Consider the following 57,671-nt stretch of genomic DNA (forward strand, 5'->3'; position numbering starts at 1 on the left):
AGGCGTCACATTCACCCATGGCGTGCCGACCATTTTGCAGATGCTACTCAATGCCGCCGCTGCGGCCAAGGTCGATCTGAACGGCCTGAAGATGGTGATCGGTGGCTCCGCGCTGCCGAAGGCGCTGGCCAAGCAGGCGATGGAGGCCGGCATCGATATCTTCGCTGGCTACGGGATGTCGGAGACCGGCCCGCTTGCCGCGGTGTCGCATGTCCGATCCAAGGATCTCAGCGGCGATCCTGACGGCGAGGTCGAATTCCGTGCTAGGGCCGGCATCGCCGGGCCGCTGGTCGACCTGCGCATCGTCGACCCCGACATGAACGACGTCCCGCATGACGGCAAGTCGGCCGGAGAGATCGTGCTGCGCGCGCCCTGGCTCACCCAGGGCTACTTCAACAATCCCGAAGGCTCGGAGGAGCTCTGGGCCGGCGGCTATCTGCACACCAGCGATATCGCCGTGGTCAGCCCGGGCGGCTACGTGCACATCACCGACCGTATCAAGGACGTGATCAAGACCGGCGGCGAATGGGTCTCGTCGCTGCAGATCGAGGATTTGATCACGCAATGCGCCGGTGTCGCGGAGGCCGCCGTGATCGGTGTCAAGGACGACAAATGGGGCGAGCGGCCGCTGGCGCTCGTGGTCAAGAAGGCAGCCGATGCCGATGGCGTCAGTGGCGCGTCCATCAAGGACCACCTCAAGGCGTTCGCCGACAAGGGCGTCATATCGAAATACGGAATTCCCGGGCAGATCCTGTTCATCGACAGCATTCCCAAGACGAGCGTCGGCAAGATCAACAAGAAGGAACTGCGCGAGCGATACGGCGACATGTAACGGTTCGGACGCGACTACGAAAAGACCAGGGAGGAAGATATGGGCAACCTCACCCTTGCCGGATTGAACGAGAAAATCGGACACGAGCTCGGCATGTCCGACTGGGTCACGATAGACCAGCAGCGCATCGACACCTTTGCGGCCTGCACCGGCGATCATCAATGGATTCATGTCGACGTGGAAAGGGCGAAACGGGAGAGTCCGTTCCGTGGTCCGATCGCGCACGGCTATCTGACGCTCGCGATGGTGGCGTCGCTGGCGATGGAAGTCGGGATCATCCCGACCGACGCCGCGGCCGGGCTGAACTATGGCATCGACAAGGTCCGCTTCCTGGCGCCGGTGCCGGCCGGTGCGCGCGTGAGGCTGCGCGTCGTACTCGCCGGGATCGAGCCGAGGGAAGGCGGACAGGTGATCATGAAGACCCAGAACACGCTGGACGTTGAGGGGTCCGAGAAACCCGCGTTGATAGCTGAAACGTTGGCGCTTCTGATTCCCGCCAAGATTCCTGCCAAGGGAGCGTGACAGCAATGAGCACGAAGGATCGCAGCCCGGCCTCGTTGGCATCGGAAATGTCCGAGGCGGCATCCAAAAACACGCTGGCGCTCAATCCACTGGTTGGCATCCGGGGCCAGGACCTGGTCGACAGCGCCGGCATCCTGTTTAAGGCGGTCATGAATGAACCGAAGGTCGCAACCGAACAGTGGCTTTCGTTCGTTGGTGAACTCGGCTCCATCGCCGCCGGTAAATCCGAACGAGCGCCGAAGGCCGGCGACCGGCGGTTTTCGGACCCGACATGGAAGGAGAGCTCGTTGCACTCTGGCCTGCTCAAGGCCTATCTGGCGTGGGGCGAAGCTGTTAACGGCCTGGTCGACAAGACCAGCCTCAGCGACATCGACAAGGCGCGTGCGCACCTGATCACGGAAATCCTGATCGATGCCGTCGCACCGACCAACACGATGCTCACCAATCCGGCCGCGGTCCGCAAGTTCATCGACACTGGCGGACAAAGCATGTGGCACGGGTTGAAGAATTACTTCGACGATCTCGCGCACAATCGCGGCATGCCGTCGATGGTGGACACGAGCGCCTTCAAGGTCGGGGAGAATCTTGCGGTGACACCTGGCGCGGTCGTGCTGCGCAACGAGTTGCTGGAGTTGATCCAGTACACGCCGATGACGCCGACCGTCCGGAAGCGGCCGCTGCTGGTGACGCCGCCACAGATCAACAAGTACTACGCGCTCGATCTTTCGCCGGACAAGAGCATGGTCCGCTTCCTGCTCGAGAACGGAATCCAGACCTTTGCCGTCAGCTGGCGTAACCCGACGGCAGCCCATCGCGACTGGGGACTGGACACCTACGTCGCTGCGCTCGACGAGGCCGTCGACGCGGTGCGCGAAATCTCCGGCTGCGACGACATTTCCATGATGGGATCCTGCTCCGGCGGCATCACATCGACCGCCTATTTCGCGACCCTCGGCAGCGCCGCCGAGAAGAAAATCAAGAACCTGGTGCTCGCGGTTTGCCTGCTGGATCCCAACTCGGCCGAGGAGAGCACTTTCGGCTGCCTGATGACGCCTGAAACCATGCGCGCGGCGAAAGAGGTTTCACGGCTGCGCGGCATCGTCGACGGCCACGAACTGGCGCGGATGTTCGCCTGGATGCGGCCGAACGACCTGATCTGGAACTACTGGGTGAACAACTACCTGCTCGGCAACCAGCCGCCGGCGTTCGACATCCTTTACTGGAACGCCGACACGACCCGGCTTCCGGCTGCGCTGCATGGCGACTATCTCGATCTCTATTTCACCAATCCGTTCGTGAACGCCGGCAAGCTCACGCTGAACGACAAGACCGTCGATATGAGCAAGGTCAAGGCCGACAGCTATGTCGTCGCCGGGGTCACCGACCACATCACGCCATGGAAGGGCGTCTACAAGACGGCCCAGATCATGGGCGAGGGCACCACTTTCGTGCTCTCGAACAGCGGACACCTGCAGAGCCTGCTTAATCCGCCGACCAATCCGAAGGCGTCGTTCATGATCGGACCGATCAGCGCGGATACGCCTGACGCGTTCCTGGCTTCGGCGGAGAAGCGGAAGGGAAGCTGGTGGCTCGACTGGCGCGACTGGCTGCATGCGCGCTCGGGTGACGAGGTGGCGGCGCCTGCCTCGCTCGGTAGCACGCGTTATCCGACACTCGTTGCGGCCCCGGGGACCTACGTTTTTGAGTGACAAGCTCGCCAGCAGGCATACGGCCGAACCGGGCGCGATCGAAACCCGGCAGATGACGGTCGACGACCAGGTGCTTCAGGTCGCGGTCAGGCATGGCGGCGGCAGCGGACCGCCGCTGCTGCTGTTCAACGGGATCGGCGCCAACTGGGAGTTGGCGAAACCATTCCTTCAAGCGCTCACACACACGACCGCCATCATCTTCGACGTGCCGGGCGTCGGCGGCTCGCCGCGCCCGCTGCTGCCGTATCGCCCGTCGACGTTGGCGCGGCTTGCGGCTGATCTCGTTGCGGAGCTGGGCTACACGGAAGTCGATACGGCCGGCGTGTCCTGGGGCGGGGGAATTGCACAGCAATTCGCCCATCAATATCCAAAGCTGTGCCGGCGGCTGGTGCTTGCAGCGACGGCGCCTGGTTTCACCATGGTGCCGGCGAGCCCCTCGGTGTTGTGGAAGATGGCGACGCCGCGCCGCTACACCGACAAGGACTACATGAACCGGGTTGCGGCGGATATCTATGGAGGCGCATTTCGCTACGATCCGTCATTGATCGGTCGGCATGCATCCGCGATGCATGGTGCGCGCAACCTGGGTTACCTGTACCAGCTTCTCGCGATGACCGGCTGGACCAGCCTGCCCTGGTTATGGTCGCTGCCGCAGCCGACGTTGGTCCTGATGGGCAGCGACGACCCGCTGGTCCCGCCGATCAACGGTCACATCCTGACAAGTCTGATTCCGAACGCCGAACTCCGCATGATCGATGACGGGCACTTGTTCATGGTGACGCGGCCCGCTGAAACCGCAGCCCTGATCGAGGAGTTTCTGGCTAACGAGATCCCGCAGGTCGAGCCGCAATCCCCGCTTTCGCGACCGTTTGCTCGCGTCAGAGATCTCGTTCCGACGTCCGAAGGCGGACGCCACCAATCCTAAGCACAGCACAAGGAGGATAACATGACGGACACAAGCTCATACTTCGAGATGCTGAGGAAGTTCGGAAGCGATCTCGGTTTGCCGAAGCTGAACGTGGACGAGTTGCTTCAGGTCCAGAAGAAGAACATCGACGCGCTCAGTCAGAGTGCGAAGGTCGCCGCGCAGGGCGCGCAGTCGGTGGCGCAGAAGCAGCGCGAGGTGCTGGAAGCGGGATTGCGGGAGGCGACGACGCTCGCGCGCGAATACAAGCCGCTCAAGATCCAGGAGAACATCGCGCTGCAGACCGAGTTCGCGAGGAAGATGTTTGAGATCGCGGTCCAGGGCGCCCAGGAAAGCGCATCGACCGCGCGGCAGTCGACCGCGGAGGCGGCGAAGATCATCCAGGATCGCGTGAAGGAGAGCTTTGAGGAGTTCCGCGCCAGCGTTCGTCCGAACAAATCAGTCTGACGTCAAGAAGCGTCTCGGCACGTACAAGGGAGGGACCTATGGCGAACCCGCAGGCGACACGGGCTGCAAAGCCGGACTACGCTCCGCCGCCGATCGACGGCGACTTCTACAGGATCGCCAACGTGCTGAGCGACAGCGAACGCGCGCTGCTCCGTCGCGTTCGCGACTTCACGGAAGGCGTGGTTGCTCCCGTCATCGAAGAGTACTGGGGGCGCGATGAATTCCCGTTCGCGATCATTCCGAAGATGGCCGAAATCGGGATCGGCGGCGTCGGCTACCATGGCTATGGCGCGGCCGGTGGCAGTTGGCTGTTGAATGGCTTTGTCGCCATGGAACTGGCACGCGTCGATTCTTCGGTGGCGACGTTCTGGGGCGTTCACACCGGGCTGTCGGCGGGCTCGATCTATCTATGTGGCGACGAGGCGCAGAAGCGGCGCTGGCTGCCCGCCATGATGCGATTCGCAAAGATTGGGTCATTTGGCCTGACCGAGCCTCTGGTCGGCTCCGCCACGTCTGGTGGGATGACGACGACCTGCCGCCGGGAGGGCGACGTCTGGATCCTCAACGGCCAAAAGAAATGGATCGGCAACGCCACCTTCGCCGACATCAACGTGATCTGGGCGCGCGAAGAGAGTTCGAATCAGGTCAAGGGCTTCGTGGTGGGAAAGGACAATCCGGGCTTCTCGGTCGAGAAGATCAAGACCAAGATGGCGCTCCGCGTCGTGCAGAACGGGCTGATCACGTTGAAGGACTGCCGCGTGCCCGAGGCGGATCGTCTGCAGAATGCCAATACCTTCAAGGACACCGCCAAGGTCCTGAGGATGACCCGCACCGGGGTGGCTTGGTTTGCCGTCGGCTGCCAGATGGGCGCCTACGAGCACGCCTTGCGTTATGCGACCGAGCGAAAGCAGTTCGGCAAGCCGATCGGCGGATTCCAGCTCGTGCAGGATCTGCTGGTGAGGATGCTCGGCAACGTCACGTCAACGCAGGCAATGATGCTGCGGCTCGCGCAGTTGCAGGACGAAGGCGTGATGCTGGACGAGCATGCCTCGCTGGCGAAGGCGTTCTGCACCGTCAAGTGTCGCGAGACCGTCGGGTATGCGCGCGAATTACTCGGCGGCAACGGCATCCTGCTGGAAAATCACATCGGGCGGTTCGTGGCCGACGCGGAGGCGATCTACTCCTATGAGGGGACCAGGGAGATGAACACGTTGATCGTCGGCAAGTCGATCACGGGCTTGAGCGCGTTCGTCTGACTTGCGGATATCTCGGTCGCGCGCCGGTGATCGGGGTATGGCAAGTGGCTGGTAAGAAGCCGCCGGTCAAGTAGCGCAGACATCGCTACTTATTCAGGCCGCGAATGGACGGTTGGATTGTGAGGCGGTACGCAACGAGTTTGCTGCCGTCCAACAGCTCCAGCCCGACATCGCAGACCGGGCAGCGATACTCGCCCTTGGTGCCGGGGACGGATGACAATTCAATTCGCCGGAAACCGGCCCCGCAGTGTGGGCATGTGACATCTGCCTTTATCATAAGGTCACCCTGTGAAATCCCGGCGGTGGGCAGTGATAACATGTTGGGTCGACTTAGGCCGAACCCCATAAACCTGCAGGCGGACGAGTTGCCAAAGTCCGCTATGCACCAATAGCGACCGAATTGCTGCGTTGCCGCGAAATGACGCGAAGGCCACAAGCGGCGCTGACTTAGTCTGCAAGTACTCTCCCCCGACCTTCGCCAAAACAAGCAAGAACTGTAAAAGACGCACGTGCAGGCGGTCCTTGCTTCGCTGCGCGAGACAAGTATTCTATCGCACTGAACAATGCGCATCGTGACGAACTTTCTGAGGGCTTAGTCTGCGGTATGCCACAGAGCAGCGCCTATGGAGAAGAGTTCGGCAAGCGCCTGCGGGCGCGCTCGGCTGTGTTTTTCCGTTCGCTACAGAATACGAATATTGCGGTCACGGAGGTCCGCTCCGACGATCCGGAGCACGGCACATCGGGGTCGCAAATTCGCGAAGACGCCTTTGTGGTAGCGCTTCAACTTGTCGATTATCCGGTCCACGAATGGTTTGAGGATGAGCGAGTGGCTCCCGTGACCTCGTTGAGGGCCGGCGAGACGACGATCTACGATATGAAGCGCAACCCGCAATTCACCATCAACAATCCATTCCATTCCGTTCATTTCTATTTCCCGCGCGCCGCGTTGAACTTAATTGCCGACGGCGCCGAAGCGCGTCAAATTTCGGAGTTGCGCTATCGACCCGGCGTCGGTGTCGACGATTCGACGATCCGGGCATTGGTCACCTCTCTCATGCCCGCGTTCGACAATCCCGAACAGGCGAGCCGCGTTTTCGTGGAGCATGTGACGATGGCGGTCGGCATACATGCCGCCAAGACCTATGGCGGCATGCAACTGGTCGTTCGCCCACTACGTGGAGGACTCGCACCTTGGCAGATGAGGCGCGCTGAAGAGACCCTTGCTGCCAATCTGGAAGGTGACGTCTCGCTGGCCGATCTGGCAAATGATTGCGGGGTATCGTTGGCCCACTTTTCGCGGGCTTTCCGGCGATCGACCGGGCTGTCGCCGCATCAGTGGCTGTTGAAGCGTCGTGTTGATGAAGCCAAGAGCTTGTTGCGCGACCAGACGCTCTCGCTTTCGGATGTAGCGCTGTCCTGTGGCTTTGCCGACCAGCCTCATTTCACCCGCGTCTTCGCAAAGCTGACCGGCCTTACCCCCGGCGCGTGGCGACGAAATCTCCAATGACCGTGTCGGCGAGTGGTTCGGGGCCCGGATTGGTCGGAAATAGGACACCGATAGGCGGGCGGCCACTATTGAGTGTGGCAATGATTCCGGGAAGACCAATGTTGCAAACGGTCATCGCGACTGGGTCGAAGCGGCAGCAAATCCGGCCGTGCCCGCCATTTCGTCGAAAGCGGACGCAACGCAAAGCGCGGGCGAAACGCGATCGGAGTGTTACGGCTTCTGAACTATCACCGACATCGCCCTCCGGCACCCTGGCGAAGCGCATACTATCAGGGAGGTGCTCGCGAAAGGCGAGCTACGACGGTGACCGCTCTGTGCCGTGCGACGAATGCCCATTTTCGGTCGGATAAGCCCAGTGGTGCGACCAGTAAGTCATTGATTGTTCTTGACCCGTCGCTATCTCTTAATCAGCGGGTCCCAGGTTCGAGCCCTGGTGCGCCCACCAAGCTTTTCAATAGCTTAGGTAAGCCCTCGTAGCGGTCATTCCGACAAGCAGCCGTGTCTATTCCGACAAACCGGCTGCTTTTGTTCGCTCCTCGCGCCGTTTCCTGGTCTCCGATATCAGCTGCTTGCGTGTGCGTTTCGCATAGGTCGGCAATTGCCGAGCTGACCGATGGCGGCCGGCAGCACATAGTAGCGCTGATTCATCCGGCGTTGCGGACTCCTGCTTCTGGCCCGTTGCTGACCTGCACTGAGTAGGCCGACACGGCTGCTTCCGAGAGAAGAGCAGACCTCGGCTTAGGCTGCCAACAATCTTGGACGCCGCAGAACCCGACCTCATCTGGCCGATTTGACAGGCAACACTCGCGCTTGGGAAACAGGCTTCGCCAACCACCGATTGACCACCGAAACCCCGTGAATGAACAGCGATAACGGTGGTCAATCAGGATCGAGCTTCATTGTTTTTGTTTATTTTTTCGGTCGCTGATTACGTTCGGGACGTAGGGTAGCGGGGCGCCAACGGGGGCTGAAAAGCTTCTTTGAGGTTGATAAGTTGATCCTCATCGCCGGGATAGGCGACTGAAATCGCAGCAAATGCGAGCGCCCTGCGAGCGCACCATAAACCCACGTTTGGCTTTGAAGTCGTCGGCCGTCACATGCATGGAAATGGGCGCGAGCTGCTTCCTCCCAAGCGACGGCCAAAAGGCCGTCTGTTAGTCAAGCAGATTCAGGCTCGAATGATAAAGAGCTTTTCCTCCTCCCTCCCTACCCCGTGTGCCATAGTCTGGCCCGGCCGTACAACGGGACAACGGAAAATCCGGAATCATGATCATGGACCGTGGAATTGCCGACGCCGGCGCGATGGGCGAGGGGGCTCTGCCCGGGCTTCGGTCGCCGCTTCTCAACCGCCGGGCGTTTCTATTCGGCTCCGCTGCCGGTCTCGCCGCACTGGGCCTGGCCGGTTGCGCATCCGACTACATGAGCCTGGCCGAGGCGGAAAAAGTCTACGGGCCCGTGCCGAACGAGAAATTCCCGATCCCTGCGGTCGATGTTGGTAAGGTCGATCCGAAATATTTTCGCAAGACAGTGCGCTATGACAGCAATGAGGCGCCTGGTACGATTATCGTCAATCCCAGCAAATACTATGTTTACCGCATCGAAGGCGAGGGAAACGCGACCCGCTATGGTGCCAATGTCGGCCGCGATGGATTCCGGTGGAGTGGCGAAGCTTATGTCGGGCGTAAGGCCGAATGGCCTATCTGGACGCCACCCAAGGAGATGATCGCGCGCCAGCCGGAGGCGGGTAAATATGCTCGCGGCATGCCGGGAGGTCTCGACAATCCACTTGGTGCCCGCGTGCTCTACCTCTATCAAAAAGGGGTGTACACGCTTTACACGATCTATAGCACCAGCGATCCCGAAACGATTGGGAACGGCATTACCAGCGGCTGTACCGGCCTCCTCAGCCAGGACATGATCGACCTCTATGCGCGAACGCCCGTCAATACGAAGGTGATCGTGCTGCCGGCATAGGCAACGGCGCCAGCCGCCGGTCCAGGCGCTGCCGGTATGGGCAGCGCGAAGATCGGGGCCCATTCTGTCAGAGTCGAGCGGACAAGTGCATTCTTTCCGAGCGCACGCGCACGACGGACTTGCAGGACCGCGCGAACGCTTTCGATCCAGAATGCCCGCCATGCTTTCCGCATCGTGCGCGATTGCGATTAAACCGTGACGGCCGCCTGCTCCGGTGCGAGCGCATCCTCGGTTCGCCAAGCGCTTGCCTGCGGCGAGGCGGACGGCGTAGCGGTTGCGGGTTTGAGTGTTGCCCTGGGGGCAACCTTGGGCGCCGAGCGGGATCGAATCTTCAGAGCCGAAGCACATCGATCTTTTGCTGCTCTCATTGGTGGGCCGGCAGGACTCGAACCTGCAACCAGACCGTTATGAGCGGCGGGATAACGATCGGCTTGGTTGATTTAGCAGCGCTTTCGTTCGAATTTGATCGCTTTCGTTGCGTTTCGGTGAGCTCCTTTCTGGTGCGAAACTGGTGCGGTCATCGGCTGTCGAAATTGAAGGAGTTGGACATTTGCCGCGATCGGCGTTGTGTCGATTTTGACTTTCGGACTTTCTAACCGCTCATCCGGGAAGATCGGGCTAGAAGGTCACGGTGACGACGATGGTGTCGGCGTAGGCTCCCGGAGGGGGCGAGGTTTGCGGTGGAACGCGCCCATAGACTGAAATGTTCTGATTCAACGCCGTTCCTGTGCCAAGCACGCAGGTATTGGCACCGGACGTGCAGGTTGTAGCGGATGTGGTACTTGTCCAAACGCCGCTCCGGGCCGCGTCCGCATAGAGATTGTAATTGATGAAGCTGGAGCCTGCCTGCATGCGCCGTTGGCTGCCGCTTGCATGTAGTCCGTTGTCGAGGCCGATCGAGTACGGGGTCGTATTGGTGCACTTCACTGAAATCGTTCCAACGCCGTCAATATTCGACGTCAACAGCGAAGCGTTACCGAAGTTGAGTGGCGCGGTCGAAACAATGCAATTTCCGGCGATTGTCGCCGTCCAGGGCGAGGAGCCCGCATTTGTCGTCGTTCCCGGGTTCGACGAACAATTTGGGCTTGTAAGAAGATAGGCCGCGTAGGCGACGACCGGAGATGTCGTACTCCAGACGTAGGTCCCGGGTATCGTTGCCTGCTGATTGGCGAGAAAGCGCCCATAGACGGTCAGAGTTTGTTGCGCGGGCCCGCCCAAAAGAGGAAGACTGAGATTGATGCTGACGCCACCGGAGCCGTACGCGGTGGTACCATATCCCCAGGATCCCCAGACCTGCGTGCGCGAGGAATCCGAGTAGAGCTCGTGTATTGCTGTATTCGCTCCACTTCCCAGCGATCGAACCGAGCTGCTGCTGTTGGGCGCCCCCTGGTTGAATTGCACACACGCATTGACCGTGCAGCCGAGCGTGCAGCCGCTGCATGTTACGGTAAATGTCGAGGTCGTATCGACGGCGCCACCCGCCAGGATGTCGACAGATCCGTAGTTGCCGGACGCCGAGGTAACGGAGCAGCTTTGGGCGTGGGCCGAAAACGATGCTGCAAATTGCAGGAGCAAGGCGAAGACCAAAGTTCGCTTTGAGCCGATGACCACGATTTCGATCTCACAATGCGCGTTGGTCGGAACAGATGGTTGGGGAGATTGATGTAGGAAGACACTATTTACGTATGAATGACTGCATCATCGGCACGCGACCCCAGGGATCCAGACCTGTTCGCCGGGCCTCGGAGTGAACGCAAACGTGGCGCGGCAGCGTGCGTCGGCAAATTCGATTTCGGCTTCGTTCATTGACGAGAGCCCCCTGATATAGGCCTGTCCGTCGTAGCCTACGACAAACTCTACTCCACCAGTCATATGGCCGACAGCCCCGGCCGGCAGAACGCGATTGTCAGGCCCGACAAAGGTAACCAGCGCAGCCGTCGTCTCTTTGCGGACGTCAAATCTGACGAGCATCCCGGCGCGATCGGCCGGAGCGACGATGTCATGCGTCGTTGCTGCTTCGTCGTCGACCGGAAGGTTCGTCGGGTCGATCGCAATCTTGTTCTTCTGGTAGGACCGGAGCGTCGGGATCAACAGCATGCCGCTGGAATTGGTGACACCGGCCAGGCGATTCTCGCTGAGGACCTCGACATCCGGCACGCCAGTCGTGACCACCGCGAAACTGTCGTCGATCCAGTTCGAAAGGAAAACACCGCCTCCCATGGTGGTGATCGAACCGCGCAATTCCAGTGATCCCACGCTGCCGGATCCCGCCTGGCTTGCGCCTGCCTGGATGGTGCCGTAGCTCGACCTGTAGGAAGCTGTTGCCTCCCGGTACCTCGATGAGCCTTCGGAATCGTGGACGCGCCAGCCGTAGCTGCCGGGCTCCGGCCCAAGCGACTTGACGGCATCAACGCTACCGGTTGTGCCGCCCCGTCCGCTCGAGACCCCGGTCGTGATCGAAGCAGAGTCGCCAAAAGGGATGCTCAAACCGGCAAACATGCCGGTATTCCTCTTGGCACGGAAATCGTGGAAGACGGTGGCGAATATCGACGCATTGTAGGGCAACGAACGCGAGTAAGAGGCCGTTACGATATTGGAACGATGGCCTGAGTCATCGCGCAGACCGACAAAGCTTGCACTTAGACTGGCCCGGGGGTCGAACGGCATCGGAGCGCTGAAAGTGATGCGATCGAGCGCGACCGGCGCACGGGCGCTGCCATAGATGCCGGTCACATAGGCAAACGAGTTCGACAATGAAGCGATACTGCCGGGTAGATAATTGAACAGACCGTTCAGATTTTGCAGGCCGCCGTTCAACGCCGCGATGTTTTGCAATCTTGCGGTCGCCGAGGCAAGGTCGTCATAGGTGCCGAAGGTGTGTTGCGAACTCGCCGAAATGCTCACGCCGAAGAGCCTCGTCTCATAGGAAGCGTAGCTCTGCAGACCGCGGTTCGTGCCGCTTCCGCTGCCAGCCAAGGCCACGGCGGCGACACCGATCGTCCCGGTCCTGAAGACACCACCGATGCCACCGTTGATGACGCCGGCTCCGCCTTCGACGTGCGCCTCTGCCGTCAAGCCGTCGTAGATACCTCGTCGCAGGGTTGCAGACCCGACCGGCGAGCCGACATAGACGTCACTGCTCGAGCCGTAGGACAGCCGCGGCAATCCGCCCTCCACCGACCAGCTGCTCAGCCCCGGCGCAAGCAGGCTCGAGGTCGCATAAAACGGCGCCGACGTCTGGATTTCGTGACCTGCGGAATCCCGCACCACGAGCTGCGTCGTGCCGGCGCCGGAAATCAGCGGTACGTTGTTCACGCTGAAAGGGCCGGACGCGACGTCCTGAGAAAATGTCTTGATGTTGTTGACATAGACATCGACGGTTGACGGCACTGCCGCGCTACCGCCGATGGTCCCGAGCGGCGCCGTAATTAGATCGGGCCGCAGGGCAAAATCGCGCTGAGCCTGAAGGCCACCGATCCTGATCGGCCGCGACCAAGCCAGTCCACCGTTGATCGTATCCCCAGCAACGTAGCCGATCATCCGGTCCTGGTCGGAGTACTGGAAAGACGAATTCAGCCGTGTCGCCTGCGCAGGCTGCTGCGGACCAGTGCGGACGATCGCCGACTGTTCGGCGGTGCCGTAAGGCGAAAACGCCCGGGCATCCAGCAAAAGCGATGTGTAACCGAGCCCGATCAATCTCGGGGTAGCTGCGTTGCTGGTTGAACTCAACAGGTCATAATTCAGCACCGCGCCGGGATCGGCCCGCGCCTTTGGCCGGTTCCCGCTGGCGCCGCCTGCGTCAAAGAGCTGCGGCTTGCGTCCGGCTTCGTCGACGGCAATGAATATCCGCTGTGTTCTCTCCTCATATCGATACTTTAGGGTCGGGATATCATCGAGTGCGATGATCTCGCCCGGTCGATGCGGCGGGCCCGGTTGCAGGCCGAGGCTTTCCAGTTCCTCCACCGTTCCGCCGATACGACCGTCATCGAACCGCACGAATGATCCGATTGTTCGGGCGGACATGGAGTTGATCACGACATCGAGTTGCAGATTTGTCTGGGCTTCCCCCGCGCGCGAACGCCCGGCACAGAGGACCATGCCAAGGAGTGCTAAGATGGACACAAGCGTGGAGCCTCTTCTACCGTCGAGTCGGCGACTCAATAACCGCATGAGTCTGGCCCTTGTCGGTTTCCGCCGTGACAGAGATGGATCCGCCGGATCCAAAGCCGCGAGGATATTTCAGTGTGGCCCAACTCATGGAGGAATGTCCGAGGACATAGCCGAGGAGACCATTGCCAAAGGACAAGGTAGCTCCAGAGGAATCCTTAAGCCGCAGGTTTGCGATACGTAGCCGCTCGTCGCCGGCATTGTGGGTCACGACCGTCAGTTGGCCAGCTTCAGTGCGGAGCGACCAGGAAACCTGCGACCGGCTGATCTCGCGTCCGCGAAAGAACGCGGGGATCGACTGTCGTACCAAAAGATTGACGCTGCGACTCTGGCTGCCGCCTGCTCGCGGCAATTGGTCGACGATGACACGATAGCTCTCTTCGCCGTTGACCGGCTGTTTCGACACTCGCACAACTCGCACGACGTAGTCCGAATGAGGCGCCATCCTGACGGCCGGAGGTGATGCCACCACCTCGGTTGTCGGTTCAAGACTCTCCTTGCCGTCGGACTGCGACCAGCGAAGCACGCGGGTCTGGACCTCGACGTCGGCATCTTCGTCATTGCGCAGCGTCAGGGAAGCCGCCGCCGCCGGCGCATTCAGTTCCAGGAGAACGGGTTCAACGCGAAGCGCGGTGGCATGGGCGACCTCCATGCATGCCAGGCTTGCGGCAAATGCGGCCAGCAGTGTCGAATTTTGATGCATCGCGATGCCCAATCGATTTCGAAATCGTGCGCCAGGAAGGAATATCGTCGATACGCAGATGCAACGGAACAGCGGGCCGCTGCTGCGGCCTCAATAGGTGATAGTCATGACCACCGTGTCCGTGTAGGTGCCGGTGTTCGGTGCGGTGCCGGTAGCGGGAACGGTGCCGTAAATGTTGATCGTCTGCGCCGATCCGTTACCGGTGCCGAGAAAGCAGCCGTTCGTGGTCGTGCAGGTGGTGCTGCTGGTAGCCGTGGTCCAGGGGTTGGTATGGGCTGAATCAGTATAGAGATCGTAATTGATAAAATTCCCGGCATTCGTCATCCGCCGCTGGCTGCCGGACACATTTGCTCCGTTGTCCATGGCGATGGAGTACGGGCTGCCATTGGTGCAGGTGACCGAGACGGTTGTGCTGCCAGACTGCAAGGTGGTTGCCAGCGTTGTTCCTGCCACGCTCCCGAAATTGAGCGTCGCAGCGTTGATTGTGCAAGACGCCGTGATGGTGATCTGAACGGTTAAATTTGCGGTCGATGTGCCGGCCTGGGCGGACGTGTGATAACCGGATGCCACGGCAACGAAGAGCGCGAGCGCTCCCATTCGCGCAGCCTGCCGCATTCGTCGCTTCAGCAAAGGTCCACGGTCGTCGCGGATGCGAATCCTTCGATAAGGATCGAAAAACCTGCGAGCCGCTTTCCTGGTCGGCCGGCAAACTTCTTCGGTATCTTCCAATGAATTCGTTTTCATCGCCAATTGTGCCCGGACACGCAGGCCATCGTCGTTAACAAGAGAATCAAAATTGGGTAAATTTTGAATGAGCAAAAGCTTCGCGAGGCCTGATCGAACTATCGACAGCTATGGCCCCATCAAAAACCATAATAGCTAGCAAGGTCGGCAGGCGAATTCAGGGCTACACCGGCTCTGGCTGCGCTTGGGCTTAGTTTGCCTCCCTCTGAACTCATTGGTGGGCCCGGCAGGACTCGAACCTGCAGCCAGACCGTCATGAGCGGTAGAGATCCTGACGGCTTCGTTATCGAGAATTACGAAGCGTCGCACGTCCCTTCTTGCGGGGGGACGGCGAATTCGTCGTCAAAGCTCGCTGATCGTCCTGAAACTTGAGGGTCGCTTTGACATGTTCGGCGAGCTTCACTGCACGGTCCGCGTTCGACGCAAGACGCGACAGCAAATGAGACAGCGTCCTGAACTCCTCGCGCGTCAGCATCCCAAACAACGCGTCGTTGACGGGGCGCTGCAGGGCGGCAAGACGGATCAATAGGCCAACGCCGTGCTGGGTGAGTGCAAGCTGCACGCGCCGTCGGTCTTCCGGATGTGGGCTCTTCTCGAGGAGGCCGTCGGAAACGAGCTTGTTGACTTCGTTGGTGACGAAAGTGCCGCTCAGATACAGCCGTTCGGCGACCTGATTGACACCCATCGGCTCTTCCGCAGTCGAATTCTTGATTGCGATCAGGATCAGATACTGAGTGGTCGACAGATCGACGAAGCTCGCGAATATTTCACGGCAGGCATCAAGGCTGCGCCCGAACGCGAAATAGTCGTAGAGAACGCCGCGAAGCGTTCGATCTCCCTCCTTGTCGAGCAGTTCGGGCTTCGACGCCGTCAAAAGCGCTTCAGTCACGGCCGTTCTCCCCGCGAAATCATAGTCTTGCGTAGTTGCCTAAGAAGCACGCATGCGCGCGCCCAGCAAGAGGGTTTGACATTGTCGGATAGCTTTGTCAGAAAGCTATCTGACAATTATAAATCAGGGTCGAAGCAGCGAGGCAGGCGTCCCATGGAGGACCGTGCATTCAGGCGAGTGTTGGGAGAGTTCGCGACCGGCGTTGCTGTGGTAACGGCACGCGGCCAGGGCGAAGAGCTCATTGGCATGACCATGAGCTCGTTTAATTCCGTCTCCCTCGATCCACCGCTGGTCCTGTTCAGTGTCGACCGCAAGGCAAAAAGCCTGCCTGCAATGCTCGAAGCCAAAGGCTTCGCCGTCAATATCCTCGCCCGCGATCAAGAACAGATCTCCAACCAGTTCGCGCGCGCGCTCTCCAACAAGTGGGACCAGGTCAAGACCTCAGTTGGTCATGCCGAGGCGCCGCTGATATCGGGGGCTCTGGCTCATTTCGAATGCGCGCCGTTCGGAAACTACGACGGCGGCGATCATGTGATCTTTGTCGTCCGCGTGGTCCGCCACACCGCGCGCAATGAGCCGGCCGCGCCATTGATCTTCTTTCGGGGCCGCTATCGCGACCTCGTCGACGAAAGCGAGCGCGAGCCGACCTGGCCGCTTCCCATCCATTACTAGTTTCGAACCGGAGAACCGCGATGCGTAGTGCAAAGGAATATCTGTCTGGACTGAGGGACGGGCGGACCATCTACATCAACGGGGCTGCGGTCGGCGACGTGACTGCTCATCGGGCCTATCGGAATCTCGCCAATTCGATGGCCGGGCTGTTCGATTTTGCGAGCGCCAGGGAGAACGTCGATCTCATGACGTTCGAGACCGACGCCGGACGTGCCAACCGGATTTGGCAGCTTCCGACATCCTATGCCGACCTCGTCCAGCGGCGGAAGGCACTGGAAGCTTGGGCTTCGCTACATGCCGGCTTCATGGGCCGTGCCCCGGACCATGTCGCGTCGTGCATCTCCGGTCTGTACATGGGGCTCGACGTCTTCAAGGCGTACGATCCGGCTCGGGCGGGCGCACTCGACAGCTACTACCGCTATGCGCGCGACAATGACCTCTACCTGACTTACGTCATCATCAATCCGCAGGCCGATCGTTCAAAGGGGGCGGCCGAGCAGGCGGATCCATTCCTTACGGCCGGGGTCGTCGATCGCGACGCAGAGGGGATCACGGTTCGCGGCGCCAAGATGCTCGCCACGGGAGGTGTGGTCGCCGACGAGGTTTTCGTGACGACCATCCAGCCGATGCGTCCAGGCGAAGAGCGTTACGCGATGTCCTTTGCGATCCCGATGAACTCGAAGGGCCTCAAGATGCTGTCGCGCAAGTCCTACGAGGACGCGGCCGGCGCGGTGTTCGACAATCCGTTGTCGAGCCGCTTCGACGAGAACGACTCGGTTCTCTATTTCGACGACGTGAAGGTTCCCTGGGATCGCGTTTTCATCGAGGGCAACGTCGAGATGTGCCAGAAGCAGTTTCACGCCACGCCCTGCCACGTCTATCAGAACTATCAGGCGATGGTGCGCCTCAGCGTGAAGCTCAAGTTCCTGGCCGGCCTCGCGCATCGCACCGCCGAAATGAATGGCGTCACTCAGTTCCCGCAGGTGCGCGAGATGCTCGGTCAGCTCGCGGCCGAGACCGGCATGGTCGATGCGCTGGTGGCGGCGATGGAAGCCAAGGGCTCGCTGGTCGGCCCTTATTTCATCCCGGACCGGCACACGCTCTATTCCGCGCAGGTGCTGACGCAACAGCTCTACGCGCACATCATCAATACGCTGCGCGAACTCGCCGGTGGCGGCATGATCATGCTGCCCTCATCGGTCGCCGACTTTGACAATCCGGAGATCGCGGCCTTGATCGGCAAGACGCAGCAGTCGCCGAAGGCCAATTCGTACGAGCGTGTGAAGTTCTACAAGCTCGCCTGGGATGCGGTCGGATCCGAATTCGGCTCCCGCCACCAGCAGTACGAGATGTTCTACGCCGGTGCGACCTTCGTCACCAAGGGACATTCCTATCGGACCTACGATTGGGCCGGCGCCGACCGCCTGGTCCAGACGATGCTCGATTCCTACGACCTGAATGGCGTGTCGACCGCCAGCAAAGCCGCCTGATCCAACGGAGACAACATATGCCCGTCAACAAGAAGCACGACGAATTCTACACGCTCGACATGAGCACCGGTTGGGAAACGCCCGCAGGCTACCCGGCCGGCATCCAGCAGAAGATCGTTGCGGGAGGGCTCGACGAGGAGAAGCGGCGCGGGACGCGAACCCGGCTGCTGCGCTTTGCCCCGGGCGTCTACACGACCGCGCCGTTTTCGCACGAGTATTGGGAAGAGGTCTATCTCGTCTCGGGCGACTTGATTGTTGGCAATGACGAGAAGGGCGAGGGCGGCAAGAGCTTTCCGCCGAACACCTATGCCTGTCGGCCGCCGCACGCGCCCCACGGTCCGTTCAAGTCCGTCAACGGCTGCCTGCTTCTCGAAATGCACTATTTCGATCCGGTCTGAGGCCGGTTCGACAGCACCGACAACATCCTTCGACCGCTCAAGGGGGAAAATATGGCGTTCAATGGTATCTCGATCGTATTCGCGCGTTGCCTGTCCTTGCTGCAATTGCTCTTCAGGCTCGATCGGGGGCTGCCCCCGGCCAATCGTCGATTGGTGGTCGATGGTCTCGCCGGTGCTCTCGCGATCGGCCTCGTGGCGACAACTCCGGTCGCCGCGCAGGACAAGCCGAGTTCGGTGGGACTTGGCGTCTTTACATTCACGTCCGGCCCCGCCGCGGCCTATGGCATGCCCGGCAAGAACGCCGCCGATCTCATGATCGACGAGATCAATGCCAAGGGCGGGATCGGAGGCGTATCGGTCACCGCGACCTATGTCGACGAGGCCCAGGGCGCGCAAGGCGTGATCGCGGAATATCGCCGGCTGGCGGGCGATGCAAAGAATCAGGTGATGGTCGCTGCTCTGTCGAGCGCGACCTGCCTCGCGCTGGCTCCGATCGCCGAGCAGCTTGAGGTCCCGACCGTGGGCTGGAACTGCGATACTCATCAGTTGCTCATGGACGGCAAGAGCAAGTACGTGTTCCGTCCCAACGGCAACACGGTGCCTGAGTTCATCGCCTACGCAATCTATCTTCTGGATCGCAAGCCGGACGTGAAGACGGTGGCGATCATCAATCCGGACTATGCGTTCGGCCATGACGCGGCCAAGATCTTCACCGCAGCGCTGAAGGCGTTGAAGCCGGATATCCAGATCGTCGCCGAACTCTATCCGAAGCTCGGCTCGCCGAACTACCAGACCGAGATTTCCCGCCTCACGACTGCGCGTCCGGACGTCGTCTTCTCCAACCTCTGGGGCGCCGACCTCGAGAATTTCGTCCGGCAGGCTACGCCGCGGGGGCTTTTCACCTCCAGTCAGGTGATCCTCGCGCTCGGCGAGACCGTCCTGCAGCGCGTGCCGTTGCCTGACGGGGTGATCGTCGGTGTTCTCGGCGACGGCTGGTGGATGTCGCCGGACGCCAAGGCCAATCCCGAGACGGTGAAGTTCGCCGAGGCATACAAGTCGCGCTTCGGCGAGTACCCGGTGTTCCCGTCCATCAAGATGGCCAATACGCTGATCTATGTGAAAGCCGCCTACGAGGCTGCGATGCAGAAGAACGGCGCAAAGTGGCCGACGCGCGCCGAACTCGCGGACGCCATGAAGGGCAGCAAGGTCACGACCCTGACCGGGACCGTGCAGACGCGAGCCGACAACGACGGTCTCGTCGACCAGATCGTCGGCGTCACCGTGAAGACATCGGCCCAGCCATTCCCCGCGATCGGCGACATGGTGCGCTACAAGGGCGACAGCCTGCTGCCGCAGGCCGGTCAGGATCCGCTGGCGTGGATTTCGACGCTCAAGCCCGAGTTTGCGAAGGGCCTTCCGAAGCCCGGGAGCTACAAGATAGGCGAACGATAGCGTCCAATCGAAACCGACCACGCAGGCGCAGGTCAATGTCGAATGCAATCATCCCCTTGCTGCTGGACAGCCTGGCCAGCGCCGCGTTGATCTTCTTCGCGGCGGTTGGCCTGACGCTCGTCTTCAGCGTGTTGCGCGTCCTCAACGTCGCTCACGGCAGCCTTTACTCGATCGGCGGCTATGTCGCGGCTTCAGTCTGCCTGTTCATCGCGAGCCGGCAGCTCAATCCCTATTTGTCGTTCGTTGCGTTGCTGTTCAGCGCAGTTTTCGTGGCCGCGATACTTGGTCCACTGATCGAGCGCAGCCTGGTCCGCTGGACCTACGGCAAGTCCGAAGCGGTCCAGATCCTGATCACGTTCGGGCTGTTCCTGATCCTCGAGGACCTCCAGCGCCTGGTCTTCGGCGTGCAATCCCTGTACGAGGACTCGCCGATGCGGTTGCTCGGCACGTCGAGCATCGGTGGCGTCGTCTATCTAAACTACCAGATCCTGCTTGTCGCGATGGCGGTTCTCGTCGTTGTCGGCCTGCGGCTTTTGATCAACCACACGCGGCTTGGGCGCCTGATCACGGCCGTCGTGACTGACCGCGAAATGGCGCAGTCGATCGGCATCGATACCAACCGGATATTCATCCTGGCGTTCTCGCTCGGCGTGTTCCTTGCGGCGCTGGGAGGGGCTCTGGCGACGCCGACGTCGGGCATCGCGCCGGGGCTCGGAGCCGATACCATGGTCCTCGCCTTCGCGGTGGCGGCGATCGGCGGGCTCGGACAGATCGAGGGAGCTGCGGTGGCCTCGTTGATCGTTGGTTTCGCGCGCGTGCTCGCGATCTATCTCGTGCCCTCGCTGGATGCGGTTGCGCCCTATGCGGCGATGCTTGCCGTGCTTCTGATCCGCCCCTACGGCCTGTTCGGATCGGTCACGGCGCGGAGGATATGATGCGGATCATTCTGGCCGCTGCTGCGGTAGTCATGCTCGCTGCGCTGGCTTTCGCCGCGCCCTGGCTTCAATTCGTTCTGACGCTTGCGATCGCCAAGGGTTTTGCGGCGCTCGGTGTCGCAGTGTTGCTACGCGCCGGGTTGATCTCGATCGGCCATGCGATGTTCTTCGCAGCCAGCGCCTATGGCGCGGCCTTCCTTGCGCGCGCCGGCATCAACGATCTCGGGTTGCTCCTGATCCTCTCGGTGCTGGTCTCTGCACTGATCGGCGCGATCGCCGGATCGTTCCTTGTCCGCTATCGCGCGATCTTCTTCGCCATGTTGAACCTCGCCGTCTCCATGGTGTTCTACGCGCTGTGCGCCAAACTCTACGGCGTCACCGGCGGAACGGACGGACTGCCGGTCCCGATTCCCGCGGTTTTCGGTATTGTGTTCGCTGAGCCGGTGTTCAAGAGCATCCTGTTCTATCTCAGTCTGACGCTGATGGTGCTCGTCGGTCTCGCCGTCCATCGGTATCTCGATAGTCCACTGGGGCATGCGCTGTCTGCTGTCCACAGCAACGAAATCCGGCTTGAATATCTGGGCATCCCGGTCTGGGCGGTTCTGCTGATCGCCTACACCATCTCCGCGGCGCTCGCGGGTCTTGGCGGTTCAATCGCCGGTTTTGCGATCGGCCGCGTGGTTCCTGACTTCGCATTCTGGACCGCATCGGGGCATCTCGTGCTGATTGCCGTGCTCGGTGGCATTGGCGGCGTGCCAGGTGCGTTCATCGGAGCGCTATTCCTCGAATTGCTGCACAGCGCGGCCGTAACCGTGACGGATGCCTGGAATATGTTCGTGGGCATCACGCTGATCGTCGTGATCATGTTCATGCCGCAGGGCATCTACGGATTGTTTGAGCGCAAGGAGGCTCAGAGCTCATGAGCCGTCCCATCCTGGAGGCCAAGAACCTTCGCGTCGCATTCAACGGGGTCAAAGCGGCCGACGGGGCAAGCATCGCTATCCACGACGGCGAGTTCCTCGCCATCATCGGTCCGAACGGATCGGGAAAGACGACGCTGCTCAACATCTGCACAGGCTATATTCGCCCGATTTCAGGCAGCGTTCTGCTCGACGGCAACGACATCACCCGGATGTCGCCGCGCGCTATTGCCCGACGCGGGGTCGCACGCGCCTTCCAGATCCCGCAACTCTTCTCCGCGCAGCGCGTGATCGACAACATGATGCTGGCGCTTGCCGCGAAAGACGGGCTGTGGACCGTGATCCGGCCACTTGAAACGGCGGAACGGCGCGACGAGGCAAAGGCCTTGCTCGAACTGGTCGGGCTCGACGGCGACACCGATCGGATCAGCAGTACGCTGCCCGAAGGTCATCGCAAGCTGCTCGACATCGCGGTTGCACTGGCGCTCAAGCCGCGGCTCCTTTTGCTGGATGAGCCGACCAGCGGCGTGAGTGCGCTGGAGCGCTTCCCACTGATGGAGGCGTTGATGAGCGCGCTGCGCCAGCGCCGTATCACTGCGCTTTTCGTCGAGCACGACATGGACGTGGTTGCACGCTATGCAAGCCGTGTCCTGGTGTGGAACGCCGGAAATATCATGGCCGAAGGGCGGCCCGACGAGGTGTTTGGCAACGCGCAAGTCCGCGAACGCGTCGTGGGAGTGGCCTGATGCTGAGTGTCGACAAGGTCAGCGTCTCGATCGAAGGCGTGCGTGTGCTACGCAAGGTCAGCTGCGACATCGTCGCGCGAAAGACGACGGTGTTGATTGGCCGCAATGGTGCCGGCAAGACAACGACGCTTCGCGCGATCATGGGGCTCATCCCGCGCGACGAGGGCTCGATCCGCCTCGATTCCGACGATCTCGGCAGGATGCCGGCCCATACCCGCGCCCGGGCCGGCATAGGATATGCCCCGGAAGATCGCCGACTGATACCGGAGCTGAGCGTCGAGGAGAACATCCGTCTTCCGGCCCTGGCGCTCAACCTCGACAAGGCGGAAATTGCTCGCAGGCTGGACGAAATCTATATGCTGCTGCCGGAATTGCATGTGATGCGGTCCCGACCTGCGGGCGGTGTTTCCGGCGGGCAGGGCAAGATGGTTGCGTTGGGCCGTGCGCTGACGGTGGCACGCAAGGTCCTGTTGCTCGATGAACCGTTCCAGGGCCTGGCGCCGGCCCTCGCGCTCGAATATGCGCGGACGCTCGGCGAACTGCGCAAGCACCGGCCCGAACTCGCCTTGCTGATCACGGAATCCTCGCCGGTTCTGCTCGACCGCGTTGCCGATCGCACGTTGCAGATCGAGCGTGGCGAGATTCTCGTTCCGTCCACCAAGGATGACAAAGCCCATGTTCATGAAGTTTGACCGCATCGCGAAGGATCGGACCGATCACGTCGGCGTCGAAATCGAATCGCTTGTGATCGCCGGTTGGGCGGGCAGGGACAGCGCGGCGATCGAGCACCATATCGAGGAGCTCGCCGCGCTCGGAATTCCGCGCCCGTCGACGACGCCGCTCTACTACCGTGTCGCAGCCCAGACACTGACGCAGGCGGATCGCCTGACGGTGTTAGGTCCGGACAGTTCCGGGGAGGTCGAGCCCGTGGTGGTCGCGATGGCCGATGGACTCTGGATCGGAATCGGATCTGACCATACCGATCGCAAGGCGGAAGCTACAGGAATCGCACTTTCCAAGCAGCTTTGCGGCAAACCGATCGGCGGGCAGCTCTGGTGCTACGCTGATGTCGAACCGCACTGGGATGAATTGGTCCTTCGTTCCTGGGCGACGATCGACGGCAAGCGGGTTCTCTATCAGGACAGCCCTGTCTCGTCGCTCAGAACGCCGCGCGATCTCATTCGTCGCTACGCAAGCACCGATCTACTCCTTGCCGGGACCTTGATGTTCTGCGGGACGCCGGGTGCGATCGGCGGAATTCGCCCGGGGACACGCTTTGAAATGGAGCTGAGCGATCCGGTTCTCAAACGCTCCCTGACCCACAGTTACGATATAGACGTTTTGCCGGTTGTCTCGTGACCGCCACCTCCGGCGAGGAGCTTCGACGAATGAGGTCAGAATCCGATCAATCCCAACCCACCGCCGCGGTACGATTGGAGGCCGCGCTCGCGAGCTCATCGGGTGCCGAGTGTACCTTCACCGCCTTGTTCGCTGAGAGTGCCCGCTGCGAGGCTGAAGCTGCCGATCGGCGCGCTGTCGCCGGGACCACACGCGGCCCGCTCGACGGTCGCATTGTCTCGGTCAAGGCACTCTTCGACGTCGCAGGCTCCGTAACGAGCTCGGGGTCCGCTGTACTACGCGCCTTGCCCCCTGCCGCCGAAGACGCCCTGGTCGTGAAGCGCTTGCGCGCCGCGGGAGCCGTGATCATCGGCAAGACCCAGATGACCGAGTTTGCCTTTTCCGCGTTGGGCACGAACCCGAACGATGGGGTGCCGGCTAACCCCCGGGACCGCCGCCGCGTTCCGGGAGGGTCATCGTCGGGGGCTGTCGTCTCGGTCATCGACGGCATGGCGGAAATCGGCATTGGGAGCGACACGGGAGGGTCGATCCGAATTCCGGCGGCGCTGTCGGGCGCAACCGGCTTCAAGCCGACCAGCGGGTTCGTGCCGACCGCCGGCGCGTTCTCGTTGTCGTCCAGCCTCGATACCATCGGGCCGATTGCCTTGAGCGTCGCGGACTGCTTCGTCGCCGATCAGGTGCTGTCGGGTGGAGACGTGGTGCCGCGGCCGCAGGCTGCCTCTCCCTACACCTTTCGTCTCACGGTCGCTCGCGGACGCCTGTTTGACGGCTGCGAGCCGGAAGTGCTTGGCGCATTCGAGAATGCCATAGAGCGGCTTCGATCAGGTGGCTTGCAGATCGAAGATGGATCGATCGAACCTGCTCTCGATCGCATTGCCGAGATCGACAGGATCGGCACTTTTCCGTCGATCGAGGTCGGCGCTACGCTGCGCAGTCTCGGGGTATCGAGCTTGGATGGGGTCGATCCGAAAACCCGGGCTCGTATCGAGGCGGGCGCCGGCATCCTCGCCGTCGATTATGTGCGCATGGTGCGGCTCCGGCACGCCGCAATCCAGGCTTTTGAACAGTCCTTCGGCAATGATGAGATTTTCATTCTGCCAACGACGCCAATCCGTGCGCCGCTTCTGTCGGCGGTCAGGGAGGATAGCGCCTTCCACAAATTCAACGGACTGGTGCTTCGCAATCCCCGCATCGCCAACATGCTCGATTGCCCGTCGATCTCGATGCCGTTGCCGGTCGGCGGCCTGCCCGTCGGCCTGATGCTGATCGGCCGCAGGAATGCCGACCGGCGCTTGCTGGAGATCGCTTCCTGCATCGAGGCACTGTTGTGACTGGGATTGCTATCCAGGTGCGAGCACAGACTCGCACCTAATTGACGATGAGCCAGCCAACCATCATAGCCCGGAATTCGGCAACAGCCGCAATTTAGAAGGGATGACGTGGCATGTGCCGCCCCGCGAGGCGAGCGGTCTTCGCTGATTCAGAGCCATGCGCGGGAGATTCGCGACGGCCAGACCGTCATGATGCGCGAGATCGACGTTCCGATCCGGGGCAAGGGCTGCCATTGGGGCGGCTTTCGAACCGTCTATGCGCTGTAGCGCGGCGTGTTCGCGCATCTTGGGTGGGGTGGAAGACGGGCGCCCTTGCAAGGTCGGCGCCGCATGACCAGAATACATCCGGCCGCCGCTTAGTATCTGAACAGAGCCGGGTGTGGGTATGACTGCAGGCGATTTGCAAATCGCTGACCGCCTCTTCGGAACGCAGCATCGTCTCGTTTCGAGCAGCGATAAGGACGAAGTCGTCGACGCCTGCGCGCGGGCGCTCCGCCCGCACCGTCTGACCATTGCGGAAAAGCACGCGAAGCTTTCGACGCATTTGGATCATCTTCCGTTGGGCCCTTTTTCGGTCAGTCGATTGCGCTATGGCTGCGACGTCACGGTCGCGCCCGCGGTCCCGGAGGAGGACAATTTCCTCATCACTCTCCCCGTCGCCGGCAAGGCGCGCTTCAGTTACGGTTCTGATGCCGCGGAGGTCCGGCCCAAGTGCGGCGCGGTCGCAAGTGCTCATCGCGCTTTCCGCTTCGAGATCAACGGAGCATTCGACCAGATCATCGTGAGGCTCGATAGTCGTCGCGTAGAGGCCGTCTGCGCCAGTCTCGTCGGTTCCGTGAGGCCCCAGGCCGTGCATTTCAAGCTGTCGCTCGGAGAAACGCCCGCGTTTTGGACCAGCCTGCTCGAGACCGCGGCGAACCTCGCGTTGCTTGGCGCGACGAAGAACCATCCTCGGCTGTTTGATCAGTTCGAAGAGTTGGTGATCGAGTCCCTTCTGCTCAGCCAGGCGAACAATTTCAGCGCCGCGATCCATGCCGAGCCCCGGCAGCCGCCTCCGGCGCGGATACGACGTGCGATGGACTACATGCGGGACCATCTCTCCGAGCCGGTTTGCCTCAGCGAGGTGGCTCGACGGAGCGGCATGAGTCTCCGCGGCCTCCAAGCGGGATTCCAACGCTATGTGGGATCGCCGCCGGGGCGATGGCTGCGGTCGGAGCGACTGGACATGGTTCACGCGGTCCTGTCGAGCGCCGAGCCGGGGACGCTGAACGTCACGGACGTCGCCATGCAGTGTGGATTTGTTCATCTCGGCGAATTCGCGACACAGTACAGGGCGCGCTTCGGCAAGCGTCCCTCCGACGTGCTCGCGAAGCGCTGATCCGCGCCCACGCTTCCGTCGACCCCGGGGGCGTCAAGCCCGGACCTCGACGCTCTATATGCATTTTTCCGATGGTCGGCTTCGCCCGGCCGATAGCGCCGGACCTTCTCTTTCATAAGATTGGCTGCGGTCTGGGTTGGACACCGTTCCAATGCCATCATGCCGACGGAAGGAGAGAAAAATGCGTTTCGTTTTGGTGCACGGAGCTTGGCACTACGGAGAACTGTGGAATTCCGTCCGGAGCCATCTCGAGGAGGCCGGACATGAGGTGCACACGCCGACCGCGGGTGGACTCGGAGCGAACGACGACAAGCATGTCGATCTCCGCGGTGCTTCCGCCCCGATCATCGAGTACATCAAGAGCCGCGACCTCCGTGACTATGTGCTCGTCGGACACAGCTGGGGCGGCTACCTGATTTCGCGCATCGCGATCGAACTGCCCGAGCGCGTTCGCCGGCTCGTCTATTTCGCCGCCTTTGTCCCTGCTCAAGGCCGCGCACTCGTGGACGAGATCCCGCCGCATCTGCACGACGCCCTCAGGGCCAGCGCCGCGGAACGGAAGGACGGATCCGTAGTTCTGCCGTTTCCGGTATGGCGCGACGCCTTCTTCAACGACGGGACAACGGAACATGCACGGCAGATCTACGACGTCCTGAGGCCGCAGCCGTTCGGCGCGTTCACGGACAAAGCGGACATGACCGGCTGGGACAAGGTGCCCCCCGCGTTCAGCTACTTGGCGCCGAACGAGGACAACGACATTACGCAAGGAGAGTGGGGCCGACATCCACGTCTTTCCAACCGGCTAGGCGTCTTCCGGCTCATTGGCATGGAGGGCAGCCACGAGGTCCTCCTGACGAACCCCGAACTTACGGCAAGGAAGTTCATCGAAGCCGGACGCGATTGACGTTGATGGTTTGCGGAGGACGACGGCCCGGCTTTCTCCGTCGATAGCCAGGGCCTCCGGTCCTGTTATTTCTCGGGTTGAACGATGCGAGGACGCAAGGGAGCGACCTCACCAGGACTATTGTCCACCACGAAGAGACGGCGCGAAATTTGCCGAGCTTCGGTCCCGGTCATGAGAGAAACCAGGGCGCGGTGCCTCTGGCTGTTGGTCCGAAGTGTCTCCGAGCCAACCACCGATTAACCACCGAAACCTCGTGAACAAACAGCGACAAAGGTAGTCAATCCGGATCGAGCTTTATTGTTTTGTTGATTTTTTAGTCGCTTTGACCTCTCAGAAGGCCGATGTGGCCAAGCGACGTCGCGGCATGGAGCCGGCGATGCGACGGTCGATCGACATCATGATCAAGTTGCGGCCCTAGGACGGTCGCGCGGCGATTGGAGTGGGGAGGGGCTGGGCCTCTCCCCACCGTCGTGGCCATGGTCTAGCCGATCCTTACGATCGTCTTGCCAAAGTTTCGTCCCTGCAGCATGCCGATGAATGCGCTGGGCGCATTTTCGATGCCGTCAGTGATGTCCTCGCGGATCTTGATTTCACCGCTGGCGAGCCGTGCCGACATCTGTGCGATCGCTTCTGGAAATCGCGCGGCATAGTCCGAGATGATGAAGCCACGGATCGTCAGGCGCGACTTGAGCAGGTGCGTCAGCTCGGGTCCGGGATATTTTGTCTTGAGATTGTATTGGGCCATCAGGCCGCAGATTATGACACGCGCGTGTGAGTTGAGCAGTGGCCACACCGCATCGAGGATGGCGCCGCCGACGTTCTCGAAATCGATGTCGACGCCCGTAGGGCACGCTGCGGCGAGCGCCGCGGGAAAGTCTGATGACTTGTAGTCGACGCAGACGTCATAGCCTAGTTCGTCCACCGCATATCTGCACTTCGCTTCGCCGCCCGCGATGCCCACGGTACGCAGGCCGTATCGCTTTGCGAGTTGCCCGACCAGCGCGCCAACCGCGCCGGTCGCCGACGAAACCACGATGGTCTCTCCCGGCTTCGGCGCGCGAGATCGAACAGGCCTACATAAGCGGTCCAGCCGGGCAGTCCCATCGGGCCAAGCCAGGCCGACGGGCTGTGCGAGCCAGTGATCTTCCGCAGAGGCGGAGACTTCAGGACCGCATATTCCTGCCAGTGCCCGGGCCCCCAAACCAGATCACCGGGAGCAAACGCGGCGTTTTTCGATTCGACGACTTCGCCCACGGTATGGCCGTTCATGACGTCGCCGATGTCGATCGCCTGGATGTAGGATTTGCCCCCGTCCATCTGTCCGCGCATGTAGGGATCCAGCGAAAGAAAGCGGTTTCTGACCAGGACTTCATCAGCCCCGAGCGCCGGCACGGGAGCTTCAACGATCGCGAAGTCATCGGGGGTCGGCATGCCCTGCGGACGCTGTTTCAGAAGAATGCGGCGATTGCTGTTCATCGGATCGGCCTCCTGTTGGAGATATGACCAGTCGTCTTGTAACTAGATGCGATTGACAAATGCAAGACGACCGGTCATATTTTAACGAATGGACACGACGGCGGACGCGGAAGACGAAAGCGCGCGTCGCCGACAACAGCGAAGTCAATTCATGCCAAACTCGCTCCACGATCCGTTTGCTATCGGTGACCTGCGCTTGTCGCACCGCGTCGTCATGGCCCCGCTCACGCGAATGCGGGCGGGCCCCGGCGGCGTGCCGACCGCGCTCAACCAGACTTACTACGCCCAACGTTCAAGCGTGGGTGGCTTCCTGATTTCCGAGGCGACGCAGATCTCTGCCGTGGGCAAAGGCTTTCCCGGCACACCGGGAATCCACGATCGCGCGCAGGTGCGTGCCTGGCGGGACGTCACCGATGCCGTGCATGCCGGCGGCGGCTTCATCTTCCTGCAGCTTTGGCACGTCGGGCGGATATCGCATTCGCTGCATCAGCCGTTTGGCCAAGCGCCGGTCGCGCCGTCGGCGATCAGGCCGGCGGGCAACGCACTTGGGCCGGACTTCAGGCCGCTTCCGTTCGAGACGCCGCGGGCGCTCCAACTGCATGAGATCTGGGATGTGGTCGATGACTACCGACGTGCTGCCCGCAACGCGGTGGCCGCGGGGTTCGACGGTGTCGAGGTCCACGGCGCCAATGGCTATCTGCTCGATCAGTTCCTGCAGGATCGTACCAATCATCGCGATGACGGATATGGCGGCAGCATCGAAAATCGGGCGCGCCTGCTGCTCGAGGTGACGGACGCAGTGATCGGCGTATGGGGGCGCGAGCGCGTCGGCGTCAGGCTGTCGCCGTTTGGCGCCTATGGCGACATCGCCGACAGCGACCCTGAAGCGACCTTCGGCCATGTCGTCCAGCAACTCAGCCGGCGCGGTGTCGCATATCTCCACCTCATCGAGCCGCGCGCGAGCCTGGTGACGCGGAGCGATGCGCTCGCAGCGGATGCGCCATCGGCATCGGCGCTGTTCAGGCGGCAGTTCGTCGGACCCTGCATCGTGGCCGGCGGATTCTCCGAGACCGCGGCCAATCGGGTCATCGCCGCCGGCGAAGCCGACGCGGTCGCGTTTGGCCGCTTCTTCGTTGCCAATCCGGACCTGCCGCAGCGACTGAAGCTGGGGGCCGCGCTCCAGCCCTATGATCGCAGCACGTTCTACGGCGGCGGTGCCAAGGGATATACGGATTATGCGCCGTTGAGCGGCGAACTCGTCCATGTCTGAGCTTGCCGGCCGGGTTGCTCTGATCACCGGCGGAGCGCAAGGGCTGGGGGCCGAGTTTGCCCGCGCCATGGCTACCGCCGGTGCGAAAATTGTGGTCGTCGACAAGCGTGAACCGGACGAACTGGTAGCCGAACTCGCGGGCCGCGGCGCCGATGCGATCGGCGCGCGGGCCGACGCCACGCGCGAAGCCGACATGAGCGCGGTGGTCGATCTTGCGATCGCGCGGTTCGGCAAGATCGAAATCCTGGTCAACAATGCCGGTATCGTCGCCGATCTCGCGATGAAGCCGCTCGACCAGATCAGTGCCGACGAGTGGTCGATGGTGATGACCACGAATGCGGGCAGCGCGTTCGTGTCGACGAGGGCGGTGCTGCCGGTGATGAAGGCGGGCGGGTACGGCAAGATCGTCAACATGGCATCGAGCACGTTTTTCAACGGTGCTGTGAACATGTCGCACTACATCGCGTCGAAAGGTGCGGTCATCGGGCTGACCAGGGCGTCGGCGCGCGAGCTCGGTGATTTCGGCATCCGCGTCAATTGCCTCGCTCCCGGCCTCGTCATGAATGCCGCCGTGCGCAATCACCCCGTGCTCGGGAGTGAGCGGGCCGCGCGACAGATCGATCAGCGCTGCATCAAGCGAGAGGCAGTAGCATCCGACCTGATCGGCGCGCTCCTGTTCCTCGTCGGTCCGGGTAGCGATTTCGTGACCGGCCAGACCGTCGTCGTCGATGGCGGCCTGGTCTTCCACTAGCGTTGCGTCGGAGATGACCATGAACGGAAACATGATGCATCTGCCGCTCACGATTCCGTCGCTTCTTGCGTTCGCGGCGTCTCGGCACCGCGACACGGAAGTCGTGTCGTGCCATAGCGGGGGCCGGCACCGGCGCAGCTATGGCGAGGTGTGGGGCCGCGTCAATCGGCTGGCGAAGGCGCTGCTCGAACTGGGGGTTCGCCGTGGCGATCGTGTCGGGACGATTGCCTACAACGACAGCCGGCACTTCGAGCTCTACTATGCTGTGCCCTCCATCGGCGCGGTCTGCCACACCATCAATCCACGGCTCGATCCGGAAAACCTCCGCTATGTCGTCGCGCATGCCGATGACCGGCTGTTGTTCGTCGATGCCCGGCTTCTCGACGCGGTGCTTGGCGCGCTTCCCGACTATCCACTGCAGCGGCTGATCGCGCTGGAGGATGCCGCGCAGCCGGCACGCCCCGCGACGCTGCGCTATGAGGATCTGCTCACGGCTCAATCCGATGCGGCATTGAACATTGCGATCGGCGAGGAGGAAGCCTCGGGCCTCTGTTACACGTCGGGCACCACCGGGCGACCCAAGGGCGTGTTGTACTCGCACCGGTCGACGGTGCTGTTCGCGCTTGCGATGTGCAGCGCCAATTCCACCGCGGTGAGCGCGCTCGACGCCGTATTGCCGGCGGTACCGATGTTTCACGTCAATGCGTGGGGAATGCCGCATGCCGCGCCGATGGCCGGCGCCAAGCTGGTGCTGCCCGGCGCGGATCTGAGCGGCCGGCATCTGGCCACCCTGTTCAACGAGGAGCAGGTGTCGCTCGCGATCGGCGTCCCCACCATCTGGAACGGACTTCTCGAGCATCTCGGCGGGAGCGGCGACCGCTTGCCGGCCGGGATCCGCCTTGGCGTCGGCGGATCGGCCCTTCCGCGCAAGATGATCGATGCGTTCGAGGGCATGCATGGTGCGACCATGATCCATGGCTGGGGCATGACCGAGACCAGTCCGACCGGAGCGGCGGGGATCGCGCATCACGCCAGCAGGGCGCTCCCCGTCGAGGACCTGCGCACGCTTCGCGAGACGCAGGGACATGCCCTGTGGGGGATCGATCTGCGCCTGGTCGATGACGATAGCGGTGAGGTCGCCGCAGATGGCAAGACCGCCGGGCATCTTCAGGTCAGAGGGCACTGGGTTGCGAATGCCTATTTCAACGAACCGCAGCACGATGCCTTCCGCGATGGCTGGTTCGATACCGGCGACATCGCAACCATCGACGAGCGCGGCTTCCTGACCCTGACCGACCGCGCCAAGGACATCATCAAATCGGGCGGCGAGTGGATCAGCTCGGTTGCGCTCGAGAACATCGCGCAAACCCATCCGGCGATCACGGAGGCCGCGGTCATCGCAGTGCCGCATCCCAAATGGCAGGAGCGGCCGCTGTTGATTGCCGTGCGCGCGCAATCGTCCGAGATCACTGAGGCGGAATTGCTTGGGCATTTCGACGACAAGGTTCCGAGCTGGTGGCGTCCGGACGCGGTGATGTTCGCAACCGCGTTGCCGCGCAACGGCAATGGCAAGGTGATCAAGTCGCAACTGCGCGAACGCTTCGCCGCCGAGCCGATCCTTCAGCGCTCGATCGTCGACAGCACAGGGGGGTGGTTCCGTGAAGACTATCCAGATCAGCAAATATGGGCGACCGGGTGAGGTCATCGAACTGGTCGACGTCGCGCCGCCGGATCGTGCCGGACCGGGGGAGGTGATCATCGCCATGACGCTGGCGCCGATTCATCCCGCCGACCTGCTGCTTGCTCGGGGCTTCTACGGCGTGCGCCCCAAGCTGCCGGCCGTGCTCGGCGGCGAGGGTGTCGGACGGGTGCTGCAGGCCGGCGACGGCGTTGGGCTGAAGCCCGGCGATCGCGTTCTCGTCCCCAATCGCTATCCGTGCTGGGCCGAGCAGATCAAGATTCCGGCAACCGGGCTGTTTGCCTGTCCGCCTGACGTCCCCGACGACCAGCTTGCGCTGGTTTCGGTCAATCCGCTGACCGCGATGCTGATGCTCGACGAAAGCAGGCTCACGCCCGGGCGCTGGTTCATCCAGAACGCGGCCAATTCCGGCGTCGGCCGCGCCGCCATCATGATTGCGCGCGCGAAGGGCCTGCGCAGCGTCAACCTCGTCCGTCGGCCGGAACTGATCCCGGAGCTGAAGTCGATCGGCGCCGACATCGTGCTGCTCGAAGGTCCCAATCTCAAGCAGCGCCTCGCTGCGGAGGCCGGTGCTGTCGCCATCGACGCTGCATTTGATGGCGTCGCCGGCGAATCGACCGCGCAGCTTGTAGCCTGCCTCGCCAAGGGCGGCACGCTGACCAGCTACGCCGGGGTCAGCAACCAGCCGTTTTCGCTATCGCCAACCGAAATGATCTTTCGCGACATCACCCTGCGCGGCTTCTGGCTGGTGGATTGGCTCACGCGCACCGCGCCGGAGACCGTCGCCGAGCGATTACAATCGCTAGTCGAGATGACGCGGCAGGGGGTGATCCGCTCGGAGGTCGCCGTCGACTATGCCGTGGAGGATTTCGCCGCCGCCATCGCACACGCGCAAAAGGGCGAGGGCAAGATCCTGCTCAGGTTCGGAACGCGTCACGCGGCCTGAGACAGAAGCAGCGGGGCAATCATGACGACCGCAAGCAAGATGCTCATCTCGGCGCTCGCACTCGGGCTGTTCTGTTGCACGCTCGCGCGCGCGGCGCCGCAATACGATACCGGCGCCTCCGATACCGAGATCAGGATCGGGCAGACCTATCCTTACAGCGGGCCGGCCTCGATGTTCAGCACCGGGGCTAAAGTCGAGCTGGCCTATTTCCGCATGATCAACGAGCGAGGTGGCATCAACGGGCGCCGCATCAACCTGATCTCGCTCGACGATGCCTACGGTCCGCCCAAGACGGTCGAGCAGACCCGCAAGCTCGTCGAGCAGGACGAGGTGTTGTTCATCTTCAATTCGCTCGGCACGGCGACCAACGCCGCGACCCAACGCTATCTCAATGCCAAGAAGGTGCCGCAACTCTTCGTCGCGACCGGCGCCAGCAAGATCAGCGATCCGAAGACCTATCCCTGGACCATGGGCTGGCTGCCCAGCTACCGCAGCGAGGCGTTCATCTACGCCCGCTATGTCCTCGCCACCGTGAAAGATGCGAAGATCGGGATCCTCTATCAGAACGACGATCTCGGGAAGGATTATCTGGCCGGCTTCCGCGCCGGCCTTGGCGAGGCGGCGGACCGGCTGATCGTCAAGCAGGTGCCTTACGAGGTTGCCGAGCCGACCATCCAGTCCGAGCTGACGATCCTGAGGGCTTCCGGCGCGAACGTCCTGCTCAACGTCTCCTCGCCAAAATTCGCGGCGCAGGCTATTCGAAAAGCCGGCGCGTCGGATTGGAAGCCGCTCCACATCCTCACCAACATCTCCAATTCCGTCGCCGGCGTGTTGAAGCCCGCAGGTCTCGACAGCGCGGTCGGATTGATCTCCGCGCGCTATCAGAAGGATCCCGCAGATCCCGAATGGGTTGACGATGATGGGATGCGTGAATTCCAGCGTTTCATGCGGCAGTATTACCCGGACGGCGACCCGCAGGACCTGTTCAACGTCTATGGCTACAACGTCGCGCAGGCCATCGTCGAGGTGCTGCGCCGCTGCGGCGATGATCTGACGCGCGCGAACCTGCTGCGGCAGGCAACCAACCTCGACGGATTGCAGCTCGGCACGGTGATCCCCGGCATCAAGGTCACGACCAGAAGGTTTCGGCGACATTCAGAGCGGCGGGACTGAGCACCGCAATCGATCGAGGGATTCATCGCCATGACCGATCTCATGCCGCCGCCAGGCCTCGTCCATCTCTGCTCGGCAGCGGCAAGGCTGGCCGAACGGGTCCCGATCCCTGAGGGGCCGTCGGGAACGCGGGCGATCGTCGAGGTGTTGTCGATGCAATGCACCGGCGAACGGTTTCGGGCGACGCTGAAGGGAGCGACGGCGGCCGACTGGCTGATGATCGCGCCGGGCGGACAATTCGGGACGCCGGATGTCCGCCTCGTGCTCGAAACGGACGACCAGGCGATCGTCTTCGTCCAGTACAACGGGCGGATCGACTTCGCCGCGGCGCCCGGAAAATTCCGGCTGGTGGTGGCGCCCCGGTTCGAGACCGGCGATGCTCGATACGCCTGGATCAACCGGATCCAGGCGGTCGGCGTCGGTGTGATGGATCTCGCGACGCGCAGTCTCATATATGATTTCTACGAGGTCCGCCCCGACTGGCCGCAGGGCTGAGCGGACCGTCCGCGCCGGCGGTGGGTGCCTGGTCATATCGTACCGGTCGCCACAAGGGGCTGTGCTGCTACATCACGCGAGGGAACGATGAAGCTCTACTATGCGCCGCAGTCGCCATTCGCACGCAAGGTCAGGGTCGCTGCGATCGAACTCGGCCTGTCGGACCGCATCACGCTCGAATATGCGAAGGTGGTGCCGGGGCTCGCCAACAGGACCTATGCCGACGCGGTCAATCCGCTGCGCCAGGTTCCGGCATTGGTTGCCGATGACGGCAAGATCATTCACGGCTCCGCGGTCATCTGCGACTATCTCAATGCGCTCGCGGGTGGGAATCTGCTTCCACCGCCCACCGGCAGCGACCGCTGGCGTGTCCTGACCAACGACGCGCTGGCCCAGGGCATGTGCGACGCCGTCATCGCGGTTCGCTACGAGACCGGCCTTCGTCCGCCGGAGTTCAGGTGGCCGGCATGGGTCGACGATCAATGGGACAAGATCAGGTCCGGGCTTGCGTGGTTCAACCATCACGGCGATCAGCTCGACGGGCCGCTCGACATCAGCCATATCACCCTCGGCTGCCTGCTCGGCTATGTCGAGTTCAGGTTCGGCGATCACGGCTGGACCGATTTCCCGGTCGTGACGTCCTGGTACCGGTCACTTTGCCGGCGGAGCTCTTTCGAGCTCACGCGCCCCGCCGATCCTTCGGCGTAACGGCATGGTGGTTTGGTCTCCCGCTGGCATCGTGGGGGATGTTCAAGCCGTGGGGCTCGCTGCGCAAATCAACGCAACGAGCGTGTCGGCATTGCTAGCGATGCTCTCTGTCCGCAGATCGCCACGCGACTGGATTGCGACCATGTCGAGCGTTGCGATGACGAGCCTCAGCGCGGTGGCCGGCGACACGCCGGCCTGAAGGTCGCTGTCGGCGCAAGCCAGCTCGATACGATGAAGCAACGCCTGCTCCAGACGCCTTCGCGCGTGGAGGATTTCATCCTTGATGATCATGCCGGCGCTAGACGCCTCGAACCAGGCCGCCAATGCTAGGCATCCCTTGGCGCCGGTGCTCGGGCGGTAGATCGAGAGCAGCCGGCGAAACAGGCTCCGCAGCACCACACCGAGCGGTGCCGAGCGGCCGAGCTCTTCGGCCAAGGCGATCTCGACGGTGGCGCTTTCAGGCAGGCCAGATACATCGCCTGCTTGTCGCCGAATGCCAGATAGAGGCTTGGTCGCCGCATTCCGGTGACGGCGCTGATGTCGTCGAGCGACGTCGCCTCATAGCCGGCCGACCGAAATTGCGCCGCGATGGCCCGGCGTGCGGCGTCCGCGTCGTATCGCCGGGGGCGGCCTCGCTGCCGTCGCGGAGCGGCGTCGATCTCCGGCGCGGGTGAGGTGCGGCGAGTGGTCATGTGGTCCGAGCAGCGCTGCGTGGATCGGCGTCCTCGGGGTGTGAGCGAGATGGATATCTGGCGCGCACAAGCTGGCGGGACGTCGCCAGCAGCGTTCCATCTGGCGCCCAGATCCGCGAATCCTGATCGAAATATCCGTGTGTGCCGATCGTGGTGGAGGCTTCGATCAGCACGTGCTGTCCGCCAATGGCTGCGAGCGTCCCCTCCGTGCAGTGGTAGTGATTGGAAATGCTGACAGTGGCGATCGCCGGCCGCGGCGCGGGACGATAATAGCTGCGGGCAATCGATGCGTCGGTGAGGGCGGCGAGCCGCTCGAAGTCCATCGCGTCGTCGCCGAGCAATCGCGTCCACACACGGCTCGTGCCGTCGCCGTCAGCACCGGGCGCGCCAAGCGCGTGCCGCATGTCGTGGGATGCGACCCACGTGCCGGGAAACAAGCTCCGATCCAGCGCTTGTAGCTCATCGGGTGAGGGTACACAGGGCATCGTGCGCACCGTGAACGATGGATCATCGCGCGGGCGCGACTGCAGCATCGTGGCTTCAGCGACCGGCGTGCCGTCGGTCAGATGCAAGCGGGCGCGGTGGCATTCCGAGGCCGCCGCCGTGCGGAGCGCGCTGACCGCGATGATCACGCTTGCGCCCGAAGGCGCGGCCGCAAGGAATTCGGCGTTGAGCGTCTTGGGGACCATGCCGGCCTCAGCAGCGCCGCGTAACGCTCGCGTTGCGACAGCCAGAATCCAGCCACCAAAGGCGCCGCCTCCAGTCAGGAAGGCGTCGTGCACATCCGCTTGCAGCCGGCCGCCCGGCGCGCGCCACAGCCGCGTAGCATCCTCAAAAACCGAGTCCATCGCGCATCCTCATCCGCTCGTCTTGCCTCTTCACGCCATAACCAAGTCGGGACTTTACAATACGACCGATCGTGCTATTATTTCGTCATGAAGAAGGGCCAGTCAACCCGTCAGATGATCGTGGACACCGCGCTGAACCAATCGGTGAGGTTGGGTCTGGAGGGCGTGTCGCTCGGCAATCTCGCCGAGGATGTCGGCCTGTCGAAATCGGGGTTGTTCGCTCACTTCAAATCGAAGGAGGCGTTGCAGCTCGCCGTGCTGGAAGAAGCGGTCGGTCGCTACATGCGGCTCGTCGTCGAGCCCGCGTTGAAAAAGCCTGCGGGACTGCCGAGGGTGCGGGCGCTGTTCGAAAACTATCTGGATTGGATCGCAGGCGAGCACGAGGCGGGCGGCTGCCCGTTCGTGACCTTCGTCCAGGAGTTCGATGATCGGCCCGGTGCAATCCGAGACATGCTGGCGAAATCACAGCGGCAGTGGCGCGTCGGGTTTGCGTCCGCCATCGGGACGGCAATGGAAAGGAAGGAGATCGCGCGTCGCGCCGATCCGGAGCAGGTCGCGTTTGAACTGATCGGCGCCGCACTCGCCTTCCAGACGTCACTTCGGCTGCTTGGCGAGCGCGGCTGCCGCGTGCGCGCGCTCGCGGCCTTCGATCGCATCACGAGCTAGCGAGAATCTGATCATGACTGACAACATATCGCGACCAAAAATAGCACGATCGATCGTGCTGAAAATGAAAGAGATCGTGGCGTTGTCCTGGACGTCAGAACCGGCGAGCAGGGGACGCTCGCGGCCTGGGCCGGCTGCTTTGCCGAAGTCTGGGATCGTCCTCGCGAACGGCTCGATCGGCTGCTTGGGCTGCTCAGCGACGACATTGTGCTGAAGGCGCCGATCAGGCCACCGGTCAGCCGGGGCAAGCAGGCGGCGCGGCGCGGCTTCGAGGTCGCGCTGCACGGCATGCCTGACCTGCGTGCCGATATTCAGCGTTGGCGCGGGGCCGGCGACACGCTGTTCATCGAATTGACCTTCCGCGCGACCATCGGTGGTCACGCGATCGCCTGGAACAATGTCGATCGCATCACCTTCAGCGGCGGAATAGCCGTGGAGCGTGTCGCCTTTTTCGATCCGACCATCGTTCGACGGGCGTTCTTCCGCAACTTTGCGGCCTTCCGGCAACTTCGCCGGATGCGCACTGCTGGGCGGGAGGGGCGATAATGCGATTGCTCACTGGTCCACTCAGCATGTTCGGCGCCAAGGCACAGATTGCTGTGGCCGAGAAGGCCCTCTCATGCGCGGTCGAGTTCGTCCCGTTCGGGATGAAGCGCCGCTACGACCCCAAGCACCCCGATGTGCTTCGGATCAATCCAAAGGCGCAGGTTCCAGTCCTGATCGACGGGACGCTGGAAATCTTCGATTCGACCCAGATCTTCGAGTATCTCGAGCATGCCTATCCGCAGCCGCCGTTGTGGCCGAGTGACGCGAAAGCGCGGGCGGTCGCGCGTCTCGTCGAGCACAAATCCGACGAGGTGTTCTTTCCGAACATCATCAGGCTGATGAGCCTGCAGGGAGATCTCGCAGGCGAGGACGCGGTGACCGCCTGCCGGCGTGCACAGTCCTTCTATGACGAGATCGAGGGCCGCCTTGCGGACAGTGACTTCGTCGCCGGCGACTACTCCTATGCCGACATTGCCCTGATCATGGCGCACTTCTTTGCGGTGCGGCTCGGAGCCGACATCAACGAGTCCCATCACCGCTTCGACGCCTGGCGCCGCCGGGTCAGCGCACGGCCTGCCGTGCAGCAGGTCCTGTCGCCGATGTCCGACTTCCTGCGCAGCAGGGGCCTCGCGCCGCCGGCCTTCTGTCAACCTTGCAACGCGGCCAACTGACCGGAGGCGACATGATCGAAACCAGTTTCACTCTTCCTTGTGGTCTCATTCTGCCGAACAGGATCGTCAAGGCTGCAATGACCGAGAAATTCTCCGACGTCGACGGTCATGCCACGCCACGGCATGCGTGCCTGTTCGAACGGCTCGCGGAGGGAGGCGCGGGCATGCTGATTACCGGGAATGTGGTGATCGATCCGCGCTATCTCGAGGCGCCCGGCAATGTCTTCATCGAGGACGACAGTGGGCTTGACGCGCTCAAGCGCTGGGCCGCCGCCGGCAAATCACGCGGCGTGCGCATGATCATGCAACTCAATCATGCGGGCCGGCAAACGCCGGCCTCTGTATCGCCGGTATCGATCGCGCCGTCGGCGGTGCCGCTCAATCTCGGGACGTTCTTTTCGGTACCGCGCGCGATGTCGGACGTCGAGATCGAGGAGGTCATCGGCCGCTTTGCCTTTGCTGCATCGCTGGCGGAGAAAGCCGGATTCGACGGCGTGGAGATTCACGCCGCGCACGGATACCTGATTAGCCAATTCCTGTCTCCCCGGATCAACAAGCGCAACGACATGTGGGGCGGATCGATCGCGAATCGGGCCCGGCTTCTGGTTCGCGTCGTCGAAGCGGTCCGAGGGTCCGTGTCGGATGGGTTCGCCGTCGGCATCAAGCTGAACGTCGGTGACTTCATCAAGGGCGGTCTCGAGCCGGAAGACTCCATCGCAGTTGCGCGGATGCTGGATCCCCTCGGTGTCGATTTCATTGAACTGTCGGGCGGCACCCATGAGCGCGCCGTTTCGTTCGGGTTTGGCGATGCGCCCAAGGGTCCCCGCTCCGAGGCCTATTTTGTGTCCTATGCCCGGGACATCCGCTCCGTCACGCGCGTTCCCCTGATCCTCACCGGCGGCATGCGCAGTGCGCAGGTGATGCGCGACGTCCTCCAAGCCAGACATTGCGACCTGATCGGCATGGCGAGGCCGCTCGTGATCGAGCCGGACTTGCCGCGGCTGCTGCTGCGCGGAGCGCTGCGGGAGGCGCGGAGTTTCTCGCTCAAGCTGCCGGCGTCACCGCGCGCTAATCTTCTCGAATTGCTCTGGTCGCGCGAGCAACTGATCCGGATCGCAGATGGCAAGGCGCCAAAACTGAATGCGTCGCCAAAGCTGTCGCTGTACCGAATGCTGTGGGACGAACTCGGCTTTCGGCGAAGGCGGGCGCGTTTCGTCGCGCGCTTTCCAGTCCAGCCGTCCTCGATTTTCGTCGCCCTCGCGAACGGTCTGCGCAAGCCGCGACCGGACCAGGGCGCGGCACGGCCGGCCGCATGATCGATAGCGTTCAATCACAACCGCAAGGGAGGCAAGAGATGATACAGGCACAGACACTTGGAAGCGTACACCGGGAGAAGTCGCCCGACATACGCGACATCTGCCAGAACTACCTCGCGACATTCTCGACCAGGAACATCGCGGCCATCGCGAAGAATCACGCCGTCGACGGCACGTTCTGGCTTCGCGCCGGCGGACCGGCGGTGAAGGGACGTGACGCGATCGGCGCGACGTTTGCGGGCTTCTTCGCGCAATGGCCGAATTTCGGTTATGAAGTCCATCGAACCCTGTTCACCGAGCGCCAGTGGATCCTCGACTGGACGGCAACGGCCGATCTGCGTCAGGCCGACGGCACCCTGCGGCAGGTTCGGTTTGATTGTCTTGACGTGGTTGACGTCGATGCCGACGGATTGGTCGTCCGAAAGGATACGTTCGTCGACCTGGTGCAGGTTCAGGCGGCGCGCGCGCTCGGCGGTTGATCGTGGCTGAGCGTCGCTTGCCGGAGATCGCCTGGCATCTCGCCGATGCGGTCAATTTCGACCGCATCGTGCGGGAGGGCCTGAAATGCGCGGCCGACCTGCTCGATCGCGACGCGGTCGCGTGCGGCACGCATCGGCCGACGGCCGTGATGACCAGGCACGGCAGCTACATCCGGGACCAGGCGCCGATGCCGCCGGCCGCCTTGGCACGCTGTCTCGACCGGCCGCTGACGCCGGCGGACTGGTATCGGCTCCTGAACGGTTTCGTCTTCTTCTGGCTCGATCCCGAGCGGCTCAGGCGGCACCTCGTCGCGACCAGGGGGCGGCCGCAGCGCCTGATGTCGATCGATACCGCGGGGCTCGTCGCGCACTACGGGGATGCGCTCGGCGTAACACCTTTCAATACCGGCAACGCGCGTCGTCGACCTGCCAGGCGTGGCCGGCGCAGCATTGTGCCGGTTCAGCGCTGGCAAACGGAGGCGTGGCGTTCGGAATGCGAGCCCGGTGGGCGACCGCGCGCGCCGTCGCACCGGCCGGTGGAGCTGGTCGCGTCGGTATCGATCCCCGACATCATGAATTTCTGTACGGCTGTCGAGACGATCAACCGGGGAGCATCACGTGGCGGGTAACCCGGTTCGCATCGATGGCGGTCACGGCAATGTCGCGCGTCCGCTGGCCAGGGCGTTCGTGACCGGTGGGTCCGGCTTCGTCGGCGGACACCTGATCCGTGCGCTCGTAGCCCGAGGCATTCAAGTGGTCGCACTGGCGCGGTCAGCGAGCGCGCGCAATGCGGTGGTCAAGGCGGGGGCCATGGCCCAATCCGGAGATCTTTCCGACGTCGACGACCTCGCCGGTGGCATGGCCGGCTGCGACACGGTGTTTCACGCCGGCGCCTATCTTCCGGACTGGGACAGGAAACAGGCGTTCGCGGTGAACGTCGTGGGCAGCCGCAACGTGGTGGCGGCGGCACGCCTCGTGGGCGTGAGCAGGATCGTCTATGTGAGCGGCATCGGCGTCATGATCGGCAGCGGCCCGGTCCGCAACGTCGACGAGAACGTTCCTCGCGGCAGGCCGGTCGGCGTGCTCGGCGCGTCGCGCGTCCAGAGCGAACGCGAGATGCAGCAGGCTAATGCCGACGACCTCGGTATCGTCGTGGTCCGCTTTCCCTATGTCTGGGGGCCTGGCAACACGCTGATCCCGTCCCTGCGCGCCGGCATCGCGCGCGGGCGCTTTCGCTGGATCGCGGGCGGCCGTCACGAGATCTCGACCGTCCACATCGACAATGCGGTTGAGGGCCTCATCCTGGCGGCGCGCCGTGGCCGGCCGGGAGAGATCTATTATTTCACCGATGGCGCGCCGGTCGAGCTGCGGGAATTCTTCGAGGTGCAGCTCCGCGCCGCCGGGATCGCGCCGCCGCGCGCCGAGATCAGCTTCAATGCGGCGCGGCTGCTCGGCCATCTGCTGGCGCTGCTCTGGAAGGTAACGGGCAGGACCTATGCGCCGCCGCTGACGCCGACGATCGTGCGGTTTCTCGGCCAGGAGGTGACGGTGAACGACCAGAAGGCGCGCCGCGAACTCGGTTATGCGCCACGGATATCGTGGCCGAATGGACCATTCTAGCGCAGTCGTCTCGCACTGGCGCTGCCCGTTAAGACGAGCGACAGCCTTGCTGTGTCACGTCCCGTAGCCGGCAGCCGCCTCAGCTCCGGGCGGTTGACTTTTGGCAAGACGACTGGTCATATCGTTCCATGGCAAAAGCAGGTTTGCGCGACAAGCTGATTGAGATGGGGCTCGAGACAGTTCACAAGAACGGCTTTGGCGCCACCGGCGTGCAGGTGATCGTCGACGCCGCTGATGTGCCGAAAGGCTCGTTCTACAACTATTTCGATTCCAAGGAAGCCTTCGGCGTCGAGGTCTTGAACCTCTACTTCAAGGGGTTCGGGCCAAGGCTTCAACTGCTCACCGACCCGTCGAAATCGCCGGTCCAGCGGCTGAAGGCGTATTTCGAATCGCTCGGCAAGACGCTCGGGCAGTGGGAGTATGAAAAGGGCTGCCTGATCGGCAATCTCAGCGCCGAGCTCTCCAGCAAGAACGAGCTGATTCGGGAACGCCTCGCCGAGGTCTATGAGGGCTGGACCAGCCGGATCGAGGCCTGTGTGCGCGAAGGTCAGGAGCAGGGCGAGATTTCGCGGGAGCTGAAGGCCTCCGTCATCGCGTCCTATCTGTTGAACGCCTGGGAAGGCGTCGCGCTTCGCACCAAGGTCGACAAGGACAAGACGGCCATCACCCAGTTCATGGCGGTGACCTTCAAGACGGTCCTCCGCTAGCGCCACGCTGTCTCGCGCATGGCGGCCCTGTATGATGGGGGGCAGCGTCGAACTTGATAGCTGCCTGTCAGATATCTTGAACAAATGGGGCTGTGACAGACTGCATAGGAGATTCAAGGAACCTTCGCCTCCTCGTGGCCGGCAGTCGATTGTGCGATAGGCGCGAGCTGGTCGCGGATACCGTGGTGCATTGCCATAACCGGCTGGGGCGTATCTATCTTACGACGATATCACCGTTTCATCGGATGATTGTGCGGGCCAGTTTAGAGCAGGCGGCAAGAGCAATGAAGATCTAAGCTTGCTTCGGTGGTCGCGAGTGGTTCTAGTCGGCCATTAGCGGTCCGTAGCGCATCCTGCGAATTTGATGGTGTTTTGCAATTCGTATGGCGACATATCCTGCCTTCGACAGGTGGTACATTTAGACAAGCTATCACAGGAGCGAATATGTCTGAGGGCAGCGCCGCAAAGGATCGGAGTGACCCTTCGCTCCCGTTGGCTCGTAGCGCCGATTGCCTCCCAAAATCGCGGTTCAGCACTCATGCCTCCGCCGATGCCTCCGGAATCCTTGCCGTGCCCGCCGCGTCGTTCATGTCGCTGCTTCTCGCCGACGAATTTAGGGCATAAATCAGTTGCCGAAGTTCACCACAGATGCCAGATTTTGCTGCTGTATCGAATTTGTCCGATAGGACAGAGAGCAGGCCGTCAATTACATCGTTATCCAAAATGACGTGTAGCTTCAGCGCCGGTGCATCCGGCCGCACGGAGGCTGTTGCGTCGTCCAAAACCTCGCCATGCTAAGGAAGCCAGCGTATGAGCACGACACGGCCCACCATCATCTACACGCTGACCGATGAAGCCCCGGCGCTCGCGACGGTCGCGTTCTTGCCCATCGTGCGGGCATTTGCGACTGCGGCCGGGATCAACGTCACTACCAGCGACATTTCGGTAGCGGCCCGGATCCTCGGTGAGTTTCCCGAATTCCTGACCGAAGGGCAGCGTGTGCCCGACAACCTGGCCGAGTTGGGCCGGCTGACGCTGCTACCCGGCACCAACATTATCAAGCTGCCAAACATCAGCGCTTCGGTGGCGCAGTTGATGGCGGCGATCAAGGAGCTCAAGGGTAAGGGCTACAATATCCCGGACTATCCCGAGAACCCCACGTCGGACGAGCAGAAGGCGATCCGAGCGCGTTACGCCAAATGCACCGGCAGCGCAGTGAACCCGGTGCTGCGCGAGGGCAATTCCGATCGCCGCGCGCCGCTGGCGGTGAAGAACTATGCGCGCAAGAACCCGCACACCATGGCCGAATGGAGCCAAGCCTCGCGTTCGCACGTCTCGCACATGCACCATGGCGACTTCTACCACGGCGAAAAATCCATGACGCTGGACAAGGCGCGTGACGTGAAGATGGAGCTGATTACCAAGAGTGGAAAGACGATCGTGCTCAAGCCCAAGGTGGCGCTGCAGGACCGCGAGGTGATCGACTCGATGTTCATGAGCAAGAAGGCGCTCCTGGAATTCTACGAGGAACAGATCGAGGACGCGCACAAGACTGGTGTGATGTTCTCGCTGCACGTCAAGGCCACCATGATGAAGGTGTCTCACCCAATCGTGTTCGGCCACTGCGTGAAGATCTTCTATCGCGATGCCTTCGCCAAGCACGGCCAATTGTTCGACGAGATAGGCGTGAACGTCAACAACGGTATGGTCGACTTGTACAACAAGATCGCGAGCCTCCCAGAGAGCAAGCAGGACGAGATCAAGCGCGACCTGCACGCGTGCCATGAGCATCGGCCCGAGTTGGCGATGGTCGACTCGACCAAGGGCATCACCAATTTCCATTCTCCCAATGACGTCATCGTCGACGCATCCATGCCGGCCATGATCCGCAACGGCGGCAAGATGTGGGGGGCCGACGGCCGCCTGAAGGACGTCAAGGCGGTGATGCCGGAAAGCACCTTTGCCCGCATCTATCAGGAGATGATCAACTTCTGTAAATGGCACGGGGCGTTCGATCCGAAGACCATGGGCACCGTGCCAAACGTCGGTCTGATGGCTCAGCAGGCCGAGGAATACGGTTCGCACGACAAGACGTTTGAGATCGCCGAGGACGGTGTAGCCAACATCACCGATCTTGCCACCGGCGAAGTGCTGCTCAGCCAGAATGTCGAACAGGGGGACATCTGGCGGATGTGCCAGGTCAAGGATGCGGCGATCCGGGACTGGGTCAAGCTCGCCGTCAACCGTGCCCGCAACTCAGGTATGCCGGTGCTGTTCTGGCTCGACCCGTACCGTCCGCACGAGGCGCAGCTCATCACGAAGGTCAAGATGTACCTGCATGAGCACGACACCACTGGCCTCGACATCCAGATCATGAGCCAGGTGCGCGCCATGCGCTATACATTGGAGCGCGTTATTCGCGGCCTCGACACGATCAGTGCCACCGGCAACATCCTGCGCGACTATCTGACTGACCTGTTCCCCATCATGGAGCTGGGCACCTCGGCCAAGATGCTGTCCATCGTTCCGCTCATGGCCGGTGGTGGCATGTACGAAACCGGCGCTGGCGGCTCTGCGCCCAAGCACGTGCAGCAACTGGCTGAGGAGAACCACCTCCGTTGGGATTCGCTGGGTGAATTTTTAGCGCTGGCCGTCTCCCTCGAAGACCTTGGCCTGAAGACCGGCAATCAGAAGGCGAAGCTGTTAGCCAGGACGCTCGATGCCGCGACCGGCAAGCTGCTGGACAACAGGAAGTCGCCATCGCCGCGGACTGGCGAACTGGACAATCGGGGCAGCCAGTTTTACCTGGCGATGTACTGGGCACAGGAGCTTGCTGCTCAGTCGGAGGATCCCGCGCTGCAGGCGCTGTTCGCTCCGCTGGCTGCGGCGCTCGCCCGCAACGAAGAGAAGATTGTCGCTGAACTTGCGGCGGTCCAGGCCAACCCCGCGGACGTCGGCGGCTATTACCTGCCCGATCCAAAGAAATGCGAAGCGGTGATGCGCCCGAGCGCTACGTTCAACGCAACACTTGCGCAAATGGGAAACTCATAGGGGGCTGCGGGGGGGGCAGCTGACCCGTAGAGCAGCTGACTCTTAATCAGCGGGTTCCAGGTTGGAGCCCTGGTTCGCCCACCAAGCTTTCAGAGCTTAGGTTTGCCCTCGTAACGGCCGCACCGGCCAGAAGCCGCGTCGATTCCGACGCCGGCTGCGCGCTTGTTGAATCCTCCCAACCGTCTCCTGATCGTCGATCGCAACTGCATGCGCGTGCGTTTTGCATCGGCCGGCAAGCCGTCCCGCTGACCGGTCGAGGGCCGTGACGCGCAGTCCCGCGGCTGCTTTTGCATGCCCCAGGTCGCGCGCGATCGCTCGTTCGACGCGCGGTCGCATCCTGACGGCATTCACGACGGATCTGCGAACGCCGTGTGACGGAGCGGTCGGCGGAAAGCGGGGGTGCCTTGCAGCCAGGGACGGTTGACAGGGAGGCCCGCCCACTTTAATCACCCGGCCAACTAATTAATCAATTAATTAAGGCAAAACCCTAGGGAAAGAATCCGCCTGATGCCGGCCGGCCAAAGAGAAACGAAGCTGCTTGCCCCGCGTGGTCGCGGCTTCGCTCGGCTGGAAATCCACCCGCGCATCGGCTCCGTGCGGACCGGTCTCGAACAGGCCAAGCGCGGCTTCGTCCAGCAGGCCGCAAGTTTTGCCGCGCGTGCAAAGACCACCGCGAACATCACCGGCGCAACCTGCGCCGATCCCTGCTGCCAGATCCTGCACACAAGTCCGCGCGCGCAGGCCGCGGCGCGTTGCGCGCCTGGCCGTGACGTCGCGGATCGCCGCCTTCCGCGCGAAGCAGAGCTGGTTTCGTTCACCCGTAGCAAACATGAGGAGTGAGGCGTAAACGATGGGACGTCGATCTGAGGTACTGATGGCGCAAGACAGCGCCGGCACGGACAACCGGCGCGTGATCCAGGTGGTGTCGCGCGCATTCGACATCGTGCGTTGCTTCGAAGGTCGAAGCATACGCCTGGGCAATCGCGAAATCGCCGATCGCTGTGGTCTTCCGCGATCCACGGTCTCCCGTCTCACGCTGACGCTCACCCAGATCGGCCAGTTAATCTACCTGCCGCAGGAGCAGAAATATGCTCTGGGTCCGCACGCCGCCGCGCCCGGCGCGCCGTTGTTGGCGGAGAGCCGCGACAAGCCCGCATGCGCCGACGAGCGGGCGCGCGAAACGGCGCAACCGTCCATGCTGATCAACTCGCGCTATTTCGACGACCAGCGCAACCCGGTTGCCGGACCGCTCGCGGTGACACCGCAGCGCTGACGCCTCGGCTTGCTCCGAGGCAGGCAACTGCGGAAAATGGTCGGGACCGTCGGCACGGGCCCATTACAACGAGACATCCAAAGCAAAGGGAAACGCATGTCTGAAGCATACATCATTGACGCGGTTCGCACGCCGCGCGGCGTTGGCAAGCCGGGCAAGGGGGCGCTGTCGCACCTGCACCCGCAGAAACTGGCAGCAACGGTGCTCGGCGCGCTCAAGGAGCGCAACAAGCTCGATACGTCGACCGTCGATGACATCATCTGGTCGACGTCGACCCAGGAAGGCAAGCAGGGCGGCGATCTCGGACGCATGTCGGCGCTCGCGGCCGGCTACGACATCAACGCCAGCGGTACGACGCTGGATCGCTTCTGCGGCGGCGGCATTACCTCGGTGAACCTCGCGGCAGCGTCGGTGATGTCTGGCATGGAAGATTGCGTCATCGCCGGTGGCACCGAGATGATGAGCTACCAACAGGTCCTCGCCGCCGAGCGCTCCAAGGCGGGACAGCCGGCGCGGATGATGGGCTCGGGCAATCCGGCGCTCGACGAGATTCACCCGCAGTCGCACCAGGGCGTGTGCGGCGATGCCATTGCGACGCGCGAGGGGATCAGCCGCGAGGCCTGCGATGCGCTGGCGCTGACGAGCCAGCAGCGCGCCAAGCGGGCGATCGATGAAGGCCGCTTTGCCAAGTCGGTGATTCCCGTGCTCAACGACGACGGCAGCGTTGCCCTCGGTCGTGAGGAATTCCCGCGCCCCGAGACCACCGCCGAAGGGCTGGCGTCGCTGAAGCCGAGCTTCGAGCAGCTTGCCGATTTCGATCTCGGCAACGGCGTCACCTTCAAGAAGCAGATCCAGCGCCGCTATCCGGGCCTTGAGTGGAAGGGCGTGCATCATGCCGGCAACAGCTCGGGCGTGGTGGACGGCGCCGCTGCGGTGCTGATCACCTCGAAGGAATATGCCGAGAAGCACGGCCTCAAGCCGCGCGGCCGCATCGTCGCCTATGCCAACCAGGGTGACGATCCGACCCTGATGCTCAACGCACCGGTTCCCGCGGCCAAGAAGGTTCTCGCCAAGGCCGGCCTGACCAAGGACGACATCGACGTCTGGGAGATCAACGAGGCCTTCGCCGTCGTCGCCGAGAAGTTCATCCGCGACCTCGATCTGAACCGCGAGAAGGTCAACATCAATGGCGGCTCGATCGCGCTCGGCCACCCGATCGGCGCGACCGGATCGATCCTGATCGGCACCGCGCTCGACGAGCTCGAACGCAGCGGCGGTCGTTATGGTCTCGTCACCATGTGCGCCGCCGGCGGCATGGCGCCGGCCATCATCATCGAACGCATCTGATCGCGAAAGGACACTGCAATGAAACTCGATTCATCGGTCGCCGCCGTCGTCACCGGCGCGCTTCCGGCCTCGGCGCAGCCACCTCGCGGGCGCTCGCCGCGCAAGGCGTGAAGGTCGCGATCTTCGACTTCAACGAAGAGAAGGGCGAAGCCATCGCCAAGGAAATCGGCGGTGTGTTCTGCAAGGTCGACGTTACCTCCGACGAGTTGGTCGATGCGGGCTTCGCCAAGGCCCGCGCGGCCCACGGCCAGGAGCGCATCCTGGTGAACTGCGCCGGCACCGGCAACGCGGTGAAGACCGCCGGCCGCGACAAGAAGACCGGCGAACCCACGCACTTCCCGATCGACGCCTTCAACCGTATCATCCAGATCAACCTCGTCGGCACCTTCCGTTGCATCGCCAAGTCGGCGCAGGGCATGCTGTCGCTGTCTCCGCTCGAGCACGGCGAGCGCGGTGCGGTCGTGAATACCGCTTCCGTCGCGGCCGAGGACGGTCAGATGGGGCAGGCGGCTTATTCGGCTTCGAAGGCCGGCGTCGTCGGCATGACTTTGCCGATCGCGCGCGACCTGATGGCCGAGGGCATTCGCGTCAACACCATCCTGCCGGGCATCTTCAACACGCCGCTGCTGCAGGGGGCACCTGAGAACGTCAAGGCCGCGCTCAGCGCGTCGGTGCCGTTCCCGAAGCGCCTCGGCATGCCGGAGGAGTATGCGCAGCTGGCGCTGACCATGATCACCAACGGCTACTTCAACGGCGAAGACGTCCGCCTCGACGGGGCCATTCGCATGGCCCCGCGCTAGAGCATGATCCGGAAAAGTGTGAAGCGGTTTTCCGAAAAGATCATGCTCAAACAATAGGTACGGCAACAGGAGACGAAAGCGATGTCCGAAGAAACGCCGGTCCTCACTGAAGTCCGCGGACCGATACTGATCATCACCCTGAACCGGCCGGAAGCCAAGAATGCGGCCAACCTCGCGCTCTCCAAGGGCGTGGCCGCGGCTATCGACCGGCTCGACGCCGACGATGCGTTGAGCGTCGGCATCATCACCGGCGCCGGCGGTACATTCTGCTCGGGCATGGACCTCAAGGGGTTCCTGAAGGGCGAGCGGCCGTCGATCCCGGGCCGCGGCTTCGCCGGCCTCACCGAGGCGCCGCCAAAGAAGCCGCTCATCGCGGCTGTCGACGGCTACGCGCTCGCCGGCGGGATGGAGATCGCGCTGTCGTGCGACATGATCGTCGCGAATCGCAACGCCAAGTTCGGGATCCCCGAGGTGAAGCGCGGGCTCGCGGCTGCGGCCGGCGGCCTGATCCGCATGCCGCGCCAGATGCCGATCCGTGTGGCGATGGAATTCGCATTGACCGGCGAATTCTTCGGCGCCGAGCGCGCTCACCAACTCGGCATCATCAACCGCGTGACCGATGGCCCGGCTCTCGAGGCTGCGCTTGAGCTTGCAGCCGCGATCGGCGCCAACGGCCCGCTCGCCGTGAAGGCGTCCAAGCAGGTGGTCGTCGAATCCCGGCTCTGGCCGGAAGACCAGATGTGGAAGAAGCAGCAGGAGATCGTCGGTCCTGTCTTCGTCTCCGAGGATGCCCGCGAGGGCGCTGCGGCCTTTGCCGAAAAGCGCGCGCCGAACTGGAAGGGCAAGTAAGGCTCGACTGTTTCGATGACGGAGCGCCGGTTTTGATTGAAGCAGAACCGGCGCTCGAATTTTTTGTACCGGTGCCTCGCCGTAGGCCGGCCGGTGCCCTTGACAGCGCTATTGGGTGATTGATGCGCAGCTTTACCGAAGACCAGGTCATCTTTCGCGACTCCTACCGCAAGTTCCTTGCGAGCGAGATCACGCCTCACATGGAGGAGTGGCGGGAGGCCGGCATCGTCGACCGCAGCGCGTTCAAGAAGGCCGGCGACCTCGGCTTCCTGATGATCTGGCCCGAAGAGAAGTATGGCGGCATGGGCGATGAGGACTTCCGCTACGAGCAGATCATCATCGAGGAGACCGCGCGCTCCGGCTGCAAGGGCTGGTTCAACACGCTGCACAGCCGCCTGGTCGGATCCTATTTCAAGCGCTTCGGCACCGAGGAGCAGCGCGACCGCTTCCTGCCGAAATGCGTCAGCGGCGAGACCATCCTGGCGATTGCGATGACCGAGCCCGGTGCGGGCTCAGACCTCGCGGGCATGCGAACGACCGCGGAATACAAGGGCGACCATTTCCTGCTCAACGGTTCGAAGACTTATATTTCCAACGGCATCAATTCCGACGTCGTGATCGTGGCGGCCAAGCTCGCCGGTGCCGAGAAGAAGCACGCCATGGTGCTTCTGATCGTCGAGCGCGGCATGGAAGGTTTCGAGCGCGGCCGCAATCTGAAGAAGATGGGCATGCCGGCGCAGGACACTGCCGAGCTGTTCTTCCAGAATGTGAAGGTGCCCAAGGCCAACGTGCTGGGAGAGCCGGGCAGGGGCTTCTACTACCTCATGGAAGGCCTTGCCGAGGAGCGGCTGATCTCGGCGGTCGGATCGATCGCCAACGGCCGCAAGGCGTTCGACATCACGCGCGCTTACGTGATGGAGCGCAAGCTGTTCGGCAGGCCGCTCGCCGAACAGCAGAACACCCAGTTTCGCATGGCGGAGATGGATGCCGAGATCGATCTCGTGCAGGTCTATGTCGATCACTGCGTGGCCGAGCACAATGCGGGGCGCCTGACCAGCAATATGGGCGCCAAGGCCAAGATGATGTCGTCGGAAGTCGAGTGGAAGATGCTCGACCTCGGCGTTCAGCTGCACGGCGGCGCGGGATACATGGATGAATATCCGATCAGCCGCATGTTCACCGATGCGCGCGTCAATCGGATCCTGGCCGGAAGCTCCGAGGTAATGCGGCTGATCATCGGCCGCGACGTCTTCTCGGAGGACTACAAGAGCATTTTGGACTAGAAGGCCATCGCTCCGCGTGTCAACCGCGTGCCTGCCGCAGCGGCTCGCGCACATGCTCCTTCGAACGCATCAATGCATCGACGAAGATCGGCTCCCAGGACCGGATGTGGCTGCGCAGCAGAGTCGGCAGCGCGTCGGTCTCGCCGGCGAGCGCGAGTTCGATCAGCCGGTAGTGCTCGGGCACCGAGGCCTGCTGCCGCTCGTGACCGGCGCGTGAGCTGATGCCGTAGAGCCGCATCTTGTCGCGCAGGCCCATCACCATCTCGGTCAAGAGCTCGTTGCCGGCGGCGGCGATGAACTCGCGATGATAGGCGCGGTCGGCTTCCAGATAGAGCTGGACGTCGTCGGTCTCGACGGCCCGCGCGATCTCATCGGCCCAGCGGCGTGCGGTTGGTAGATCTTTTGGCGGATTGGCTGCGACCAGCACGGCGGCGTGCAGCTCCAGCACCTCGCGCATGTCGAACAAGTTGCGCAGCTCGGCCAACGTCGGCTCCACCACTTTGAAGCCGCGGTTTCGCATCGGTTCGACCAAGCCGCCGCGGCTGAGCTCGAGCAGTGCTTCGCGCACCGGCGTCGAGGAGACGCCGAGGCTCGTTGCGAGACTCGGCACCGAATACATTGTGCCCGGAAGGCTCTGCCCGGAAATGATCTCGGCTCGTACCCGCTGCAGCACCTGTTCGCGCAAATTCTGGTCCATGGGTGGTCGTAGCCGCCTCTCGTTGGGAACTCCGATTCGTCCCTGATTATTACTTAGCCTTGACGGGAGTGCTAGCGTATGACGTAAATGTGTAACGCATTACAAAAATGCGTCACAAGGGCTGACTTGACCATGAGACGGCGGTGAAACAGCGGCTACCCGGCTATTGTACGCTTTGCCGTTCGCGCTGCGGTGCCGTCACCGTGGTGGAGGACGGGCGTCTCGTCGGCGTGGAGGTATTAAATAACCACCCAACTGGTGGCGTGCTCTGCGCCAAGGGCCGCGCCGCCCCCGAAATCGTCGGCAGCCCGCGCCGGCTGATCGTCCCGCTGAAGCGGACCCGGCCGCGCGATGCCGCCGATCCGGGTTGGGTTGAGGTGTCCTGGGACGAGGCGCTGACCGAGATCGCCAACCGGCTCGGCAGGATCCGAACCGAGAGCGGCGCCGAGGCGGTGGCATTCGGCGTCACCACGCCAAGCGGCACGCCGATGGTCGACAGCTTCGAGTGGGTCGAGCGCTTCATCCGAGGCTTCGGCAGCCCGAACCTGATCTATGCGGTCGAGATCTGCGGCTGGCACAAGGACTATGCGCACGCGCTGACCTTCGGTCGCGGCATCGGCTTTCCCGATTACGACAATGCCGATGCGATCATCCTGTGGGGCCACAATCCCGCGCGCACCTGGCTTGCCCAGGCGACGCGGATCGCCGATGCGCGGCGCCGCGGCGCCAAGGTCGTCGTCGTCGATCCCAAGCCGAACGGCTCGGGCCAGCAGGCCGATCTCTGGCTGCGCATTCGTCCCGGCGCCGATGGCGCGCTTGCGATGGGCGCGATCCGTCACCTCATTGCGACCGGCAGCTTCGATGCGGATTTCGTCAGCGCATGGACCAACGGGTCGCTGCTGGTCGATCGCGCCACCGGGCGCTTCCTGCGCGCCGATGCGTTGTGGCCGGATGGCGCGCCCGATGCGTTCGTTCGTCTCGATGCATCGGGCTCGCCTGTGGCCTGCGACACGCGCTATGCGCCGGAGCGCGGTGGCCAGCTACGCGGCGCGCTGTCGATCCTTGCACGCGACGGCCGCATGGTATCGGCAGCAACCGCGTTCGAATTGCTGGCCGAGCGCGCTGCGCCTTACACGCCGGCGCGTGTGGCGGAGCTAACCTGGCTGCCCATCGAGGACATTGACGCGTTCAACGCGCTGCTCGCGGCCCGGCCGCGGCTTGCCTATCATTCCTGGACCGGCGTCGGCCAGCACACCAACGCAACCGCTATCGAGCGTACGATCGCGACACTCTACGCGCTGACCGGCGCCTGCGATCGGCCCGGCGGCAACCGTTGGCCGGTGCCGCCGCCGACGCGTGCCCTCAACGACTACAACATCCTGCCGCCGGAGCAGCAGGCCAAGGCGCTGGGCATTGCCGAACTGCCGCTCGGTCCGCCGGCGAAGGGCTGGATCACGGCGCGCGATTTCAGCCGGGCTGTGCTCGAGGGCGAGCCTTACCGCGTGCGTGCGCTGGTCGCCTTCGGCACCAACTTCGTCGTCTCGCAGGGCCATTCCGAGCGCAACAAGGCCGCGCTGAATGCGCTGGAATTCCAGGTTCATATCGACATGTTCATGAATCCGACCGCGGAGAGCGCCGATTTCGTTCTGCCGGCCAGCACGCCGTGGGAGCGCGATGCGCTCAAGATCGGGTTCGAGATCACGCAGGAGGCCGTCGAGACCGTGCAGTTTCGCCCGCGTATGGTCGATCCGATCGGTGAAGTGAAGGCAGACTACGAGATCGCCGCTGCGCTCGCGCTCAAGCTCGGCATGGGCGACTTGTTCTTCGGCGGCGACATCAGGGCCGGCTGGAATTATCAACTCGCGCCGCTCGGCATCGCTGTCGACGATCTGCGCGCGCATCCCGAAGGCCGCCGTTTTCCGCAGGCGTTCCGTGACGAAAAATACGCCATCACGCGCGAGGACGGCACGGCAGCGGGCTTTGCGACGCCGACGCGCCGGGTCGAGATTTATTCGGAGCTGATGCTGGGGCATGGGCATGACCCGTTGCCCGATCATGTCGAACCGGTCGGCAGCCCGCTCACGACAACGGCGGACGAACGCTTTCCGCTGGTGCTCTCCACCGCCAAAAGCGGATGGTACGTTCACTCCTCGCATCGGCACATTGCCTCATTGCGGCGCAAGTCGCCGGACCCGGCAGTCGAGATCAGCCCGCAACTCGCCGCGCGGCGCGGGCTTGTTGAAGGCGACTGGGCCGTGGTGGAGACGCAAGGCGGTGTCGTGCGTCTGAAGGTGCGGCTCAACGCGGCGCTCGACGATCGTGTCGTCGTCGCCGAATTCGGCTGGTGGGAGGATTGCCCGCCGCTTGGTCGCGATCGTTCCGCGGCGTCAGGAGTCCGCACCCGCAACATCAACGCGGTGTTGCACGACGATGCGCGCGATCCGGTCAGCGGCTCCGTCCCGCTGCGCGCGATCGTCTGCGAGATCAGGCGCGATGCCGTGGCAAGCCGCGGCGTCTGGAGCGGCCAGCGCCGTTTCACGGTTGCCGCGCGCCGCGCCGAGGCCGATAACGTCATCGCCTTCAGCCTGCGGCCGCTTGACGGCGGCCCGCTGCCCGACTTCCTGCCGGGCCAGCATGTGATGATCGCGCTGCCCGGCACAGCGGAAGCGCGGGCCTATTCTCTGACCGGATCGTGCGATCTGCCCGACGCGCTGTCGATTGCGGTGAAGGGGCGGTTCTTCAATGAGGTGCGGAGCGGCGACGCGGCGTTCTTCATGCCGGACCGTCTTCATGGTCTTGCGGCCGGAGACGAGGTTCTGCTGGAGCCGCCGGGCGGCATCTTCACGCCGCCATTGAAGGGACCGCGGCCGCTGGTCTTCCTCGCGGCCGGCATCGGCATCACGCCGTTCATCAGTCATCTCGAAACGCTTCAACATCTAGCACCGGAAGAACGTGCGCCGGAGATCCTGCTGCTCCATGGCTGCCGCAGCAGCCGCGAGCATCCATTTGCGCAGCGGCTTGCGGAACTGGAAGCCAGCACGCCGGGGCTGAAACGCATGACGTTCTACTCCACGCCGCTCGCGCAGGGCGCGGCCGCCTCGTTTTCGCTGCGCAAGGGGCGACTCGATCTCGAACAGGTCAAGCCGCTCGTGGCGCGCCGGCCGCTCGTCTACATCTGCGGCTCACCGGATTTCGTTGCGGAGCAGATCGAGGCCGTGACGGCGCTCGGCGTGCCGCGCTTCGACATCTTTGCTGAAAGCTTCGTGTCGCCGCCATCGGTGCCGGACAATCTCGCGCCGCGAACCATCCGGCTTACGAGCAGCAAGCAGAGCTTTTCCTGGGGACCGGAGCAGGGGACGCTGCTCGACGCGGCGGCTGCGGCGGGTATCGCGCTGCCGAGCGGTTGCCGCGTCGGGCAATGCGAGAGCTGCGCAGTCGAGGTGGTCGCTGGGGAGTTCACCCATCTCGGGCCTGTCGATGGCAGCGAGGGGCAATGCCTCACCTGCCAGGCCGTGCCGCTCACCGATCTCACCCTCGCGCTTTGAATGACCAATCAAGATTGAAGACGAACCGCATCACCGGAAGGGGATCAGATTGATGACGAATGCAACGCATGACCAAACAGTGAGCCTGCGAAAACCTGTCGCGGACAATATCATCGCGCGCTTTTCGCAGGCGCTGGTGGCGTTTGCGGAACGCCGGTTTCCGGATGCGTACGTCTTCGTCCTGATCGCGGTAATTGCGGTTGCCGCGGGTGGGATCCTGCACGGCGGTTCGCCGCTCGCCGTCAGCCGCGCGTTCGGCGATGGCTTCTGGAATCTGATTCCCTTCACGATGCAGATGGCGCTGGTCGCGGTCGGCGGATACGTCGTGGCGATGTCACCGCCGGTGGCGGCCGTACTGGCGCGGCTCGCAAGCGTGCCGAGGACCGGGCGTGGTGCCGTGGTCTTCGTCGGCGTGCTCAGCATCGTTCTCTCGCTGCTGAACTGGGGCCTCAGCCTGATCTTCTCCGGCCTCCTGGTGCGGAAGATCGCGCGGCGCACCGACATCCGGCTCGACTATCGGGCAGCCGGCGCGGCCGGCTATCTCGGGCTCGGCTGCGGCTTCACCCTCGGCATCACGTCGTCAGCCGCGCAGCTCCAGGCCAATGCCGGGAGCATTCCGGCATCGCTTCTGCCGATCACCGGCGTGATCGGTTTCTCGGAAACCATCCTGACCTGGCAGAACATGGTCACGGTCGCGATGGTGACCGTCGTCTCAGCCGCGATCTGCTATTTCACCACGCCTGCGCCTGAGCAGGCCAAGACCGCGGAAGACCTCGGCGTTACGCTCGACGATGACCGCATCGAGGTCAGGAAACCAGCCCGTCCGGGCGACTGGCTGGAGTTCAGCCCGGTGCTGACGATCCTGATCGCAGTCCTCGCCGCCGGCTGGCTATGGCAGACGTTCCAGTCGGGTAATCCGCTGATCACGCTGTCGGGGCTCAACACCTACAACTTCGTCTTCCTGATTCTCGGCATCGTGCTGCACTGGCGGCCGCGCAGCCTGGTCGAGTCGTTCTCGAAGGCGATGCCGAGTGTCTCCGGCGTGCTGTTGCAGTTTCCGTTCTATGCCGGCGTCGCGCAGATCCTGACCAAGGTGCCGAACAGCAGCGGCACCACACTGTCGGACACGATCGCGCACTGGTTCGTCGGCGCTTCCAGCAATTCGACCGTGTTCTCGTTCCTGGTCGGAATCTATTCGGCGCTGCTTGGTTTCTTCGTGCCGTCGGCCGGCGGCAAGTGGATCATCGAGGCGCCCTACATCATGAAGGCGGCCAACGATATCGGCGCGCATCTCGGCTGGACGGTGATGGTCTACAACATCGCCGAGACGCTGCCGAACTTCATCAACCCGTTCTGGATGCTGCCGCTGCTCGGCATTCTCGGCCTGAAGTCGAAGGACCTGATCGGCTACACGTCGGTGCAGTTCTTCATCCACTTCCCGATCGTGATGCTGCTGGCGGCGATCCTGATGGCGACCTTCACCTATCACCCGCCGATCCTGCC

At 62.9% G+C, this 57,671-nt stretch carries 53 protein-coding genes and 4 pseudogenes (1 of these 57 running past the window's edge); 46 read left to right on the plus strand and 11 right to left on the minus strand.

Annotation, left to right across the window (positions count from 1 at the left end):
- The 8 genes from H8A95_RS00005 to H8A95_RS00040 form a co-directional block, all read left to right on the plus strand.
- Positions 1-832, plus strand: an 832-nt coding sequence (locus H8A95_RS00005; protein WP_229181216.1) for an AMP-binding protein, incomplete at its 5' end; no start/stop codon positions are given.
- Between the two features lie 39 nt (positions 833-871).
- Positions 872-1,354 (plus strand): MaoC family dehydratase, encoded by a 483-nt coding sequence (locus H8A95_RS00010; RefSeq protein ID WP_229172467.1) that lies wholly within the window; start codon positions 872-874, stop codon positions 1,352-1,354.
- A 5-nt stretch (positions 1,355-1,359) separates the two neighbouring features.
- Positions 1,360-3,063, plus strand: a complete 1,704-nt coding sequence (locus tag H8A95_RS00015; RefSeq protein WP_229181217.1) for an alpha/beta fold hydrolase — start codon at positions 1,360-1,362, stop codon at positions 3,061-3,063.
- On the plus strand, positions 3,056-3,988 hold the full coding sequence (gene phaZ, locus H8A95_RS00020; protein ID WP_229181218.1) for a poly(3-hydroxyalkanoate) depolymerase: 933 nt from the start codon (positions 3,056-3,058) through the stop codon (positions 3,986-3,988). Before H8A95_RS00015 ends, phaZ begins: the two co-directional genes overlap by 8 nt.
- A 21-nt stretch (positions 3,989-4,009) precedes the next feature.
- Entirely contained in the window at positions 4,010-4,435 is a 426-nt protein-coding gene (locus H8A95_RS00025; RefSeq protein ID WP_229171710.1) for a phasin family protein, read from the plus strand.
- Positions 4,436-4,473: 38 nt separating this feature from the next.
- Positions 4,474-5,691 carry an acyl-CoA dehydrogenase family protein gene (locus H8A95_RS00030; protein WP_229181219.1) on the plus strand — a complete coding sequence of 406 codons (1,218 nt, stop codon included), beginning with the start codon at positions 4,474-4,476 and terminating at the stop codon, positions 5,689-5,691.
- Between the two features lie 604 nt (positions 5,692-6,295).
- A complete protein-coding gene (locus H8A95_RS00035; RefSeq protein ID WP_229181220.1) occupies positions 6,296-7,198 on the plus strand; it encodes an AraC family transcriptional regulator in 903 nt (300 codons plus the stop codon).
- Positions 7,199-8,464: 1,266 nt separating this feature from the next.
- On the plus strand, positions 8,465-9,172 hold the full coding sequence (locus tag H8A95_RS00040) for a L,D-transpeptidase (protein WP_229181221.1): 708 nt from the start codon (positions 8,465-8,467) through the stop codon (positions 9,170-9,172).
- A 618-nt stretch (positions 9,173-9,790) separates the two neighbouring features.
- On the opposite strand, the gene H8A95_RS00045 is transcribed toward H8A95_RS00040, so the two are convergent.
- From H8A95_RS00045 to H8A95_RS00065, 5 genes are all read right to left on the minus strand, one after another.
- Positions 9,791-10,783: a Csu type fimbrial protein gene (locus H8A95_RS00045; RefSeq protein ID WP_229181222.1), complete on the minus strand. Its 993-nt coding sequence runs from the start codon at positions 10,781-10,783 to the stop codon at positions 9,791-9,793.
- An 87-nt stretch (positions 10,784-10,870) separates the two neighbouring features.
- The gene (locus H8A95_RS00050; protein WP_229181223.1) at positions 10,871-13,270 is read right to left on the minus strand and encodes a fimbria/pilus outer membrane usher protein; all 2,400 of its coding nucleotides are present in this window, start codon (positions 13,268-13,270) and stop codon (positions 10,871-10,873) included.
- A 40-nt stretch (positions 13,271-13,310) separates the two neighbouring features.
- Entirely contained in the window at positions 13,311-14,054 is a 744-nt protein-coding gene (locus tag H8A95_RS00055; RefSeq protein ID WP_229181224.1) for a fimbrial biogenesis chaperone, read from the minus strand.
- A 78-nt stretch (positions 14,055-14,132) separates the two neighbouring features.
- On the minus strand, positions 14,133-14,861 hold the full coding sequence (locus tag H8A95_RS00060) for a Csu type fimbrial protein (protein WP_229181225.1): 729 nt from the start codon (positions 14,859-14,861) through the stop codon (positions 14,133-14,135).
- A gap of 208 nt (positions 14,862-15,069) precedes the next feature.
- The gene (locus H8A95_RS00065) at positions 15,070-15,675 is read right to left on the minus strand and encodes a MarR family transcriptional regulator (RefSeq protein WP_163152042.1); all 606 of its coding nucleotides are present in this window, start codon (positions 15,673-15,675) and stop codon (positions 15,070-15,072) included.
- A gap of 153 nt (positions 15,676-15,828) precedes the next feature.
- Between H8A95_RS00065 and H8A95_RS00070 the strand changes: the two genes are divergently transcribed.
- The 13 genes from H8A95_RS00070 (at position 15,829) to H8A95_RS00130 (ending at position 27,260) form a co-directional block, all read left to right on the plus strand.
- Complete coding sequence (locus H8A95_RS00070) at positions 15,829-16,347, plus strand: flavin reductase family protein (RefSeq protein WP_229181226.1); 519 nt, start codon at positions 15,829-15,831, stop codon at positions 16,345-16,347.
- Between the two features lie 20 nt (positions 16,348-16,367).
- Complete coding sequence (locus tag H8A95_RS00075; RefSeq protein WP_229181227.1) at positions 16,368-17,837, plus strand: 4-hydroxyphenylacetate 3-hydroxylase family protein; 1,470 nt, start codon at positions 16,368-16,370, stop codon at positions 17,835-17,837.
- Positions 17,838-17,854: 17 nt separating this feature from the next.
- Complete coding sequence (locus tag H8A95_RS00080) at positions 17,855-18,235, plus strand: cupin (protein ID WP_163152046.1); 381 nt, start codon at positions 17,855-17,857, stop codon at positions 18,233-18,235.
- A gap of 51 nt (positions 18,236-18,286) precedes the next feature.
- On the plus strand, positions 18,287-19,687 hold the full coding sequence (locus H8A95_RS00085; protein ID WP_229181228.1) for an ABC transporter substrate-binding protein: 1,401 nt from the start codon (positions 18,287-18,289) through the stop codon (positions 19,685-19,687).
- A gap of 35 nt (positions 19,688-19,722) precedes the next feature.
- Positions 19,723-20,622: a branched-chain amino acid ABC transporter permease gene (locus H8A95_RS00090; protein ID WP_163163029.1), complete on the plus strand. Its 900-nt coding sequence runs from the start codon at positions 19,723-19,725 to the stop codon at positions 20,620-20,622.
- Positions 20,622-21,545, plus strand: a complete 924-nt coding sequence (locus H8A95_RS00095) for a branched-chain amino acid ABC transporter permease (protein ID WP_229171282.1) — start codon at positions 20,622-20,624, stop codon at positions 21,543-21,545. Before H8A95_RS00090 ends, H8A95_RS00095 begins: the two co-directional genes overlap by 1 nt.
- Complete coding sequence (locus H8A95_RS00100) at positions 21,542-22,288, plus strand: ABC transporter ATP-binding protein (RefSeq protein WP_229181229.1); 747 nt, start codon at positions 21,542-21,544, stop codon at positions 22,286-22,288. Before H8A95_RS00095 ends, H8A95_RS00100 begins: the two co-directional genes overlap by 4 nt.
- Positions 22,288-22,980 (plus strand): ABC transporter ATP-binding protein, encoded by a 693-nt coding sequence (locus H8A95_RS00105; RefSeq protein WP_229181230.1) that lies wholly within the window; start codon positions 22,288-22,290, stop codon positions 22,978-22,980. The genes H8A95_RS00100 and H8A95_RS00105 overlap by 1 nt, the downstream gene beginning before the upstream one ends.
- On the plus strand, positions 22,964-23,647 hold the full coding sequence (locus H8A95_RS00110; RefSeq protein ID WP_229181231.1) for a DUF2848 domain-containing protein: 684 nt from the start codon (positions 22,964-22,966) through the stop codon (positions 23,645-23,647). Before H8A95_RS00105 ends, H8A95_RS00110 begins: the two co-directional genes overlap by 17 nt.
- On the plus strand, positions 23,644-24,978 hold the full coding sequence (locus tag H8A95_RS00115) for an amidase family protein (RefSeq protein WP_229181232.1): 1,335 nt from the start codon (positions 23,644-23,646) through the stop codon (positions 24,976-24,978). The genes H8A95_RS00110 and H8A95_RS00115 overlap by 4 nt, the downstream gene beginning before the upstream one ends.
- Positions 24,979-25,086: 108 nt before the next feature.
- A complete protein-coding gene (locus tag H8A95_RS00120) occupies positions 25,087-25,245 on the plus strand; it encodes a hypothetical protein (RefSeq protein ID WP_229181403.1) in 159 nt (52 codons plus the stop codon).
- Positions 25,246-25,363: 118 nt separating this feature from the next.
- On the plus strand, positions 25,364-26,356 hold the full coding sequence (locus tag H8A95_RS00125) for an AraC-like ligand-binding domain-containing protein (protein ID WP_229181233.1): 993 nt from the start codon (positions 25,364-25,366) through the stop codon (positions 26,354-26,356).
- Positions 26,357-26,537: 181 nt separating this feature from the next.
- Positions 26,538-27,260: an alpha/beta fold hydrolase gene (locus H8A95_RS00130; RefSeq protein ID WP_229181234.1), complete on the plus strand. Its 723-nt coding sequence runs from the start codon at positions 26,538-26,540 to the stop codon at positions 27,258-27,260.
- Positions 27,261-27,741: 481 nt separating this feature from the next.
- Here H8A95_RS00130 and H8A95_RS00135 read toward each other — a convergent pair.
- Positions 27,742-28,736, minus strand: a pseudogene (locus H8A95_RS00135) (NADP-dependent oxidoreductase).
- 151 nt (positions 28,737-28,887) lie between these two features.
- Here H8A95_RS00135 and H8A95_RS00140 point away from each other — a divergent pair.
- The 7 genes from H8A95_RS00140 to H8A95_RS00170 all read left to right on the plus strand — a co-directional run bounded on the left by H8A95_RS00140 (position 28,888) and on the right by H8A95_RS00170 (position 35,778).
- On the plus strand, positions 28,888-30,006 hold the full coding sequence (locus tag H8A95_RS00140) for an alkene reductase (protein WP_229181235.1): 1,119 nt from the start codon (positions 28,888-28,890) through the stop codon (positions 30,004-30,006).
- The gene (locus tag H8A95_RS00145) at positions 29,999-30,757 is read left to right on the plus strand and encodes an SDR family NAD(P)-dependent oxidoreductase (protein WP_229181236.1); all 759 of its coding nucleotides are present in this window, start codon (positions 29,999-30,001) and stop codon (positions 30,755-30,757) included. Before H8A95_RS00140 ends, H8A95_RS00145 begins: the two co-directional genes overlap by 8 nt.
- A gap of 19 nt (positions 30,758-30,776) precedes the next feature.
- Positions 30,777-32,456, plus strand: a complete 1,680-nt coding sequence (locus H8A95_RS00150) for a long-chain fatty acid--CoA ligase (RefSeq protein ID WP_229181237.1) — start codon at positions 30,777-30,779, stop codon at positions 32,454-32,456.
- Positions 32,416-33,402: a zinc-dependent alcohol dehydrogenase family protein gene (locus H8A95_RS00155; RefSeq protein WP_229181238.1), complete on the plus strand. Its 987-nt coding sequence runs from the start codon at positions 32,416-32,418 to the stop codon at positions 33,400-33,402. Before H8A95_RS00150 ends, H8A95_RS00155 begins: the two co-directional genes overlap by 41 nt.
- Before the next feature lie 21 nt (positions 33,403-33,423).
- A complete protein-coding gene (locus H8A95_RS00160; protein ID WP_229181239.1) occupies positions 33,424-34,575 on the plus strand; it encodes an ABC transporter substrate-binding protein in 1,152 nt (383 codons plus the stop codon).
- Between the two features lie 30 nt (positions 34,576-34,605).
- Complete coding sequence (locus tag H8A95_RS00165) at positions 34,606-35,070, plus strand: DUF3237 domain-containing protein (RefSeq protein ID WP_229181240.1); 465 nt, start codon at positions 34,606-34,608, stop codon at positions 35,068-35,070.
- An 87-nt stretch (positions 35,071-35,157) separates the two neighbouring features.
- On the plus strand, positions 35,158-35,778 hold the full coding sequence (locus H8A95_RS00170) for a glutathione S-transferase family protein (RefSeq protein ID WP_229181241.1): 621 nt from the start codon (positions 35,158-35,160) through the stop codon (positions 35,776-35,778).
- A 42-nt stretch (positions 35,779-35,820) separates the two neighbouring features.
- On the opposite strand, the gene H8A95_RS00175 is transcribed toward H8A95_RS00170, so the two are convergent.
- The 3 genes from H8A95_RS00175 to H8A95_RS00180 are packed head-to-tail and all read right to left on the minus strand — an operon-like array spanning position 35,821 to position 37,318.
- Positions 35,821-36,213 (minus strand): TetR family transcriptional regulator C-terminal domain-containing protein, encoded by a 393-nt coding sequence (locus tag H8A95_RS00175; RefSeq protein WP_229181242.1) that lies wholly within the window; start codon positions 36,211-36,213, stop codon positions 35,821-35,823.
- Complete coding sequence (locus H8A95_RS44325; RefSeq protein ID WP_420839301.1) at positions 36,105-36,470, minus strand: TetR/AcrR family transcriptional regulator; 366 nt, start codon at positions 36,468-36,470, stop codon at positions 36,105-36,107. Before H8A95_RS44325 ends, H8A95_RS00175 begins: the two co-directional genes overlap by 109 nt.
- Positions 36,467-37,318 carry an acyl-CoA thioesterase gene (locus tag H8A95_RS00180; RefSeq protein ID WP_229181243.1) on the minus strand — a complete coding sequence of 284 codons (852 nt, stop codon included), beginning with the start codon at positions 37,316-37,318 and terminating at the stop codon, positions 36,467-36,469. The genes H8A95_RS44325 and H8A95_RS00180 overlap by 4 nt, the downstream gene beginning before the upstream one ends.
- Between H8A95_RS00180 and H8A95_RS00185 the strand changes: the two genes are divergently transcribed.
- The 9 genes and pseudogenes from H8A95_RS00185 to H8A95_RS00230 form a co-directional block, all read left to right on the plus strand.
- The gene (locus tag H8A95_RS00185; RefSeq protein WP_229181244.1) at positions 37,247-37,984 is read left to right on the plus strand and encodes a TetR/AcrR family transcriptional regulator; all 738 of its coding nucleotides are present in this window, start codon (positions 37,247-37,249) and stop codon (positions 37,982-37,984) included. The two genes, H8A95_RS00180 and H8A95_RS00185, sit on opposite strands and share 72 nt — an antisense overlap.
- 204 nt (positions 37,985-38,188) lie before the next feature.
- Complete coding sequence (locus H8A95_RS44330) at positions 38,189-38,530, plus strand: nuclear transport factor 2 family protein (protein WP_420839307.1); 342 nt, start codon at positions 38,189-38,191, stop codon at positions 38,528-38,530.
- Positions 38,530-39,201: a glutathione S-transferase family protein gene (locus tag H8A95_RS00195; protein WP_229181246.1), complete on the plus strand. Its 672-nt coding sequence runs from the start codon at positions 38,530-38,532 to the stop codon at positions 39,199-39,201. Before H8A95_RS44330 ends, H8A95_RS00195 begins: the two co-directional genes overlap by 1 nt.
- An 11-nt stretch (positions 39,202-39,212) precedes the next feature.
- The gene (locus tag H8A95_RS00200) at positions 39,213-40,517 is read left to right on the plus strand and encodes an NADH:flavin oxidoreductase/NADH oxidase family protein (RefSeq protein ID WP_229181247.1); all 1,305 of its coding nucleotides are present in this window, start codon (positions 39,213-39,215) and stop codon (positions 40,515-40,517) included.
- A gap of 38 nt (positions 40,518-40,555) precedes the next feature.
- Complete coding sequence (locus H8A95_RS00205) at positions 40,556-40,996, plus strand: nuclear transport factor 2 family protein (RefSeq protein WP_229181248.1); 441 nt, start codon at positions 40,556-40,558, stop codon at positions 40,994-40,996.
- A gap of 17 nt (positions 40,997-41,013) precedes the next feature.
- Positions 41,014-41,625, plus strand: coding sequence for a DUF7002 family protein (locus H8A95_RS00210; protein ID WP_229181249.1), 612 nt, complete (start codon positions 41,014-41,016; stop codon positions 41,623-41,625).
- On the plus strand, positions 41,615-42,616 hold the full coding sequence (locus tag H8A95_RS00215) for an NAD-dependent epimerase/dehydratase family protein (RefSeq protein WP_229181250.1): 1,002 nt from the start codon (positions 41,615-41,617) through the stop codon (positions 42,614-42,616). The genes H8A95_RS00210 and H8A95_RS00215 overlap by 11 nt, the downstream gene beginning before the upstream one ends.
- 128 nt (positions 42,617-42,744) lie before the next feature.
- Positions 42,745-43,323: a TetR/AcrR family transcriptional regulator gene (locus H8A95_RS00225; protein WP_274617358.1), complete on the plus strand. Its 579-nt coding sequence runs from the start codon at positions 42,745-42,747 to the stop codon at positions 43,321-43,323.
- Between the two features lie 161 nt (positions 43,324-43,484).
- Positions 43,485-43,619, plus strand: a pseudogene (locus H8A95_RS00230) (DUF2867 domain-containing protein); the annotation flags it as partial.
- 240 nt (positions 43,620-43,859) lie between these two features.
- Here the strand turns inward: H8A95_RS00230 and H8A95_RS00235 are convergent.
- Positions 43,860-44,105, minus strand: a complete 246-nt coding sequence (locus H8A95_RS00235; protein ID WP_229181251.1) for a hypothetical protein — start codon at positions 44,103-44,105, stop codon at positions 43,860-43,862.
- 28 nt (positions 44,106-44,133) lie between these two features.
- On the opposite strand from H8A95_RS00235, the gene H8A95_RS00240 reads away from it, so the two are divergent.
- The 7 genes and pseudogenes from H8A95_RS00240 (at position 44,134) to H8A95_RS00270 (ending at position 51,926) form a co-directional block, all read left to right on the plus strand.
- On the plus strand, positions 44,134-46,374 hold the full coding sequence (locus H8A95_RS00240; protein ID WP_229181252.1) for an NADP-dependent isocitrate dehydrogenase: 2,241 nt from the start codon (positions 44,134-44,136) through the stop codon (positions 46,372-46,374).
- A 507-nt stretch (positions 46,375-46,881) separates the two neighbouring features.
- The gene (locus H8A95_RS00245) at positions 46,882-47,214 is read left to right on the plus strand and encodes a hypothetical protein (RefSeq protein WP_229181253.1); all 333 of its coding nucleotides are present in this window, start codon (positions 46,882-46,884) and stop codon (positions 47,212-47,214) included.
- Positions 47,215-47,224: 10 nt separating this feature from the next.
- A pseudogene (locus tag H8A95_RS00250) lies at positions 47,225-47,488 on the plus strand (helix-turn-helix domain-containing protein); the annotation flags it as partial.
- A 255-nt stretch (positions 47,489-47,743) separates the two neighbouring features.
- Positions 47,744-48,994, plus strand: a complete 1,251-nt coding sequence (locus H8A95_RS00255) for an acetyl-CoA C-acetyltransferase (protein WP_229181254.1) — start codon at positions 47,744-47,746, stop codon at positions 48,992-48,994.
- A gap of 18 nt (positions 48,995-49,012) precedes the next feature.
- Positions 49,013-49,794: pseudogene (locus H8A95_RS00260) on the plus strand (SDR family NAD(P)-dependent oxidoreductase).
- 81 nt (positions 49,795-49,875) lie between these two features.
- Complete coding sequence (locus H8A95_RS00265) at positions 49,876-50,643, plus strand: crotonase/enoyl-CoA hydratase family protein (protein ID WP_229181255.1); 768 nt, start codon at positions 49,876-49,878, stop codon at positions 50,641-50,643.
- A gap of 122 nt (positions 50,644-50,765) precedes the next feature.
- Positions 50,766-51,926 carry an acyl-CoA dehydrogenase family protein gene (locus tag H8A95_RS00270; RefSeq protein WP_229181256.1) on the plus strand — a complete coding sequence of 387 codons (1,161 nt, stop codon included), beginning with the start codon at positions 50,766-50,768 and terminating at the stop codon, positions 51,924-51,926.
- Positions 51,927-51,945: 19 nt separating this feature from the next.
- On the opposite strand, the gene H8A95_RS00275 is transcribed toward H8A95_RS00270, so the two are convergent.
- A complete protein-coding gene (locus H8A95_RS00275; RefSeq protein WP_229181257.1) occupies positions 51,946-52,623 on the minus strand; it encodes a GntR family transcriptional regulator in 678 nt (225 codons plus the stop codon).
- A 143-nt stretch (positions 52,624-52,766) separates the two neighbouring features.
- Between H8A95_RS00275 and H8A95_RS43560 the strand changes: the two genes are divergently transcribed.
- Together H8A95_RS43560 and H8A95_RS00285 are read left to right on the plus strand one after the other, a co-directional pair.
- On the plus strand, positions 52,767-56,168 hold the full coding sequence (locus H8A95_RS43560) for a molybdopterin-dependent oxidoreductase (RefSeq protein ID WP_229181258.1): 3,402 nt from the start codon (positions 52,767-52,769) through the stop codon (positions 56,166-56,168).
- A gap of 52 nt (positions 56,169-56,220) precedes the next feature.
- On the plus strand, positions 56,221-57,671 hold the 5' portion of the coding sequence (locus H8A95_RS00285) for a short-chain fatty acid transporter (protein WP_229181259.1). The gene runs 4 nt beyond the window's last position; only the first 1,451 of its 1,455 coding nucleotides appear in the window; it begins with the start codon at positions 56,221-56,223; the stop codon falls past the right edge of the window.

This window comes from Bradyrhizobium oropedii, assembly GCF_020889685.1.
Classification (GTDB): Bacteria; Pseudomonadota; Alphaproteobacteria; order Rhizobiales; family Xanthobacteraceae; genus Bradyrhizobium; species Bradyrhizobium oropedii.

What these genes read in the sequence shown, in the direction of transcription:
- H8A95_RS00010 (WP_229172467.1), top strand. Translation starts at nt 872, where the DNA reads ATGGGCAACCTCACCCTTGCCGGATTGAACGAGAAAATCGGACACGAG.
- H8A95_RS00015 (WP_229181217.1), top strand. Translation starts at nt 1,360, where the DNA reads ATGAGCACGAAGGATCGCAGCCCGGCCTCGTTGGCATCGGAAATGTCC.
- H8A95_RS00025 (WP_229171710.1), top strand. Translation starts at nt 4,010, where the DNA reads ATGACGGACACAAGCTCATACTTCGAGATGCTGAGGAAGTTCGGAAGC.
- H8A95_RS00030 (WP_229181219.1), top strand. Translation starts at nt 4,474, where the DNA reads ATGGCGAACCCGCAGGCGACACGGGCTGCAAAGCCGGACTACGCTCCG.
- H8A95_RS00035 (WP_229181220.1), top strand. Translation starts at nt 6,296, where the DNA reads ATGCCACAGAGCAGCGCCTATGGAGAAGAGTTCGGCAAGCGCCTGCGG.
- H8A95_RS00040 (WP_229181221.1), top strand. Translation starts at nt 8,465, where the DNA reads ATGATCATGGACCGTGGAATTGCCGACGCCGGCGCGATGGGCGAGGGG.
- H8A95_RS00050 (WP_229181223.1), bottom strand. Translation starts at nt 13,270, where the DNA reads ATGGTCCTCTGTGCCGGGCGTTCGCGCGCGGGGGAAGCCCAGACAAAT.
- H8A95_RS00070 (WP_229181226.1), top strand. Translation starts at nt 15,829, where the DNA reads ATGGAGGACCGTGCATTCAGGCGAGTGTTGGGAGAGTTCGCGACCGGC.
- H8A95_RS00075 (WP_229181227.1), top strand. Translation starts at nt 16,368, where the DNA reads ATGCGTAGTGCAAAGGAATATCTGTCTGGACTGAGGGACGGGCGGACC.
- H8A95_RS00080 (WP_163152046.1), top strand. Translation starts at nt 17,855, where the DNA reads ATGCCCGTCAACAAGAAGCACGACGAATTCTACACGCTCGACATGAGC.
- H8A95_RS00085 (WP_229181228.1), top strand. Translation starts at nt 18,287, where the DNA reads ATGGCGTTCAATGGTATCTCGATCGTATTCGCGCGTTGCCTGTCCTTG.
- H8A95_RS00090 (WP_163163029.1), top strand. Translation starts at nt 19,723, where the DNA reads ATGTCGAATGCAATCATCCCCTTGCTGCTGGACAGCCTGGCCAGCGCC.
- H8A95_RS00095 (WP_229171282.1), top strand. Translation starts at nt 20,622, where the DNA reads ATGCGGATCATTCTGGCCGCTGCTGCGGTAGTCATGCTCGCTGCGCTG.
- H8A95_RS00100 (WP_229181229.1), top strand. Translation starts at nt 21,542, where the DNA reads ATGAGCCGTCCCATCCTGGAGGCCAAGAACCTTCGCGTCGCATTCAAC.
- H8A95_RS00105 (WP_229181230.1), top strand. Translation starts at nt 22,288, where the DNA reads ATGCTGAGTGTCGACAAGGTCAGCGTCTCGATCGAAGGCGTGCGTGTG.
- H8A95_RS00110 (WP_229181231.1), top strand. Translation starts at nt 22,964, where the DNA reads ATGTTCATGAAGTTTGACCGCATCGCGAAGGATCGGACCGATCACGTC.
- H8A95_RS00125 (WP_229181233.1), top strand. Translation starts at nt 25,364, where the DNA reads ATGACTGCAGGCGATTTGCAAATCGCTGACCGCCTCTTCGGAACGCAG.
- H8A95_RS00130 (WP_229181234.1), top strand. Translation starts at nt 26,538, where the DNA reads ATGCGTTTCGTTTTGGTGCACGGAGCTTGGCACTACGGAGAACTGTGG.
- H8A95_RS00140 (WP_229181235.1), top strand. Translation starts at nt 28,888, where the DNA reads ATGCCAAACTCGCTCCACGATCCGTTTGCTATCGGTGACCTGCGCTTG.
- H8A95_RS00145 (WP_229181236.1), top strand. Translation starts at nt 29,999, where the DNA reads ATGTCTGAGCTTGCCGGCCGGGTTGCTCTGATCACCGGCGGAGCGCAA.
- H8A95_RS00150 (WP_229181237.1), top strand. Translation starts at nt 30,777, where the DNA reads ATGAACGGAAACATGATGCATCTGCCGCTCACGATTCCGTCGCTTCTT.
- H8A95_RS00160 (WP_229181239.1), top strand. Translation starts at nt 33,424, where the DNA reads ATGACGACCGCAAGCAAGATGCTCATCTCGGCGCTCGCACTCGGGCTG.
- H8A95_RS00165 (WP_229181240.1), top strand. Translation starts at nt 34,606, where the DNA reads ATGACCGATCTCATGCCGCCGCCAGGCCTCGTCCATCTCTGCTCGGCA.
- H8A95_RS00170 (WP_229181241.1), top strand. Translation starts at nt 35,158, where the DNA reads ATGAAGCTCTACTATGCGCCGCAGTCGCCATTCGCACGCAAGGTCAGG.
- H8A95_RS44325 (WP_420839301.1), bottom strand. Translation starts at nt 36,470, where the DNA reads ATGACCACTCGCCGCACCTCACCCGCGCCGGAGATCGACGCCGCTCCG.
- H8A95_RS00180 (WP_229181243.1), bottom strand. Translation starts at nt 37,318, where the DNA reads ATGGACTCGGTTTTTGAGGATGCTACGCGGCTGTGGCGCGCGCCGGGC.
- H8A95_RS00195 (WP_229181246.1), top strand. Translation starts at nt 38,530, where the DNA reads ATGCGATTGCTCACTGGTCCACTCAGCATGTTCGGCGCCAAGGCACAG.
- H8A95_RS00200 (WP_229181247.1), top strand. Translation starts at nt 39,213, where the DNA reads ATGATCGAAACCAGTTTCACTCTTCCTTGTGGTCTCATTCTGCCGAAC.
- H8A95_RS00205 (WP_229181248.1), top strand. Translation starts at nt 40,556, where the DNA reads ATGATACAGGCACAGACACTTGGAAGCGTACACCGGGAGAAGTCGCCC.
- H8A95_RS00225 (WP_274617358.1), top strand. Translation starts at nt 42,745, where the DNA reads ATGGCAAAAGCAGGTTTGCGCGACAAGCTGATTGAGATGGGGCTCGAG.
- H8A95_RS00240 (WP_229181252.1), top strand. Translation starts at nt 44,134, where the DNA reads ATGAGCACGACACGGCCCACCATCATCTACACGCTGACCGATGAAGCC.
- H8A95_RS00245 (WP_229181253.1), top strand. Translation starts at nt 46,882, where the DNA reads ATGCCGGCCGGCCAAAGAGAAACGAAGCTGCTTGCCCCGCGTGGTCGC.
- H8A95_RS00255 (WP_229181254.1), top strand. Translation starts at nt 47,744, where the DNA reads ATGTCTGAAGCATACATCATTGACGCGGTTCGCACGCCGCGCGGCGTT.
- H8A95_RS00265 (WP_229181255.1), top strand. Translation starts at nt 49,876, where the DNA reads ATGTCCGAAGAAACGCCGGTCCTCACTGAAGTCCGCGGACCGATACTG.
- H8A95_RS00270 (WP_229181256.1), top strand. Translation starts at nt 50,766, where the DNA reads ATGCGCAGCTTTACCGAAGACCAGGTCATCTTTCGCGACTCCTACCGC.
- H8A95_RS00275 (WP_229181257.1), bottom strand. Translation starts at nt 52,623, where the DNA reads ATGGACCAGAATTTGCGCGAACAGGTGCTGCAGCGGGTACGAGCCGAG.